Annotated in this window: 35 protein-coding genes, 1 tRNA gene and 2 pseudogenes; 20 read left to right on the top strand and 18 right to left on the bottom strand. The window is 72.8% G+C overall.

The annotated features are described in order from the left end of the window. Positions 1 to 25: 25 nt before the first annotated feature. Together valS and ACFWZ5_RS23245 are read right to left on the bottom strand one after the other, a co-directional pair. The gene (valS, locus tag ACFWZ5_RS23250) at positions 26 to 2,623 is read right to left on the bottom strand and encodes a valine--tRNA ligase (protein WP_384891245.1); all 2,598 of its coding nucleotides are present in this window, start codon (positions 2,621 to 2,623) and stop codon (positions 26 to 28) included. Between the two features lie 266 nt (positions 2,624 to 2,889). Next, positions 2,890 to 4,944, bottom strand: coding sequence for a phosphocholine-specific phospholipase C (locus ACFWZ5_RS23245; RefSeq protein WP_384796537.1), 2,055 nt, complete (start codon positions 4,942 to 4,944; stop codon positions 2,890 to 2,892). A gap of 242 nt (positions 4,945 to 5,186) precedes the next feature. On the opposite strand from ACFWZ5_RS23245, the gene ACFWZ5_RS23240 reads away from it, so the two are divergent. From ACFWZ5_RS23240 to ACFWZ5_RS23230, 3 genes are read left to right on the top strand one after another with little or no spacing between them, the layout of a single operon-like run. After that, positions 5,187 to 6,119 carry a zinc-binding alcohol dehydrogenase family protein gene (locus tag ACFWZ5_RS23240; protein ID WP_384796535.1) on the top strand — a complete coding sequence of 311 codons (933 nt, stop codon included), beginning with the start codon at positions 5,187 to 5,189 and terminating at the stop codon, positions 6,117 to 6,119. Next, positions 6,116 to 6,898, top strand: coding sequence for a GNAT family N-acetyltransferase (locus ACFWZ5_RS23235; protein ID WP_384796533.1), 783 nt, complete (start codon positions 6,116 to 6,118; stop codon positions 6,896 to 6,898). The genes ACFWZ5_RS23240 and ACFWZ5_RS23235 overlap by 4 nt, the downstream gene beginning before the upstream one ends. A 13-nt stretch (positions 6,899 to 6,911) precedes the next feature. Next, entirely contained in the window at positions 6,912 to 7,415 is a 504-nt protein-coding gene (locus ACFWZ5_RS23230) for an FBP domain-containing protein (RefSeq protein WP_384796531.1), read from the top strand. Positions 7,416 to 7,445: 30 nt separating this feature from the next. Here the strand turns inward: ACFWZ5_RS23230 and ACFWZ5_RS23225 are convergent, their stop codons facing one another. The 6 genes from ACFWZ5_RS23225 to ACFWZ5_RS23200 form a co-directional block, all read right to left on the bottom strand. Then, positions 7,446 to 7,832 carry a (2Fe-2S) ferredoxin domain-containing protein gene (locus ACFWZ5_RS23225; RefSeq protein WP_384796529.1) on the bottom strand — a complete coding sequence of 129 codons (387 nt, stop codon included), beginning with the start codon at positions 7,830 to 7,832 and terminating at the stop codon, positions 7,446 to 7,448. A gap of 47 nt (positions 7,833 to 7,879) precedes the next feature. Continuing rightward, on the bottom strand, positions 7,880 to 9,220 hold the full coding sequence (locus ACFWZ5_RS23220) for a 6-phospho-beta-glucosidase (protein WP_384796527.1): 1,341 nt from the start codon (positions 9,218 to 9,220) through the stop codon (positions 7,880 to 7,882). A 35-nt stretch (positions 9,221 to 9,255) separates the two neighbouring features. After that, entirely contained in the window at positions 9,256 to 9,756 is a 501-nt protein-coding gene (locus ACFWZ5_RS23215) for a thioesterase family protein (RefSeq protein WP_384796525.1), read from the bottom strand. Beyond that, on the bottom strand, positions 9,753 to 10,730 hold the full coding sequence (locus ACFWZ5_RS23210) for a 3-hydroxyacyl-CoA dehydrogenase NAD-binding domain-containing protein (protein ID WP_384796523.1): 978 nt from the start codon (positions 10,728 to 10,730) through the stop codon (positions 9,753 to 9,755). The genes ACFWZ5_RS23215 and ACFWZ5_RS23210 overlap by 4 nt, the downstream gene beginning before the upstream one ends. Positions 10,731 to 10,845: 115 nt before the next feature. Beyond that, positions 10,846 to 11,739 carry a 3-keto-5-aminohexanoate cleavage protein gene (locus ACFWZ5_RS23205; RefSeq protein WP_384796521.1) on the bottom strand — a complete coding sequence of 298 codons (894 nt, stop codon included), beginning with the start codon at positions 11,737 to 11,739 and terminating at the stop codon, positions 10,846 to 10,848. A 72-nt stretch (positions 11,740 to 11,811) separates the two neighbouring features. Further along, a complete protein-coding gene (locus tag ACFWZ5_RS23200; RefSeq protein WP_384796519.1) occupies positions 11,812 to 12,660 on the bottom strand; it encodes a TetR family transcriptional regulator C-terminal domain-containing protein in 849 nt (282 codons plus the stop codon). A gap of 229 nt (positions 12,661 to 12,889) precedes the next feature. On the opposite strand from ACFWZ5_RS23200, the gene ACFWZ5_RS23195 reads away from it, so the two are divergent. From ACFWZ5_RS23195 to ACFWZ5_RS23185, 3 genes and pseudogenes are all read left to right on the top strand, one after another. Next, a complete protein-coding gene (locus ACFWZ5_RS23195) occupies positions 12,890 to 13,921 on the top strand; it encodes an MDR family NADP-dependent oxidoreductase (RefSeq protein WP_384796517.1) in 1,032 nt (343 codons plus the stop codon). A 43-nt stretch (positions 13,922 to 13,964) separates the two neighbouring features. Further along, positions 13,965 to 14,178, top strand: a pseudogene (locus ACFWZ5_RS23190) (MerR family transcriptional regulator); the annotation flags it as partial. 463 nt (positions 14,179 to 14,641) lie between these two features. Further along, positions 14,642 to 16,858 carry a germacradienol/geosmin synthase gene (locus ACFWZ5_RS23185; RefSeq protein WP_384796515.1) on the top strand — a complete coding sequence of 739 codons (2,217 nt, stop codon included), beginning with the start codon at positions 14,642 to 14,644 and terminating at the stop codon, positions 16,856 to 16,858. A gap of 23 nt (positions 16,859 to 16,881) precedes the next feature. Here ACFWZ5_RS23185 and ACFWZ5_RS23180 read toward each other — a convergent pair whose 3' ends face one another. From ACFWZ5_RS23180 to ACFWZ5_RS23170, 3 genes are all read right to left on the bottom strand, one after another. Beyond that, the gene (locus tag ACFWZ5_RS23180; RefSeq protein WP_384796513.1) at positions 16,882 to 18,525 is read right to left on the bottom strand and encodes a cytochrome bc complex cytochrome b subunit; all 1,644 of its coding nucleotides are present in this window, start codon (positions 18,523 to 18,525) and stop codon (positions 16,882 to 16,884) included. 117 nt (positions 18,526 to 18,642) lie between these two features. Next, entirely contained in the window at positions 18,643 to 19,788 is a 1,146-nt protein-coding gene (gene dgoD / locus ACFWZ5_RS23175; RefSeq protein ID WP_384796511.1) for a galactonate dehydratase, read from the bottom strand. Between the two features lie 62 nt (positions 19,789 to 19,850). Then, positions 19,851 to 20,612, bottom strand: coding sequence for an SDR family NAD(P)-dependent oxidoreductase (locus ACFWZ5_RS23170; RefSeq protein WP_384796509.1), 762 nt, complete (start codon positions 20,610 to 20,612; stop codon positions 19,851 to 19,853). A gap of 162 nt (positions 20,613 to 20,774) precedes the next feature. Between ACFWZ5_RS23170 and ACFWZ5_RS23165 the strand changes: the two genes are divergently transcribed. Then, the gene (locus ACFWZ5_RS23165; RefSeq protein ID WP_384796507.1) at positions 20,775 to 21,380 is read left to right on the top strand and encodes a response regulator transcription factor; all 606 of its coding nucleotides are present in this window, start codon (positions 20,775 to 20,777) and stop codon (positions 21,378 to 21,380) included. A 9-nt stretch (positions 21,381 to 21,389) separates the two neighbouring features. On the opposite strand, the gene ACFWZ5_RS23160 is transcribed toward ACFWZ5_RS23165, so the two are convergent. Next, positions 21,390 to 22,262, bottom strand: coding sequence for a metallophosphoesterase family protein (locus tag ACFWZ5_RS23160; RefSeq protein WP_384796505.1), 873 nt, complete (start codon positions 22,260 to 22,262; stop codon positions 21,390 to 21,392). A gap of 185 nt (positions 22,263 to 22,447) precedes the next feature. Here ACFWZ5_RS23160 and ACFWZ5_RS23155 point away from each other — a divergent pair, with 185 nt between their 5' ends. The 8 genes from ACFWZ5_RS23155 to ACFWZ5_RS23120 all read left to right on the top strand — a co-directional run bounded on the left by ACFWZ5_RS23155 (position 22,448) and on the right by ACFWZ5_RS23120 (position 36,749). Next, positions 22,448 to 25,684 carry an NACHT domain-containing protein gene (locus tag ACFWZ5_RS23155; protein ID WP_384891242.1) on the top strand — a complete coding sequence of 1,079 codons (3,237 nt, stop codon included), beginning with the start codon at positions 22,448 to 22,450 and terminating at the stop codon, positions 25,682 to 25,684. 261 nt (positions 25,685 to 25,945) lie between these two features. Then, positions 25,946 to 28,015: an ATP-binding protein gene (locus ACFWZ5_RS23150; RefSeq protein ID WP_384796502.1), complete on the top strand. Its 2,070-nt coding sequence runs from the start codon at positions 25,946 to 25,948 to the stop codon at positions 28,013 to 28,015. A gap of 6 nt (positions 28,016 to 28,021) precedes the next feature. Beyond that, positions 28,022 to 29,620: a hypothetical protein gene (locus tag ACFWZ5_RS23145; protein WP_384796500.1), complete on the top strand. Its 1,599-nt coding sequence runs from the start codon at positions 28,022 to 28,024 to the stop codon at positions 29,618 to 29,620. Positions 29,621 to 29,836: 216 nt separating this feature from the next. Then, positions 29,837 to 31,042 (top strand): radical SAM protein, encoded by a 1,206-nt coding sequence (locus ACFWZ5_RS23140; RefSeq protein ID WP_384891240.1) that lies wholly within the window; start codon positions 29,837 to 29,839, stop codon positions 31,040 to 31,042. 189 nt (positions 31,043 to 31,231) lie between these two features. Further along, the gene (locus ACFWZ5_RS23135) at positions 31,232 to 33,430 is read left to right on the top strand and encodes a DegT/DnrJ/EryC1/StrS family aminotransferase (protein ID WP_384801847.1); all 2,199 of its coding nucleotides are present in this window, start codon (positions 31,232 to 31,234) and stop codon (positions 33,428 to 33,430) included. Next, positions 33,427 to 34,680 (top strand): hypothetical protein, encoded by a 1,254-nt coding sequence (locus tag ACFWZ5_RS23130; protein ID WP_384801850.1) that lies wholly within the window; start codon positions 33,427 to 33,429, stop codon positions 34,678 to 34,680. The genes ACFWZ5_RS23135 and ACFWZ5_RS23130 overlap by 4 nt, the downstream gene beginning before the upstream one ends. Further along, a complete protein-coding gene (locus tag ACFWZ5_RS23125; RefSeq protein ID WP_384801853.1) occupies positions 34,677 to 35,822 on the top strand; it encodes a hypothetical protein in 1,146 nt (381 codons plus the stop codon). Before ACFWZ5_RS23130 ends, ACFWZ5_RS23125 begins: the two co-directional genes overlap by 4 nt. Positions 35,823 to 35,891: 69 nt before the next feature. Next, positions 35,892 to 36,749 carry a phytanoyl-CoA dioxygenase family protein gene (locus ACFWZ5_RS23120; protein WP_384801856.1) on the top strand — a complete coding sequence of 286 codons (858 nt, stop codon included), beginning with the start codon at positions 35,892 to 35,894 and terminating at the stop codon, positions 36,747 to 36,749. 30 nt (positions 36,750 to 36,779) lie between these two features. Here ACFWZ5_RS23120 and ACFWZ5_RS23115 read toward each other — a convergent pair whose 3' ends face one another. Beyond that, on the bottom strand, positions 36,780 to 37,796 hold the full coding sequence (locus tag ACFWZ5_RS23115) for a Gfo/Idh/MocA family protein (protein ID WP_384801859.1): 1,017 nt from the start codon (positions 37,794 to 37,796) through the stop codon (positions 36,780 to 36,782). 37 nt (positions 37,797 to 37,833) lie between these two features. Beyond that, a complete protein-coding gene (locus tag ACFWZ5_RS23110; protein ID WP_384801862.1) occupies positions 37,834 to 38,856 on the bottom strand; it encodes a zinc-binding dehydrogenase in 1,023 nt (340 codons plus the stop codon). A 332-nt stretch (positions 38,857 to 39,188) separates the two neighbouring features. Between ACFWZ5_RS23110 and ACFWZ5_RS23105 the strand changes: the two genes are divergently transcribed. Continuing rightward, positions 39,189 to 40,712, top strand: a complete 1,524-nt coding sequence (locus ACFWZ5_RS23105; RefSeq protein WP_384801865.1) for a glycoside hydrolase family 3 protein — start codon at positions 39,189 to 39,191, stop codon at positions 40,710 to 40,712. A 23-nt stretch (positions 40,713 to 40,735) separates the two neighbouring features. Here the strand turns inward: ACFWZ5_RS23105 and ACFWZ5_RS23100 are convergent, their stop codons facing one another. Continuing rightward, on the bottom strand, positions 40,736 to 41,209 hold the full coding sequence (locus tag ACFWZ5_RS23100) for a hypothetical protein (protein ID WP_384801868.1): 474 nt from the start codon (positions 41,207 to 41,209) through the stop codon (positions 40,736 to 40,738). A 509-nt stretch (positions 41,210 to 41,718) separates the two neighbouring features. Here ACFWZ5_RS23100 and ACFWZ5_RS23095 point away from each other — a divergent pair. Beyond that, positions 41,719 to 42,252, top strand: coding sequence for an NUDIX hydrolase (locus ACFWZ5_RS23095; RefSeq protein ID WP_384801871.1), 534 nt, complete (start codon positions 41,719 to 41,721; stop codon positions 42,250 to 42,252). Positions 42,253 to 42,264: 12 nt separating this feature from the next. On the opposite strand, the gene ACFWZ5_RS23090 is transcribed toward ACFWZ5_RS23095, so the two are convergent. Then, a complete protein-coding gene (locus tag ACFWZ5_RS23090; protein WP_384801874.1) occupies positions 42,265 to 43,587 on the bottom strand; it encodes a helix-turn-helix domain-containing protein in 1,323 nt (440 codons plus the stop codon). Between the two features lie 234 nt (positions 43,588 to 43,821). Here ACFWZ5_RS23090 and ACFWZ5_RS23085 point away from each other — a divergent pair, with 234 nt between their 5' ends. Together ACFWZ5_RS23085 and ACFWZ5_RS23080 are read left to right on the top strand one after the other, a co-directional pair. Continuing rightward, positions 43,822 to 44,211: an ATP-binding protein gene (locus ACFWZ5_RS23085; RefSeq protein ID WP_384801879.1), complete on the top strand. Its 390-nt coding sequence runs from the start codon at positions 43,822 to 43,824 to the stop codon at positions 44,209 to 44,211. 333 nt (positions 44,212 to 44,544) lie between these two features. Then, a pseudogene (locus ACFWZ5_RS23080) lies at positions 44,545 to 45,447 on the top strand (recombinase family protein); the annotation flags it as partial. Positions 45,448 to 45,768: 321 nt separating this feature from the next. On the opposite strand, the gene ACFWZ5_RS23075 reads toward ACFWZ5_RS23080, so the two are convergent. Both ACFWZ5_RS23075 and ACFWZ5_RS23070 read right to left on the bottom strand, forming a co-directional pair. Further along, positions 45,769 to 46,131 (bottom strand): hypothetical protein, encoded by a 363-nt coding sequence (locus ACFWZ5_RS23075; RefSeq protein ID WP_384891236.1) that lies wholly within the window; start codon positions 46,129 to 46,131, stop codon positions 45,769 to 45,771. A 52-nt stretch (positions 46,132 to 46,183) separates the two neighbouring features. Beyond that, positions 46,184 to 46,268: transfer RNA gene (locus ACFWZ5_RS23070), tRNA-Leu, on the bottom strand. A 148-nt stretch (positions 46,269 to 46,416) separates the two neighbouring features. Here ACFWZ5_RS23070 and ACFWZ5_RS23065 point away from each other — a divergent pair. Beyond that, positions 46,417 to 47,751 (top strand): DUF2254 domain-containing protein, encoded by a 1,335-nt coding sequence (locus tag ACFWZ5_RS23065; RefSeq protein ID WP_384806927.1) that lies wholly within the window; start codon positions 46,417 to 46,419, stop codon positions 47,749 to 47,751. The last annotated feature ends 185 nt before the right edge of the window (positions 47,752 to 47,936 follow it).

Below are 47,936 nucleotides of genomic sequence, written 5' to 3'. Positions count from 1 at the left end.
CGGGGGTGCTAGGGGGCGCAGCCCCCTAGTTCGGGAAGGGGCGGGTCTGGGGCGCCCCCGCGAGGGTCACCTCTGTCCTGAGGTCGCCGGGGGACTCGCGGAGGGAGACCGAGGTCACTCGGCCCGCGGCGCGGATGTCGGACTGGGCGAGGGTGAAGCGGTCGAGCGCCGCGCGGGAGGCGTGGATCACGAGCTCGCCGGCCTCCGCCCGCATGGACACCTTCGCGAGGGACTTGGCCTTGCGAATGGCGGCGATGACCTCGGCCGCCGTGGCGAGGACAGCGGTGTCCACGCCGCGGACCCGCAGGGCGTCGGCCGACGGCCACCCCGCCCGGTGGACGGACCCCTCCGCGTACCAGGACCAGATCTCCTCGGTGACGAAGGGCAGGACCGGCGCGAACAGACGGAGCACCGTGTCGAGCGCGGTGACCAGCGCCGCCCGCGCCGAGTCCCGCGCACCCGCGCCCCCGTGGTCGCCGTAGGCGCGGGCCTTGACCAGCTCCACGTAGTCGTCGCAGAAGCGCCAGAAGAACTGCTCGGTGCGCTCCAGGGCCCGCGCGTAGTCGAAGTCGTCGTACGCGGCCGTCGCCTCCTCGACCGCCGTGGCGAGGTCGGCGAGCAGCGCCCGGTCGAGGGGCTCGGTCACCGCGCCCGCGCCGAGGTCGCCGCCGCCGAGGCCGAGGACGAACTTGCCGACGTTCAGGAGCTTCGTGGCGAGGCGGCGGCCGATCTTCATCTGGCCGATGTCGAAGGCCGTGTCGGTGCCGGGCCGCCCGCTCGCCGCCCAGTACCGCACCGCGTCGGAGCCGTGCCGCTCAAGGAGGTCCGTGGGCGTGACGGCGTTGCCCTTGGACTTGGACATCTTCTTGCGGTCGGGGTCGAGGATCCAGCCGGAGATCGCGGCGTGCCGCCACGGCAGCGTGCCGTGTCCACAGTGGGCGCGCACGACCGTCGAGAACAGCCAGGTGCGGATGATCTCGTGGGCCTGGGGGCGCAGGTCCATCGGGAAGACGCGGGCGAAGAGCTCCGGGTCGGCGAGCTGCCGCCCGGCGATCTGCGGGGTGAGCGAGGAGGTGGCCCAGGTGTCCATGACGTCGGGGTCGCCCGCGAAGCCGTGCGGCTTGCCGCGCTGGTGCTCCTCGTAGCCGGGCGGTGTCTGCGCGCTGGGGTCGACGGGCAGCGCCGCCGCGTCGGGGACGAGCGGGCGGTCGTGGTCGGGCCTGCCGTCGCCGTCGAGCGGGTACCACAGCGGGATGGGCACGCCGAAGAAGCGCTGGCGGCTGATCAGCCAGTCGCCGTTGAGTCCGCCGACCCAGTTGTCGTAGCGGATCCGCATGTGCGGCGGATGCCACCGCAGCTCCTGTCCCCGGGCGAGGAGTTCGTCGCGCAGCCGCTCGTCGCGGCCGCCGTTGCGGACGTACCACTGGCGCGTGGTGACGATCTCCAGGGGCTTGTCGCCCTTCTCGAAGAACTTCACCGCGTGCGTGACGGGGCGCGGTTCGCCGTGCAGCTCGCCCCGGGAGCGCAGCTGGGCGACGACGCGCTCGCGCGCGGTGTGGGCCGTCGCGCCCGCGAGTTCCGCGTACGCGGCGCGCGCCTCCGGAGTGTCGAGGCCACTCGGCGGCTCGGCGAGGAAGCGGCCGTCCCAGCCGATGACGGGCCGCGTGGCCAGGCGCAGCTCGCGCCACCAGGTGACGTCCGTGGTGTCGCCGAACGTGCACACCATCGCGATGCCGGTGCCCTTGTCGGGCGTCGCCAGGCGGTGGGCGAGGACGGGGACCTCGACGTCGAACAGCGGGGTGCGGACCGTGGTGCCGAACAGGTCCTGGTAGCGCTCGTCGTCGGGGTGCGCGACGAGGGCGACGCAGGCGGGCAGGAGCTCGGGGCGGGTCGTCTCGATCAGGACGGTGCGGCCGTCGCCGCCGTGGAAGCCGAGCCTGTGGTACGCGGCAGGGCGCTCCCTGTCCTCCAGTTCGGCCTGCGCGACCGCCGTGCGGAACGTGACGTCCCACAGCGTGGGCGCCTCCGCGAGGTACGCGTCGCCGCGTGCGAGGTCGTCGAGGAAGGCGCGCTGCGAGGTGGCGCGGGCCTGCGTGTCGATGGTCTGGTACGTGCGCGACCAGTCGACGGAGAGGCCGAGCGCGCGCCACAGGTCCTCGAAGGCCCGCTCGTCCTCGGCGGTGAGGCGCTCGCACAGCTCGATGAAGTTCCGCCGGGAGATGGGCAGCTGGTGCTTGCCGGGCTTCTCGGGCGGGGTGAAGTCCGGGTCGTGGGGCAGCGTCGGGTCGCAGCGGACGCCGTAGTGGTTCTGGACGCGGCGCTCCGTGGGCAGGCCGTTGTCGTCCCACCCCATGGGGTAGAAGACGTTCTTGCCGCGCATGCGCTGGTAGCGGGCGATGGTGTCCGTGTGCGTGTACGAGAAGACGTGGCCGACGTGCAGGGAGCCGCTGACGGTGGGGGGCGGGGTGTCGATGGAGAAGACGGTGTCTCGCGGGGCGCGGCGGGCGGTGTCCGCGTCGAAGGCGTATACGCCGTTCTCTTCCCACCGCCGGGACCACTTCTCTTCCAGACCGTCGAGGACGGGCTTGTCGGGCGCGCCGTTGGGGCGGTGGGTGTGGGTCATGCCCACGCATGCTAACGGCGGCGTGGTGGTGGGGTTCAACGGATTTCTGCGGGTCCTCGCGGGGGCGCCCCAGTCCCGCCCCTTTCCCGAAACTAGGGGCTCCGCCCCTAGGACCCCTTCTTTCCGCGCTGCGCGCTCGTCCTCAAACGCCGGACGGGCTAGAACCTTGCCGCACCGGCGAAAGTTCCAGCCCCTCCGGCGTTTGAGGAGCGGGGTCTGGGGCGGAGCCCCAGGAAGGGCGGGTGGGTGGGGAAAATCAGCGCGATCTACGGTGCGGCGAGTGCGGGGTCGCTGATTCCGGGCAGGCCGTTCTCCACGTGGCCGGCCAGGCGGCGCAAGAACGTGCTGTCGGCGCTGGACACGACCGTCAGGTCGTACCAGCGCCGGCTGCCGCTCAGGTCGACGGTGTGCCGCACCGTCGCCCCCGCCTTGACCGCGAAAACGTCCCGGCGCCCCCCGTACGCGTTGGTCACCGTCAAGTCGCAGGCCACGGCCCCCGCGTTGGTGAGGGTCAGCTCCAGGTTGCCGGTCGCCCGGTCGTGGCGGGCGGTGACCTCCGGGCCCGCCTGCTTGCCGGGGCCCTTGAAGACGCGCAGGAAGCCGTTGGGGCCGAAGACGGAGAGGTCGTGGCGGCCGCCGGAGTACGTGGAGTTCCAGGCGTCGGAGATCGTCTTCCCGGCCTCGGTGGTGTACGTCCAGGGGCCGTCCGTGCGGTTGCCGGAGCGTACGTGGAAGCAGACGCCCGCGTCGCCGCCGCCGAACGTGAGCGTGAACTTGCCGTCGGCGGGGGTCGCCCGGCCGTCGACGAGGGGCGCGTACGGCAGCGGCCGGGTGGGCCGGGAGCCGCGCTCCTGCCGGGGCAGGGCCGGGCTCGCGGGCGGCTTCGGGTAGTAGTCGGGGTGGCGCGCGTGGTCCGGCGGCTCGTAGCCGGAGGTGTCCGGCAGGTCCGCCGGATCGGTGTGCTTGCCGCTGAAGTCGAACGCGGCGGTCAGGTCGCCGCAGACGGCGCGGCGCCACGGCGAGATGTTCGGCTCGCGCACGCCGAAGCGCTTCTCCATGAAGCGGATGATCGACGTGTGGTCGAGGATCTGCGAGCACACGAAGCCGCCGGTGCTCCAGGGCGACACCACGATCATCGGGACGCGCTGGCCGAGGCCGTAGTGCCCGGCCGCGTACTGGAGGTTGCCCGGGAAGTAGTCCAGCTTCGTGTCGACGGTGGACAGGCCCTGGTTCGCCGAGGACGGGACGTACGGGGGCACGACGTGGTCGAAGTAGCCGTCGTTCTCGTCGTACGTGATGAACAGGGCGGTCCTGGCCCACACCGCCGGGTTGGCGGTGAGCGCGTCCAGGACCTGCGCGATGTACCAGGCGCCGTAGTTGACCGGCCAGTTCGGGTGCTCGCTGAACGCCTCGGGGGCGGCGATCCAGGAGACCTTGGGCAGCCGGTCCGCCTGGACGTCGGCCTTCAGGACGTCGAAGTAGCCGTCGCCCGCCTTGACGTTCGTGCCGGTGCGGGCCTTGTCGTGGAGCGGGTCGCCGGGCTTGGCGCTGCGGAAGGTGTTGAAGTAGAGGAGGGAGTTGTCGCCGTAGTTGCCCCGGTAGGCGTCCTCGATCCAGCCCCACTTGCCCGCCGCGTCCAGACCGTCGCCTATGTCCTGGTACACCTTCCAGGAGATCCCGGCCTTCTCCAGGCGCTCGGCGTACGTCGTCCAGCCGTACCCGGCCTCCTGGTTGCCGAGGACGGGCCCGCCGCCCGTGCCGTCGTTGCCGACGTATCCGCTCAGCATGTAGTAGCGGTTGGGGTCGGTGGCCCCCATGAACGAGCAGTGGTAGGCGTCGCAGACCGTGAACGCGTCGGCGAGCGCGTAGTGGAAGGGGATGTCCCCGCGCGTGAGGTAGGCCATCGTCCGCTCGGACTTGGCGGGGATCCACTGGTCGTACGCGCCGTTGTTGAACGCCTTGTGGCCGCCCGCCCAGTCGTGGTCGAGGCCCGCGATGAACTGCATGCCCAGGTTGTCCGCGTCCGGGTGGAACGGCAGGACCTCCTTGCCGCCGCCCCGCTGGTGCCAGACCGGCTTGCCGCTCGGCAGCGTCACGGGCCTCGGGTCGCCGAAGCCGCGTACGCCCTTCAAGGAGCCGAAGTAGTGGTCGAAGGAACGGTTCTCCTGCATGAGGACGACGATGTGCTCGACGTCCTCGATGGAGCCCGCACCGCGCCGCGCGGGCAGCGACGCGGCACGGCTGATGCTCTCCGAGAGCACCGAGAGCGCGGCGGTGCCGCCGGCCAGTTGCAGAAAGCGGCGCCGGTTGAGTTCAGGCATGGGGAAGTGACCTCGCGTGAAGTGGGGGGCGACGGGGCGGGTGCAGTGTGCCAAGCGGAGCAAGGGTGAGGGAAGGGCCGGGCGGTTCGGTGTCGGTGAAGTGAAGCGGAGGACAACACCCGGCACAACATTGCCGCCTCGTGAACACTCCCCCGCGACGGAATGCCGACGGTGCGCTCCGCCTTGAGACCGTTGAGGCGTGATCTTCACGACGGGATCTTCCGGCAGAGAGCGAGGCACACATGGCCAAGGCGTACGCATACACCCGGCACGGCGGGCCCGAGGTGGAGGCCCTGATCGACCGGAAGGTCCCGGACCCCGGCCCGGGCGAGCTCCTGATCGCCGTGCGGGCGGCGGGCGTCAACCCCGTGGACCACAAGCTGCGGAGCGGCTACCGCAGGCCGGGACAGGCGCCCGCCGAACTGCCGGAGGTCCTCGGCAGCGAGGCCGCGGGCGTGGTCGAGCGGGTCGGCCCCGGAGTCGAGGGTTTCGCCGTCGGCGACGCGGTGTTCGGGTCGACGCTCACGGGCGGGTACGCCGCGTACACGCTCCTGCCCGCCGCGATAGCCGCCCACAAGCCGGACGGCCTGTCCTTCGCGGAGGCCGCAGCGCTGCCGGTCGCGGCGGCGACCGCGTACGACGGCATCCGCCAACTGGCGCTGCCCGCCGGTTCGACGCTCCTGGTCACGGGCGTCGGCGGCGGTGTGGGCGGCAGCGCGGCGCGGCTCGCGCTGCACGAGGGCATACGCGTCATCGGCACGGCGAGCGAGGCCAAGCGGGAGTACGTCGAGTCGCTCGGCGTGACCCATGTGGCGTCCGGGCCCGACGTGGCGGAGCGGGTCCGCGCCGTGGCGCCGGACGGCGTGGACGCGGTCTTCGACCTCGTCGGCGGCGACCACCTGCGGGCCGTCGCGGACCTGGTGGCCGACCGCACGAAGCTCATCACCGCGGGCGGCAAGCAGATCGTGGGCGAGCTCGGCGGCGCCCCCGTCGCGCGGGCGCGGACCGGAGCGGTGCTCGACGCGGTGGCCTCGCTCGCCGCGGCGGGCGTGCTGCGGCCGCACATCACGGCCACCTACCCGCTGGAGCGGGCCGGTGAGGCGCTGCGCGCGGTCGAGACCGGGCACGCGCTCGGCAAGGTCGTGATCGAGGTCGAGGCCGAGGCCAGCGCGTGACGGAGCAGACGGCCGCCGCGGGCGTCGACGCGGCCACCACCACGACGCGGGACCATCCGTTGGACAACCCCGGGTACGCCTCCCTGACGGGCCCGCACGCCCGCTTCGCCGAGCGGCGCGGGCGCGTCGTGCGCTACCCCGCCGACGTCTCACCGTGGCTGGGGCTCCCTGCCGATCCCGACGCCCGCGACTGGGCGGACCTCGCCGCGCTCGCGGGGGCCGACGGCGACATACCGCTGCCGGGGGTCGGGGCACGCCTGCCGGACGGCTGGGAGCTCACGTTCGACACGGCGGGGGTGCAGCTCGTCGACGACGGGGTCGCGGCCGTGCCCGACGCGGAGGCGGTGCGGCTCGGCCCGGACGACGTGCCCGAGATGCTCGACCTGGTCGCGCGCGCCCAGCCCGGCCCGTTCCTGGAGCGCACCATAGAGCTCGGCACCTATCTGGGGCTGCGGCACGGCGGCGCCCTCGTCGCGATGGCCGGGGAGCGCCTGCACCCGCCGGGCTTCACGGAGATCAGCGCGGTCTGCACGGATCCGGCGTACCGGGGGCGCGGCCTGGCGACGCGGCTCGTGCTCGCCGTCGCGTACGGCATCAGGGAGCGCGGTGAGATCCCCTTCCTGCACACGGCGGCGCGCAATACCGGGGCGATCCGGCTGTACGAGTCCCTCGGCTTCCGGCTGCGCCGCACCCTGGTGTTCCGCGCCGCGGCGCCACCTCGCGCGGGATCGGGCCCGGGCGCGGAAAATAATGGGACGACGCAGGTCAGGGCCCGTTGATAGCGTCCGGGCCATGAATCCCCTGGGCGAAAAAGACATCCGTGCCTCGTTGGTGAACTGTTCCAAGGGCGAGGCCCGTCGGCTCACGCTGCCCGTGGGGTTCGCCGAGACTCCCTGGTCCGACCTGGACTTCCTGGGCTGGCGCGACCCGAAGGCGCCGGAGCGGGGCTATGTCGTGGTGGAGCGCGACGGCGGTCTCGTCGGCGTCGCGCTGCGCGCCTCCAGCGGCGTCAAGCGCACCGCGCTGAAGTCCAGCATCTGCTCGGTGTGCGTGACGCCCCAGGCGGGCAGCGGCATCACCCTGCTCGTCGCGCCCCGCGCGGGCGAGGCGGGCCGCCAGGGCAACTCCGTGGGCCTGTACATCTGCGCGGACCTGGCCTGCTCGCTGTACGTACGGGGCAAGAAGACGTCCGCCCTCGCGCGGCGCTTCGAGGAGAGCCTGTCCCTGGAGGAGCAGAACGAGCGCACGGTACGGAATCTGGGCGGCTTCATCGACCAGGTGCTCGCGCCCGCGTGATGCCGTCGCGGGCCGCGCGCCGGTCGCGGCCTATGCCTTTCCCCGCTGCGGCTCGACGAGTTGCAGCGTGAGGGTGACCGGCGGCTCCGCTAGTCCGGGGCCGCCCGCCTCGGCCCACGCGAGGATCTCGTCCACGGAGGCGTCGTCCAGGGTGAAGCCCACCCAGGCGGGCCTGCCGCCGTTCAACCGCCCCTGCCGTGACGGCTGCACGACGACGATGTTGGCCTGACCGCACGGGCCGAGGCAGTCGCTCGTGCGGACCGCGAACCGCCCGCCGGACCGCTCGGCCGCCGCCCGCAGCCGCGCCAACTGCCCCTCGTGGTCGGTGCCGGGGTGCTTGACCGCGTCGCCGCAGCAGCAGCCCCGGCACACGACCAGGGTGCAGGGACGGGCGGCGGGGGACGGCAGGGAGTGCATTCCGTGATCATGTCAGGCGTGCTCCCGGCGGTGCCAGGGGGCCCGCGTCACCGCAGGTACGCGAGCCCCGGGTGCTCCCCGCGGTAGCCGTCCAGCAGGCGGCGGGCCACCGTCACCGAGTCGACCAGCGGGTGCAGCGCGAACGCCTTGACGGCCGTCGCCCGCGACCCGCTCTCCGCCGCGGCGAGCACCTCGCGCTCGACCGCCTTGACCGCGCACACCAGGCCCGTGGCGTGCCCCGGCAGCGGGGCGACGGACACCGGGCGCGCGCCGCCCGCGTCGACCAGACACGGCACCTCGATGACGGCGTCCGCGTCGAGCGCCGACAGCGTGGTGCGGTTGCGGACGTTGAGGATCAGGGTCGTCCGCTCGTTGCGGGCGATGCCCCGCATCAGGGCGAGGGCGACCTGCTCGTAGCCGCCGGACTCCAGGTCGTCCGGGGCGCGTTCGCCCGCGCCGGACGCCTCCCGGTTCTCCGCCATGTACGTGGCCTCGCGCTCGGCGCGGGTGTCGTCCCAGGTCCGCAGGGCGGGGGTGGCCGGGTTCCGCATCGTCTCGTAGAAGCGGGCCTGCTGGTCGTGCAGGAACGCGCCGCGCGTCCGCTCGACCCGCTGGTAGGCGGCGACGGTCTCGCGGTTGAAGTAGTAGTAGTGCAGATACTCGTTCGGGATGGCGCCGAGGGACTGCAGCCAGTCGGCGCCGAACAGCTTGCCCTCCTCGAAGGAGCCGAGCAGGTCGCGGTCGGCGAGCAGCACCGGGAGCAGGTCGCGGCCCGCGACCTCCAGGCCGCGCAGCCAGCCGAGGTGGTTCAGGCCGACGTAGTCGATCCAGGCCCGCTCCGGCGCCACGCCGAGGAGGTGCGCGACGCGGCGGCCGAGGCCCACCGGCGAGTCGCAGATGCCGATGACGCGGTCGCCGATGTGCCGGGACATCGCCTCGGTCACCAGGCCCGCGGGGTTGGTGAAGTTGATGACCCACGCGTCGGGCGCGAGGCGCTTGACGCGGCGGGCGATGTCGACGGCGACGGGCACCGTGCGCAGGCCGTACGCGATGCCGCCCGCGCCGACGGTCTCCTGCCCGAGGACGCCCTCGGCGAGGGCGACGCGCTCGTCGGCGGCCCGCCCCGCGAGCCCGCCGACGCGGATCGCTGAGAACACGAAGTCGGTGCTGCGCAGCGCCTCGTCGAGGTCGGTGGTGACCCGCACGGCCGGGGCGTCCTGCACTCCGGCGGCCTGCTCGGCGAGGACGCGCGCGATCGCGTCGAGGCGGGCGGCGTCCACGTCGTGCAGGACCACCTCGGTGACCCTGCCCTCGGCGTGGTCGCGGAGCAGCGCCCCGTAGACCAGGGGGACGCGGAAACCGCCACCGCCGAGAATCGTCAACCTCACGTCTGCACCACCTTGCCCGCGCTACCAGTGAACGTTCAACCGCTACTCCTACCACCTCGGGCGGGTCGCGCGCCGACCGCCCTGCCCACCCACTCCGCGGCCTCCTCGACCAGTTCCTCGTGCCGCTCCCGCACAGGGCCGGGGAACGGCACCGAGCGGCCCTGTTCCTGGTCGACGTGGAGCGCGAGAAGCTCGGTCGTCGCGACGGGCGCGGCCCCGGGCGCCGGGTCGGCGGCGGGGCCGTCGACGACGTACATCTCGTGGGTGAAGTGCAGCTTCTTCGCGTGCGCGCCGACCACGCGGGTGCGGACCCCCAGGTGGGAGCCCTCGCCGACGTCCCGCAGATAGCGCACGTGGGCCTCGACCGTGTAGAGCGAACAGCCGGTGGCTTCGCGATACGCGGAGTCCAGGCCCGTCGCGTCCATGAGGGCGTCGGTGGCGTGCCCGAAGACGAGGACGTAGAAGGCCTCGCTCAGGTGGCCGTTGTAGTCGATCCACTCGGGGCGGACGGTCTCCCGGAAGAGGGGCAGGCTCATGCGCGCTCCTCCCCCTGGCGGGGCAACTGGCGGGGCAGCCGCCCCGTGGCCCGGAGTACGTCGATGACGCCCTGGTCGCGCTCGGCGACGAGGTCGGCGATGGTGCGCCCCGCGGCGGCCTCGTCGCAGCCGGAGACCACCGCGTCGTAGAGCTCCTTGTCGAGTTCGGGCGCTTCGAGGCGGGTCCAGGGGGACTTCAGGGACGGGCCGAAGTGGTCGAGCATGTGCGCCATGCCGCCCTCGCCGCCCGCGAGCGCGAAGGTGAGCATGGGGCCCATGAACGCCCAGCGCAGGCCGGGGCCCTCGGTGATGGAGGCGTCGATCTCGCGCACGGTGGCCTCGCCGTTGGCGACCATGTGCAGGGCCTCGCGCCACAGGGCCTCCTGGAGGCGGTTGGCGATGAAGCCGGGCACCTCGCGGTCCATGGTGATCACGGACTTGCCCGCGACCTCGTAGAACCGGGACGCCCAGGCCACGGCGGCGGCGTCGGTCCGCTCGCCGCCCACGACCTCGACGAGCGGGATCAGGTAGGGCGGGTTGAAGGGGTGGCCGACGACGAGACGGCCGGGGTCCGCGGCCTCGGTCTGCATGTCGGTCATCGGGTAGCCGGAGGTGGAGGAGGCGATGACGACCCCGGCGGGCGCGGCGGCGTCGAGCCGGGTCAGCAGGTCCCGCTTGAGCTCCAGCTTCTCGGGCGCGCTCTCCTGCACGAACTGGGCGTCGGCGACGGCCTCTTCGAGGGTCGCGGCGACGGTGAGCCGGTCCCGGGACGCGCCGTCGGCGAGGCCGAGCCGGGTGAGGGCGGGCCAGGCGGCGTCGACGAGACGGCGCAGCCGCTCCTCGGCGTCGGGCGCCGGGTCCCATGCGGTCACGTCGTAGCCCCGGGCAAGGAAGTGGGCGGCCCAGCCGCCGCCGATGACACCGGCGCCGACGCAGGCGACGCGGCGTACGTCTTCGGGGGTGAGGGTGGTCATGGTGGTGGGCTTCCTCTCCATGCTGCAGGGGGGTAGCGCCCGAAGGGGCGCGGGGAACTGCGCGACCAGCCACAGCGGACCCGCAGACAAGTCGCAACGCAGTCCGACGGGACGTTTACGCGCGGGGCTTGAGGCCGAGCTGCTCACGGGCCTCGTCGGGAGTGGCGACGCGAGAGCCGAGGCTCTCGACGATCCGTACGGCCCGCTCGACGAGCTGGGCGTTGGTGGCCTTGTTGCCCTTGCCGAGGTAGAGGTTGTCCTCCAGGCCCACGCGGACGTGGCCGCCGAGCAGCAGGGACTGGGCGACCCACGGCATCTGCAGGCGGCCGAGCGCGAAGCTGGCCCACCGGGCGCCGTCGGGAAGCATGTTCACCATCGACTGCAGCACGCCGGGGTCGGCGGGCGCGCCCCACGGGACGCCCATGCACAGCTGGAACACGGTCGGCTGGTCGAGCAGGCCCTCGGCGAGGAGCTGCTTGGCGAACCACAGCTGCCCGGTGTCGAAGATCTCCAGCTCGGGCCGCACGCCGAGCTCCTGGATGCGCCGGGCGCCTGCGCGCAGCATGTCGGGCGTGGAGACGTAGAGGTTCGACCCGTCCCCGAAGTTGAGGGAGCCGCAGTCGAGCGTGCAGATGTCGGGCAGCAGGTCCTCGACGTGCGGGAGCCGGTCGAGGCCGCCGACGAGGTCGGTGCCCGGGAGGTGCGTGAGCGGCTCGTCCGGGTCGATGACCAGGTCGCCGCCCATGCCCGCGGTGAGGTTGATGACGACGTCGGTGCCGGTCTCCCGCACGCGCTCGACGACCTCGCGGTACAGGCGCGGGTCGCGGGACGGGGCGCCGGTCTCCGGGTCGCGGACGTGGATGTGGACGGCGGCGGCCCCGGCCTCGGCGGCCGCGACGGCGTCCTTCGCTATCTGCTCGGGCGTGACGGGCACGTGGGGGCTCTTGCGGACGGTGTCGCCGGCGCCGGTGAGGGCGCAGGTGATGATGACGTTCTCGTTCACGGGCATGGGTGAACTCCCTTCGTGGGTGGAGGGGGTGGTGCGCGTCGTGTACGCGGTTCGGCTCGTGGTGTACGCGGGTCAGCGCGCCGTCGCGGTCAGCGTCGCGTCGACGTACGCGAGCAGCGCCGCGCGCATGTCGTCGGGCCCGGGGCCTTCCGGGGCGGCGGCGAGGACCTGGGTGGCGAGGCCGTCGATGAGGGCGGTCAGGCGCAGCGCGGCGGCGTCCGGGTCGACGGCCCGGAACACCTTCTGTGCGACGCCGCGGCGGATGACGTCGGCGACGGTGGCCCGCCACTGCCGGTAGTAGTCGGCGTGCAGGCGGCCGATGTCGGTGGAGCGCGCGGCCTCGGCCCACAGGTCGAGCCAGACGGTCCACTGGTCGCGCTGCTGGGCGCTGCGCGGGGTCTGGAGCTCGATGAGCTGGCGCAGTTCGCCGGCGGCGTCGGCGGCGTCCGCGAGGTGGGCGGCCCGGCGCGCGGTGTCCTCGTCCATGCACCAGCGCACGGCGGCTTCGAGGAGGTCGGCGCGGCCCGGGAAGTGGTAGTGGATCGCGGCGGTGCTGGTTGCGCAGGCCTGGGCGATGTCCTGGACGCGGACGGCGTGGAAGCCGTGTGCGGCGATGAGGCGGACGGTCTCGCGGACGATCTGGAGGGGGCGGCCCTCGGGCGGGGCACCGGGGCCGGTGCGCCGCGTGGGGGGCCGGGGCGCGGGTGCGGTGCCGCGGGCCCCGAGCAGCCAGCCCGCGTCGACGCCGCCCTCGTCGGCGATGCGGGCCAGCTCCGCCGCCGTGAACCGGCGGGTGCCGCCCAGGGAGCGGGACAGCTTCGACGGGTCCATGACGATGCGGCGGGCGAACTCGCGCTGGGTCACGCCTGCGGCGGCGATCACCGCGCGGACACGGGTGGGGACCTCGGGGTCGTGCTCCATGGCCGTGCACGGTACCCGCGTATTGAGCTCAGCACAACACAGGCGCCATTGTCTCCCGTACATCACAGCGATTGAGATCCTGACTGACGCATCAGTCATGGTTGCGACGTGGTGCCGGGCTTGCCCCTGACCCGTACGTCAAGAGTTAGCTTCGCGGCTCCCGGTGGGCGTACCGACGGATCCCCCTTCGTCGACCCTGCCGACTCTCCCTTCACCTCAAGGAGCCACCATGTCCACTTCCTCCCGACTCCCCGCCGCCTCCCGCGAAGTGCGGCTCGCCGCCCTCCCCGACGGCCTGCCGCAGGCGCGGCACTTCGAGGTCGTCGAAGCGCCGCTCCCCACCCCCGGTGACGGCGAAGTACTCGTCCGGAACCGGTACTTCCATGTCTCGGCGGCCCTGCGGACGCTCATCGGCGGCGGCATCCCCGGCGCGCCGTTCCCGCCGATCGGCGTCGGCGACCCGCTGTTCGGCGCCACCGTCGGCGAGGTCGTCGCGGCGCCCGCCGACGGCGGCCCGCGCGTCGGCGAGAGCGTGTACCACTACCAGGGCTGGCGCGAGTACGCGGCCGTCCCCGTCGCGCTGTGCCGCCCCCTCGGTGACGCGCTGCCCGACCCGGTCGCCCACCTCGCCCAGGGCCTGACGGCGTACCACGCGCTGACCAGGACCGTCCAAGTGCGGGACGGTGACACGGTGTTCGTGTCCGGCGGGGCGGGCTCCGTCGGCTCCCTGGCGGGGCAGATCGCGCGGCTGCTCGGCGCGGGCCGCGTCATCGGCAGCACGGGCTCCGCGCACAAGGCCGCGTGGATGACGGACGAGCTCGGCTACGACGCCGTGGTGCGGCGCGGCGCCGGGCCGCTGGCCGAGCAGCTGGCGAAGGCCGCGCCCGACGGCGTCGACGTGGTCTTCGACAACGTCGGCGGCGACGAGCTGCGCGCGGCGGTCGGCGCGGCCCGCGAGGGCGCGCGGTTCGCCCTCGTCGGCGCCCTGTCGGGGCAGTTGGCGCCCGAGCTCGCCGGGACCGGCGCGCCCGTCGAGCTCGACTCCTTCCAGCTGATCCTCAAGCGGATCACGCTGCGCGGCACGGGCACGCCCACCGACCCCGAGGAGCTCGCCGAGTGGCTGGAGCGGTTCGGGGCCTGGCTGCGCTCGGGCGCGATCAGCTTCCCGGTGGTGCGGGTCGCGGGAATGGCGGCCGCGCCGGCCGCGTTGGCCGAGGTGTTCGAGGGACGGCACACCGGGACCGTGGTCGTCGAGCTGTAGGGGTCCTGAGCCCGCGCGGCGGCCCGGTCGGCGAGGAGGACGGATGCGGATCGGCGACGCGGCGGCGGCCGCGGGGACGACGCCGAGGGCGCTGCGCTTCTACGAGGAGCGCGGGCTGCTCCGCCCGCCGCACCGCACCGCCACGGGGCAGCGGGTGTACGGGCCGCGCGACGTGACCCGCGTCCGCGTCATCCGGCAGCTGCTCGCGCTCGGCCTGACGGTCGAGGACCTCCGCGGCTGCGCGGACGGCCTCGACCGCCTCGGCGACGACGGCCTGCCGCTGCCCGGTGAGGCGGGGCGCATGAGGTGCGGGCTCGATCCCGGGGTCGCGGAGCAGCGCATCGGGCAGCTCGACGCGGAGATCGCCCGCCTCACCGCCCAGCGGCAGCGGCTCGCGGGCCGGGTGGCGGCGGTCCGCGCGGCGGCCGTGGGCGAGCTCACGGCGGCGGACCTGGACGCGGCCGGGATCACAGCGGCGGACCTGGACGCGGCGGGGCTCACGGCCGCGGACCTGGCGGCGGCCGGGATCGCGTCGGACGTCGACGCCGGGCCTGCCACCCTCACCACCCCGTAGTCGTACGGGTGTTTGACGAACACGGCACATCGAGCCTGGCGTATCACGCGATGGTGTGACCGGGGGCGCCCGCGCGCATCGGGCGGCGCAAGTGGGGTAGTGCTCGGCTGCCCGCACGCCCCCGCATGACCTGAGGAGACCGCCGGATGCCGCAGCCGTCACAGCCCTTCGAACTGCCGGACTTCTACATGGTGCACCCCGCGCGCCTCAACCCCCATGTGGAAGAGGCACGTTCGCACTCCCGGGAGTGGGCCCGGAGGCTGGGCATGCTGGAGGGCTCCGGCGTCTGGGAGCAGGCCGACCTGGACGCGCACGACTACGCGCTGCTGTGCGCGTACACCCACCCGGACTGCGACGGGCCCGCGCTGTCCCTGGTGACCGACTGGTACGTGTGGGTGTTCTTCTTCGACGACCACTTCCTGGAGCTGTTCAAGCGCAGCCAGGACCGCAAGGGCGGCAAGGCCTATCTCGACCGCCTGCCCGCCTTCATGCCGATGGACCTCTCGGCGCCCATGCCGGAGCCGACGAACCCGGTGGAGGCGGGCCTCGCCGACCTGTGGACGCGCACAGTGCCCGGCATGTCCCTCGACTGGCGCGCCCGCTTCGCGGAGAGCACCCGCAACCTCCTCAACGAGTCGCTGTGGGAGCTGTCCAACATCAACGCGAACCGCGTCGCGAACCCCGTCGAGTACATCGAGATGCGCCGCAAGGTCGGCGGCGCGCCGTGGTCCGCGGGCCTCGTCGAGTACGCGGCGGGCGCCGAAGTGCCGTCCGCGGTGGCCGGGTCCAGGCCGCTGCGGGTGCTGAAGGACACGTTCTCGGACGCCGTGCACCTGCGCAACGACCTGTTCTCGTACCAGCGCGAGATCGAGGACGAGGGCGAGCTCAGCAATGGCGTCCTGGTCCTTGAGACCTTCCTCGGCTGCACCACGCAGGAGGCCGCCGAGTCCGTGAACGACCTGCTCACCTCGCGCATGCAGCAGTTCGAGGACACCGCGCTCACCGAACTGGCGCCGCTGTTCGCGGAGAAGGCGCTGCCGCCGCGGGAGTGCGCCGACGTCGTCACGTACGTGAAGGGCCTCCAGGACTGGCAGTCGGGCTGCCACGAGTGGCACCTGCGCTCCAGCCGCTACATGAACGAGGGCGCCGTCGACCGCGCGTCGCCGCTCACGGGCCCGACCGGCCTCGGCACGTCGGCCGCGGGCATCAAGGCGCTGATGACCGCGACGGGCGCCCGGCGCGCGCGCCGCTTCACGCACGTCCCGTTCCAGCGCGTCGGCCCGTCCCTGCTGCCCTCCTTCGACCTGCCGTTCACGACGACGCTCAGCCCGCACCTCGCCCACGCACGGCGCACGGTCGTCGACTGGGCCGCGCGCATGGGGATGCTGGAGCCGCAGCCGGGCGTGCCCGCGTCGCACGTCTGGGACGCGCGCAAGCTCACCGGGTTCGACTTCGCGCTGTGCGCGGCGGGCCTGCGCCCGGACGCGACACCCGACCAGCTGGACCTCGACACGTGCTGGCTGACGTGGGGGACGTACGGGGACGACTACTACCCCGCCGTGTTCGGCAGGACCCGCGACCTCCTCGGCGCGAAGGTGTGCACCGAACGCCTCCCGCTCTTCATGCCCCTCACCGCCACCCCCGCGCCCCCGCCGCTCAACGCCCTGGAGCGCGGCCTCGCCGACCTCTGGACGCGCACCACGGCGCCGATGGCCGCCGAGGAGCGCGCCGCGCTGCGCCGCTCCCTGGTCGCCATGACGGACAGCTGGCTGTGGGAGCTCGCCAACCAGGCGCAGCACCGCATCCCGGAGCCCGTCGACTACATCGAGATGCGCCGCCACACCTTCGGCGCGGACTTCACCATGCGCCTCAGCCACTTCGGCCACGGCGGGAAGCTCCCGCGGGAGATCTACGACAGCGGCCCCCTGCGCAGCCTGGAGAACGCCGCCGCCGACTACGCCGGCCTCATGAACGACGTCTTCTCCTACCAGAAGGAGATCGAGTACGAGGGCGAGGTCCACAACGCCGTCCTCGTCGTGCAGAACTTCTTCGACTGCGACTACCCCACGGCCCTCGCGATCGTCGACGACCTGATGACGTCACGCCTGCGGCAGTTCCAGCACGTCGTCGACCACGAACTCCCTCTCCTGCACGCCGACTTCGACCTCGACGGGGAGGCCCGCGCGGCCCTCGACGCCCATGTGCGGACGCTGAAGAACTGGATGGCGGGCATCTACATCTGGCACCGCGACTGCCACCGCTACCGCGAGGAGTACCTCACCCACGGCCCCCTCCCCGCCCCCACGGGCGTGGGCATGGGCGCGGTCCACCCGACCTGGCTGCGGGAGCTGGCCCTCCCGTAACGCCGTCGGTCAACGCCATCGGTTCAGTGGTGCCCGTCCCCGCTCCGGATCCGGCGGTACTCCTCCACCGTCGCCTTCGGAATGTGGGTGCCCGGGCCGTACATCGCGCGGGACAGGCGGGCGCGGAGGCGTTCGGCGCGGGGGACCTTGCGGGCCACGCCGTTCGCGTCGACCAGCGGGGCGAGGGCGTACGGCTCGGGCTGTTCGTGGGCGGTCAGGGTGTAGCGCTCGGCCTGGGTGAGCGGCGTGTGGACCTCGATGTACTCGCCGTGCGGAAGGCGTTTGATGGTGCCGCTCTCGCGGCCGTGCAGCACCTTCTCGCGGTCGCGCCGCTGCAGGCCGAGGCAGATGCGGTGGGTGACGAAGAAGGCCAGGGGCGGGGCGACGAAGAAGGCGATCCGCACGAACCAGGTGATCGCGTTGATGGAGAGGTGGAAGTGCGTGGCCCACAGGTCGTTCCCGCCGCCGACCATGAGGACGCCGTACAGGGTCAGCCAGGCCACGCCGAAGCCGGTGCGCACGGGCGCGTTGCGCGGCCGGTCCGCGATGTGGTGCTCACGCTTGTCCTTGGTGACCCAGGCCTCGACGAACGGGTACACCGCGATGACCGTGAGGATCAGCGGGAACAGCGCGAAGGGGATGAAGACGCCCAGCTCCAGGGTGTGGCCCCAGGCGTTGATCTCCCAGCTGGGCATCACCCGGATCAGGCCCTCGGAGAAGCCGAGGTACCAGTCGGGTTGAGCGCCGGTGCCGACCAGATCGGGCCGGTAGGGGCCGAGCGCCCACACGGGGTTGATGGTCGCGACCGCGCCCATCAGGGCGAGGACGCCGAAGACCAGGAAGAAGAAGCCGCCCGCCTTGGCGATGTAGATGGGCATGAAGGGCGCGCCGACGACGTTCTTCTCGGTCCGTCCAGGACCCGCGAACTGGGTGTGCTTGTGGTAGAAGACCAGGATCAGATGGGCGACCACCAGGCCCAGCATGATGCCGGGCAGCAGCAGGACGTGCACGGCGAACAGGCGCGGAATGATGTCGTGGCCGGGGAACTCGCCGCCGAAGAGGAAGAAGGAGAGGTACGTCCCCACGACGGGGATCGACAGGATCGCGCCCTGCGCGAAGCGCACGCCGGTGCCGGACAGCAGGTCGTCGGGGAGCGAGTAGCCGGTGAGGCCGGTGAGCAGGCCGAGCATCAGCAGGGTCCAGCCGAACAGCCAGTTGATCTCGCGCGGCTTGCGGAAGGCGCCGGTGAAGAACACCCGCATCATGTGCACGAGCATCCCGGCGACGAAGACGAGCGCCGCCCAGTGGTGGATCTGCCGGATGAGCAGCCCGCCGCGCACCTCCATGCTGATGTCGACGGTGGATTCGTAGGCGCGGGTCACCAGGACGCCCTTGAGCGGCTCGTACGTGCCGTTGTACTCCACCTCGAGGCCGCTCGGCTCGAAGAACAGGGTCAGCCAGACGCCGGTGAGGATGAGGATCAGAAAGCTGTAGAGGCAGATCTCGCCGAACATGAACGACCAGTGGTCCGGGAAGATCTTGCGCATCTGGGACCTGGCGAGGGTGTGGATGCCGAGGCGGCCGTCCGCCCAGTCGGCGACGCGCTCCCCCTTGCCGGGCCCCGCGGGGCGCCGGCCGGGTCCATGGTCCTGGGTGCGTTCGCTCATGCGGGCTCCCCCCTCGGGCGGCTACCAGGGTAGGTGCGCCGCCCGCTGCGTCAACAGACCCCGTTCCAGGCAGCTTTCACCGTTTCCAGGCGGGTTCCAGACGTCTTCCAGGCGGCCTCACCACTCCGCGAACGCTCCGTCCGGCCGGCGCCACACCGGATTGCGCCAGGAGTGCCCGCGCCGGTCGGCCGCCCGCACCGCCGCCTCGTCGACCTCGACGCCGAGTCCGGGCAGGGTCGTGCGGTGCGCGTGGCCGTCGGTGAAGCGGAACGGCTCGGTGTCGACGACGTACGACAGCAGGTCGGCGGTCCTGTTGTAGTGGATGCCGCGGCTCTGCTCCTGGATCAGGAAGTTGGGGGTCGCCCAGGCGACCTGGAGGCTCGCGGCGAGGGCGATCGGGCCGAGCGGGCAGTGCGGGGCGAGGAGCGCGCCGTACGTCTCGGCGAGCGCGGCGATCCGCACCACCTCCGTGATGCCGCCCGCGTGCGACAGGTCGGGCTGCGCGACGGCGATGCCCGCGGTCAGCGCGGGCAGGAAGTCGGCGCGGGAGTAGAGGCGTTCACCGGTCGCGATCGGTACGGGGCTCGCCGCGACCAGGCCGGGCAGCAGCTGCGCCTGGTCGGGCAGGAGCGGCTCCTCCGCGAACAGCGGGTGCAGCGGGGCGAGTTCGGCCAGGACGCGGCGTGCGCTCGCGGGGGTGAAGCGGCCGTGGAAGTCGACGGCGACGTCCCGGTGCGGTCCGAGGGCCTCGCGGGCGACGGCGACGCGGGCGACGACGGCCGCCGTCTCCGCGGGCGTGGTGATCGGCGACGTCGCCCCGGCCGCGTTCATCTTCACCGCCGTGAAGCCCGCCTCGACCTGCTCGGCGATCTGCTCCGCGAGGCGCGCGGGCTCGTCGCCGCCCACCCACGCGTACACCCGCGCCCGCTCCCGCACCGGTCCCCCGAGCAGGGCGTGCACCGGCGCCCCGTACGTCTTGCCCGCGATGTCCCACAGCGCCTGGTCGAGGCCCGCGACGGCGCTGGAGAGCACCGGGCCGCCGCGGTAGAAGCCGCCCTTGCTGAGCACCTGCCAGTGGTCCTGGACACGCAACGGGTCCTGTCCGACGAGGTGTTCGGCGAGGACGTCCACGGCGGCCCGCACCACTTCGGCGCGGCCCTCGACGACGGGCTCGCCCCAGCCGACGACACCGTCGTCGGTGTCGACGCGGCAGAAGAGCCAGCGCGGCGGGACGAGGAAGGTCTCGACACGGGTGATCCTCACGGTTTCCCCTCTCGCTCCCGGCCCGGGTGCCCCGTCCGGCTCCCGCTCAAGCCGACCCCGGCTCAGGCCGACGCCTTCACCACGCTCCAGCCGCCGTCGACGACCAGGCTCGCCCCGGTGACGTACGACGCCTCGTCCGCGGCGAGGAAGGCGATGGCCGCCGCGACCTCCTCCGGCGTGCCGAAGCGCCGCGCCGCCGTGCCCGCGACGCTGAGCTCACGTCCCTCGTCCGGCACCCTCTCCCACGCGGGCGTGAGGATCGGCCCCGGCAGGACGGCGTTGACGCGGACCTCGGGGCCGTACTCGACGGCGAGCTGGCCGCACAGCGAGAGCAGCGCGCCCTTGCTCGCCGCGTACGCGGGGTGGCCCGGGATGCCCTTGTGGGCGTGGACGGACGAGGTGAGGACGACGGCGCCGCGGTGGGCGCGCAGATCGGGCAGGGCCGCCTTGAAGCCGAGGAAGGCGCCGGTGACGTTGACGGCGAGCTGGCGCTCCCAGGACTGTCGGGTCATGGTGTGGGCGGGCGTGACCTCGGACGCGTAGGCGTTGCTGACGAGCACCCCGACGGGGCCGAAGCGGTGCGCGGCGGCGACCACGCGCTCCCAGTCGGCGGCGTCGGCGACGTCCGCGCGGACGGACGCGGCGCGCCCGCCCGCGTCCCGGATGCCGCCCGCGACGGCGTCGCCGCGCTCGGCGGCCACGTCGGCGACGACGACGGCCGCGCCCTCGTCGGCGAGGCGGACGGCGGTGGCGGCGCCGATGCCGGACGCGCCGCCGGTGACGACGGCGACCCGACCGGTGAAACGTGCGCGCGTGTCTGCCATGCGGTCGGCCCCTTCCGCGGCTCTATTCTGGGGAACTGTTCCATATCTTCGGGGAATCTCGGGGAGTCCTCGGGAACAGCACCCCGAAGCCGTGGAGCGGCCGAACGGTCCAAGCAACCGGGGGAACAGATGTCAGGCTTGGCTCGCACCAGGATCCTCCTGGTGGATTCGCATCCCATCTCACTGACGGGGCTGCGCACCATACTCAACGACTGTCCCGATCTCGCCGTCGTCGGGGTCGCCGAGGACGGCCCCGCCGCCGCGGCCCGATGTCGCGAACTGCGGCCGGACGTCGTCGTGATCAACTCGCACACCGGCGCCGCGGAGGCCCTCGCCTGCGTGTGCGCCCTGTCGCGGCCCGTGCCGCCGCGGCCCGCCCACGTCCTCGTCCTGCTCGACAACGTGGACGCCGCCGCCGGGCAGGTCCTGCGCGTCGGCGTGCGGGCCATGCTGTCCAGCGCCAGCGGCTCGGAGGAGCTGGCCGCCGCCGTCCGTGCGACGGCGGCGGGCCGCCCCCCTGGCCTGCCCGCCCGCCGCCCCGCGGCCGCGGGCGACGGCCCGCTGCGCCGCCTCACGGACCGGGAGACGGAGGTCTTCCGGCTGCTCACCCGCGGGTTCAGCAACGCGGAGATCTCCGGTGAACTCGCCCTGAGCGAGAGCACGGTGAAGTTCCACATCCAGAAGATCATGGAGAAGCTGGGCCTCCGCAACCGCGTGCACGCGGTGATCTTCGCCTACGAGAAGGAGCTCATCCGGGTCGGTTCCTGACCGGCCGTGCTACCGCGCCGGCGTGGCGTCCGGCGCGGGCAGGATCTGGTGGAGCCGCGGGTTCGGGTGCCTCTCGCGCTTCCACTCGCGCGGGTAGCCCACGGAGACCTCCGTGTGGCGGACGCCGTCGTGCCAGATGGTGCGCGGGATGTGCAGATGGCCGTACACGACGGCCGTCGCGTTGTAGCGCACCGGCCAGTCGGCGGTGGCCTCCGTGCCGCACCACAGGGCGAACTCGGGGTAGCGCAGGATGCGGGTGGGCTCGCGCACGACGGGCCAGTGGTTGATCAGGACCGTCGGGATCTCGGGGTCGAGCGCGTCCAGGCGCTCCTTGCTGAGCGCGACCCGGGCGCGGCACCAGTCCTCGCGGGTCGGGTACGGGTCCGGGTGCAGGAGCACCTCGTCGGTGCAGACCACGCCGGTCTCGTACGCGACTTCGAGGGCGTCGCGCTTGCCGTACGTGCCCGCGGGCCGGAACGTGTAGTCGTAGAGGAGGAACAGCGGCGCGATGGTCACGGGGCCGCCCTCGCCGTGCCACACGAGGAAGGGGTCCTCGGGGGTGTGCACGCCCAACTGGCGGCAGAGGTCGACCTGGTGGCGGTAGCGGGCCTCGCCGCGCAGCTGGTTCGGGTCGTCGCGGGGCGTCCAGAGCTCGTGGTTGCCGGGCGCCCAGATCACCGTGTCGAACCGTTCGGCGAGCGTGCGCAGGGACCACTCGATGTCGGCCATCGTCTCGGCCGTGTCACCGGCGACTATCAGCCAGTCACCCTCGTGTTCCGGCCAGAGCTCGTCGACGAACTTCCTGTTCTCGGGATACGCAACGTGCAGGTCACTGATGCCGTAGAGCCTCGGCGTCCGTCGCGGTGCAGCAGATGTCGTCACCACGCGAGGCTAACCCGACGGGCGTGGATCTCCGTAGTGCCTTCTTGACGTCTTGACGGACTCGCCCTTGCCGCCCTGCCGGGCGCGCGCCCGGCCCCGCTCCGCGCACCGGGAGCCGCAGCTCACGACCCCCTGCGCCCCGGACCTTTCAGCGTCTAAGGTTCCCTAGTGCGTTCCGTTCACGGATGGGGGCTCGGGTGGACGCCGGAACGGTGGGGTTGCGGATCGCGGCGTCGGTGATGGTGCCGCTCGTCAAACGGCTGCTGCTGCCGCCGAAGGCCGGACCGGGCGCGGAGTTCGGCGAACGGCCCGTGCGCCTGCGGCGGCTGCTGTCCTTCGCCGGGGACCAGCGCACGCTCAGTGAGGCCGACCTCTATCAGCTCGCGCGGGAGCTGGTGCGCCGCGCCGTGCGCGCCGCGGGCCCGCACGACCCGCCGGTCGCTCCGGACGAGCAGAACGCCGTCGGCTACGCGCTCGGCCACACCCTGCGCGCCCTTGGCGACCTCGCCGTGGACGACGTCCAGGCCTTCGACCTCGGCCCCGAGAAGCTCGCCCAGGCCCTGGTCCGGGCCAGCCCGCCGGAGACGCGCGCCCTGCTCAGCACCCAGGCCGCGCACCTGCACGACCGGCTGCTCGTCAGCGCCTGCCTGCATCTGATCCACGAGTTGAGCAAGCGCCCCGGCTTCGAGGCGCGCACGCAGATCGAGCTGCGCCGGGGCCTGAGCGAGCAGCAGGAGCAGCTGCGCGTGCTGCTCGAACGGCTGCCGGCGACGCTCACCGAGGACACCGAGTTCGAGCGCCGCTACGCCGGGTACGTGGTGAGCCAGCACAGCACCCTGACCATCCACGGCGTCGACCTGCACGACGCGCAGAGCCAGGCCTGGCCCCTGGAGACCGCCTACCTGAGCCTGGAGGCGGTGCCCGCGCGCGACCCGGCGGAGCCCGTGCCCGGGTCCGGCAACGGCGACGCCGACGGGCGCGGTGTCGAGCCGGACCCCGAGTCGGAGCGCACGGCGGGGCCCGTCGAGGCGGCCCTCGCCGGGCACGACCGGGTCCTGCTGCGCGGTGTCGCCGGGACCGGCAAGACGACGCTCGTGCAGTGGCTCGCGCTCATCACCGCCCAGCAGGACCGGGTGCCGGGCCATCTGCCGCAGCTCCTCGGGCGGGTGCCGTTCGTGCTTCCGCTGCGCACGCTGGCCCGCGACGACACCGAACTGCCCATGCCCGACGGGTTCCTGGAGTGGATCGGCTGCCCGCTCACGGGCACCGAGCCCAAGGGGTGGGCGGTGCGGGTCCTCCAGGCCGGGCGCGGCATGCTCCTGATCGACGGCGTCGACGAGATCCCGGAGGCGGAGCGGCCGCGGGCGCGGACCTGGCTCGCCAAGCTGCGGGCCGCCTTCCCGGGCAACCTGTGGCTCGTCACCACCCGGCCCTCCGCGCTGCCCCGGGACTGGCTGGGCCGCGAGGGCTTCCGCGAGTTCACGCTGACGCCGATGCGGCCGGGCGACGTACGCCGGTTCATCCAGCGCTGGCACGAGGCGGCGAGCGCGGACGACGAGCTCGGCGCCACCCTGATGCGGTCGCTGCGCGCGAGCCCCGAGCTGAGCCGTCTCGCCACCAACCCGCTGCTGTGCGCGCTGATCTGCGCGCTGCACCGGGAGCGCCGTGGCTTTCTGCCGCAGGGCAGGGTCGCGCTGTACGAGGCGGCGCTCTCGATGCTCCTGGAGCGCCGCGACCGCGAGCGCGACCTGTACGGCAGACGCCCGCCGAAGCTCGACCAGAAGTCGGCGACGGAGCCCCTGAAGCGGCTCGCCTACTGGCTGATCCGCAACGAACGCACCCGCCTGGAGCGGCAGCACGCCGTCGACCTCGTGGACCGCCTGCGCCCTTCGGTGCCGCAGCTGGAGCGGGCCGGGTCCGCGGAGGACGTGCTGCGGCTCCTCCTGGACCGCTCGGGCATCCTGCGGGAGCCGTTCGAGGGTGCCGTCGACTTCATCCACCGCACCTTCCAGGACTTCCTCGGCGCGAAGGCGGCTCTCGAGGACCACGACGTCGGGGCGCTCGTCGGGCACGCGCACCTCGACCAGTGGGAGGACGTGCTGCAGATGGCCGTCGCCCAGGCGCGGCCCGACGAGCGCGCCGACCTCCTGACCCGCCTCACCGGCCGGGCCGACCGCGAGGAGGACGAGACCGTGCGCACCCGCCTCAGGCTGCTCGCCCTCGCCTCGCTCGACCAGGCGACCCGGCTCGACCCGGACGTCCGCGCGACCGTCGAGGAGCGGGCCGCGCAGCTGCTCCCGCCGCGCAGCATGCGGGAGGCGCGGGCCCTGGCCGAGACCGGCACGCTGCTGCTCGGCCTGCTGCCCGACGCCGAAAGCCTCACCGGCGACGGCGAGGTGACGACCGTGCACGCGATCTGCCGCATCGGCGGCGACGCGGCCCTCGCGCGCCTGCGCGACTTCCGCACGACGCGGCAGCCCGCGGTGCGGGCGCAGCTCCTCGCCCACTGGGACCGGTTCGACACCGACGAGTACGCCGAGGAGATCATCAAGCCGCTCCTGGCGTCGGGCGCGGGCGAGGCCGTCACCGTGCGCTCGGCGGCCGAGCTGAAGGCGCTGAGCAGCATGTCCGGGTACGAACGCGTCGTGCTCCAGGGCGACTTCACGGAGATGGACATCGTCGGCGCCCTGGACCCCGAGGGGCTGCGCGAGCTGCGCCTGCGCGGCAACATGCGGCTCACCGGACTCGGCTTCCTGTCCGCGTTCGCCGGCCTGGAGGCGCTCGCCCTGCACGGCTGCCGGGCCATCAGCGACACCGCGCCCCTGACCCGGCTTCCCCTGCTTCGCCGGCTCACCCTCGCCGACCTGCCCCAGCTGGAGCCCCTCGCCCGGCTCTCCGCCTGCCCGCGCCTCGACTCGCTGCTGCTCGGCGCCGCGGTGCCCTGGCGCGGCCTGCGCGACCTGCCGCGGCCCGGCGCGCTGCGGCTGCTCGCGCTGCCGCCGGACGCCGTGGAGCTCGCCGCCATCACGGCCCTGACCGAACTGCGGGAGCTGCGCCTGCACAACGCGAGCGACCGGCTGCGGCCCGACGACTGGGACGCCCTGCTGGCCGACCTGCCCGCGCTGCGCACGCTGCGGCTCTCGCACGAGCAGCTGAGCATGATGCTGTTCCCGCCGGGCGCGCGCATCCCTCAGCTGACGCGCCTCGAAGTCCGCTCGCGCACCGGCGCAACGGTGTCACTACGGCGCATAGCCCGGCGCCTGCCCGGGCTCGAAGAGATCCATCTGATGCAGTTCGACACCGTCGACCTGGTGCATCTGGCGGGCCTGCGCTCCCTGCGCCGGGTGCGCCTCGACTACCCGGGCGAGGTCAGCGGGGCGCCGCCCACCGGCGTGGAGCTGACGGTGCGCCCCCGCCACTGAGCCCGTGCGCCCGTAATGAACCGGCCACGGCCCTGCCTCCGCCGCCGCGCAGGTCGCACACCGCACCGCGGCACCAATCCGCCGTAATATGCCCGTTCGACTGCCATGAAAGCCCTGGCCAGGGGATAGTGAGGGGTGTAACTTCGTTCACCCTCACGGCAGTTGACACCGGCAAGAAACGGACCAGTTGACACCGGCAAGAACAGGAGGGCGGGCGCCCAAACCGGCAGGCGGCGTAGGACGGGAGCGGAATCCGGCGAGATGCACACATCCGAAACGCCTCGGCTGTACGCACGCGACCCGCTCCTGCACTCCCTCGTCCCCCGCCTCACCGGCCTCGCCTATGCCGAACGCACCCGTGTGTCCTGGGAGTACGACAAGGACCTCCCGCTGGTCCTGCTGACCGGAAGGCACGGCCTCGGCCGCACCGCCGTCCTGAAGGCCCTGGAGCAGCACTACTCCGGCCGCCTTCCGCTCGCCCTGGTCGACACCGCCGCGTCCGCGCTCGTCGTCGAGCTCCTCGCCGAGCTCGTGCGCTCCCTCGCACCCGATCTGAGCAGGCGCTTCCCGCTGCTCCTGCCGGGCCTGACCGCCGTCTTCGGCGGGTACGCCGGGCCCGGCGGCAGCCCCGAGGAGCGGGCCCGCGCCACCGCGCGCATCGCCCGGCTCCTGATCGCCTGCCATCTGGAGTCCGGCTCGGAGGCGGCCGTCGGACAGCGGTGGGACGCCCGGGTGCGGGCGCGTCTCGACGGCGGAGCGCATGCGGGGGCACGCCACGACGCGCACGCCGTCGTCCACGCCGTGCTCGCCGAGTACTTCGAGCGGTACACGCGCGCCCGCGGCGCCGCCCCGCTGCGCCAGTGGTACCAGGACCGGTACGCCGAGAGCCCCGAGGCCGCCGCCGCGGCGCCGGTTGGCCCGCAGGGCCACGACGGCCTCGCCCGCCTCGCCGAGTGGTTCCACCGCGGCGGCGACTACCGGGGCGCCGCCGAGCGGACCCTCGTCTACGCCTTCCTGGAGGACGTCACCGCCGCCCGCAGCAAGTGGCAGCGCCTGAACCGCGACCCGCGGCCCCTCGCCCTGCTCGACAACACGCACTCCCCCGCCGGTGCCCGCCTGCTCGACCTGGTCCTGGAGTACCGCGCCCGGCCCGGATCCGACCGCCACGACCCGCTCGTCGTCGTCGCGACCCGGCTCGGCGACGCGCCGCGGGACGCCACCGAGGCCGCCCACCGCGAACTGCCGGACCTGGTGACGTCGTCCCACTGGCGGCGCACCGGGCACGCGCCGTCCGCGGGGCTGCTCGTCGTCCCGCTCACGCCGCTCAGCCGCGACGACGTGCTCCTGATGCTGGACGCCGCGTCCGCGCCGCTGCACCCGTATCTGGCGTCCGCCCTGCACACCCTGACCGGTGGGCATCCGCTGGCCAGCCGGGTGCTGTGCGACGCCGTCCTCGAACACGCCGCGGCCCGGCGGCAGGACGCGGGGGCGACGCCCCTCGGGCCGCGCCGGCTGCTCGATCTGACCACCGAGGACGACCGCCCCGTCACCGAGGTGATCCTGGAGCGGCTGCTCCCGTCGCCGCAGCAGCGCGCCCGCCTGGTGCCGCTCTCCCTCGCCCGGGACAGCACGGCCGCGCAGGCCCTGGCCGCCCATCTGCGCCTGGAGGGCCCCGAGCAGCTCCCGGCCAACGCCGCCGCCGACTACCTGGAGGCCGAGCACTGGCAGCGGGACACGCCCCAGGACCGCCCGCTGGCCGCCGACCCGCTCCTGCACACCCTGCTCGTGCACGAGGCGCGCCGCACCTCCCAGGGCACCGACTCGCGCCGCGGCTGGCAGGAGATCCACGGCTTCCTGCGCCGCCACCACACCACGCGCGGCGAGGACAGCGAGGCCGACGCGCTGCGGCACACGCTGGCGTCCGGTGACGCGAAGACCGTGGTGGCCGCCCTGTCCGAGGAGTTCCTGTCGGAGCAGGACCGGCCGAGCGCGCTGCGCTGGCTGACCTGTCTGCGGTACGCGGCCACGGCACCGGCGCCGCCGGCGGCGGACTGGGACGACGACCGCGCGGCGGTGGCCGCGGGCGCCCACGACGACCGCTACCAGGACATCGACGACATCGACCGCTGCATCAACAGGCTGCTGCACGGCCTGTGGTACCTCTCCGACGCGCTCGCGGAGCCGGAGGCCGACCTGTGCGACGACATAGGGGCCGAGCTGGCCTTCCTGTCGCTGCGGCACCAGACGTGGCGCGCCGTCCTGAGCCAGGCCGCCCGCACCTGGCCGGCCGCCGCCCGTGCCAAGCGTCCCCTCCCGCTGCCCGAACTGTGAGGAAGCATGCGTCTGCTGAGCCGCCGCAACGGCTTCGGTCCCCTCGACAAGGCCGTGGCCGTCCTCGTACCGCTGATCCTGATCGCCGTGGGCGTGGTCCTCTATCTGACGCTGCGCCCCGAGGACTGCGCGGGCGGCCTGGAGAAGCACGGCGGGGAGTGCGTGGGCGTCACTGAGAGCGCGTTCAGCGGGGATGCCGACCTCAAGGGCCTGATCGAGGCCGTCGCCGACGAGAACGCCCGCGTCAAGAGCGACTGGGAGGAGCCGCGGAAGGGCCAGGCGCCCATGCCGTACGGCCGGATCGCGCTGATGATGCCGTTCACGTCGGACGATTCGAGCGCGATGACGGAGGCGATGATCCGCCGGGCCCTCGCGGGCGCGCACGCCGCCCAGCTGCGCGCCAACAGCGGCAGTGGCCCGCACTACCAGCTGCTCATGGCGCCCGACGGCAAGGACCTCGGCCAGTGGGAGCCGGTCGTCGACGACCTGGCCGGCATGGTGGACGACCGGCAGTCGCCGCTCGTCGGAGTGATGGGCCTGCCGAGCAGCACGCCCGAGACCCGCAGCGCCGTGAACGCGCTGAGCCGGCACCGCATCGCCACCGTCGGCCCCGTCATCACGTCCGCCGACATGAACGCCCCGTACTTCTTCAAGACCTCGCCGAACAACGAGATGTTCGCGGACTCGCTCGGTCACTACCTGAAGAAGAACCCGGGCGAGGAAAAGGGGTTCCTCGTCTTCGACAGCCGCCCCGACGACGTGTACTCCCGCAATCTCCACCGGCTCCTGGAGGAGAAATTCGGCAAGAAGTACGGGCTGCGCAAGCGGTCGGCGTCGTTCCTCGGTTCGACGGGGCCCGCCGCCGGTATCCCGCAGCGATTCCAGTCCGCCGCGCAGAAGATCTGCGTGACCGACTCGGACACGGTGTTCTTCGCGGGCCGCGACCAGGATCTCCCGGCACTCGTGAAACGCCTGTCACAGGAGCCCTCCTGCGACCGCAGCAGTCCCGTGCGCATCCTGAAAGTCGGCATCGGTCTGGAACCCACGCTCACCACCGCCGAACTCACGCGGATGCTGCGCGAGACGAAGACGACGATCGTGGCCGCGTCCTCCGTCACGCCGGTCTGGTGGCAGCAGAAGAAGGGGGCGCCCGAGGGGCTCGGCGCCTTCCGGGAGGTCTTCGACCGCCTCGACAAGCGCTTCGGCCTCGGCGAGAAGCCGCTCGACGACGGCTACGCGATCATGTACCACGACGCGTTCACCCTGCTCTCCAACGCCTTCGACCGCTCGTACTCCGAAGCAAACGAGGGCGCGGGCGGCGACGACCGGACCCCGGCGCCGGAGAACACGCCCAACAAGGACGACGTGTACAACACACTCATCGACGCGAGCATCGTCGACACCGACAGGAGCACGCGCTGCATCGGCTGCCTGCGGGGCGCCGCCGGCACGTACGGCTTCGAGAAGTCGTCCGACACCGACGGCACCAACCAGTGGCCGGTGTGCAAGCCGATACCGGTCATCGAGTACCCGGCCCCGGCGGGCGGCGGGTCGGCGCAGACGTACCGGACCTTCGAGAAGACCTTCCGGCACCGCTGCCCCTGACGCGGCCCTCACCAGCGCTTCGGGCCACTGGCATGTGACGAATACATCTGCCGGGAACATTTGGCCGGAACCCATGGCGCGATAGATGTTTACTCAACTTCCTGGTTGTCTAGACCCGTTGACACCTCAGGAAGCGCTCTCCTACCGTCGCAAAGGTCGCTCGGCCAACGCTATCGACGACGCAAAACGCTGCCGAAAATGCGCGTGGAGGGGTTCGTGAACAACACCGAAGCTGCCCGCGATATTGGAATGGCCGCGCCGCGGAACCGCGAGGGTCTCCCCGACGTGAGCCTCGATCAAGCGCACTCCCCGCAAAAAGTCCTGGCCCACGGTGATCTGCTCCGGCGATTCGTCGAGGGCCAGGAGATCAAACCGGTGCACATGCGGATCGGCATCATGGGCGCCTGCAATATGCGTTGCAATTTCTGCAACTTCCATTCGCCGAACGAGGAGCAGTTCTACGACCTGTTCTCGTTCAAGGACTCCCTCACCACCGACAAGGCGATCACCCTCCTCAAGGAGTTCGCGGAGAACGACGGCCGCGCCGTGACCTTCTGCGGCAGCGGCGAGTGCACCATCCATCCCGGGTACGCGGACATCTGCAACGCCGGGCACGGCGTGGGCCTGCACATCGGCCTGATCACCAACGGCTCCCGGCTCGGCCGCCCGAAGATCGCCGACACCGTCATCAACACCCACACCTGGGTGCGGGTCGGCATGAACGCGGGCACGGAGGCCACGTTCAACGACATCACGCGCGACCGCGAGCAGACGTTCTCGAAGTTCATCGACAACGTCAGCCGCCTGCGCGAGAACGCCGTCGCGCCGGACTTCCGCATCGGCTTCAACTATGTGATCACGATGCAGAACTACCGCGAGATCGTCGAGGCGGCCCGCATCGCCCACGCGTCCGGGGCGCACTACGTCCGGTTCGAGCCGGAGTTCTACAGCGCGATGGGGCACGAGACCATCGAGACCGTCATGGCGGAGATCTCGGACTCCCTGGTCGAGGCGGCCGCCATGTCCACGGAGGCCTTCGAGGTGTCGGTGCCGAAGCTGGACCGCGGCCCGATGGACCAGGTCGAGGAGGTCGAGGGCGACTTCGAGCGCTGCCACTACAGCCGCTTCGTGACGGCGGTCGGCGCGGACGGTCATCTCTACCCCTGCCCGCAGGTGCACCTCAACAGCCGCTACCGCATCGGTGACGTCGTCGACCTCGGCTATCCGACGGTCCTCGAAGGCGGACCGCGCGCGGAGTGGGAGGCGTCCAACCCGCGCCGGACCGACCTGTGCAAGTCGTGCTTCTACCGGCCGCAGAACGAGCTGCTCGAACTCCTTCAGCGGGGGCAGATCCAGCTGGACGAGGCGCTTTCCGCGTACGCGGTCGAGGTGCCGCACACCCTGCACGCCGACTTCGTCTGACGGTCCTTCCCCACCCGCCCACCCTCCACTGGGGGCTCCGCCCCCAGGCCCCCTTCTCTCCGCGCTGCGCGCTCGTCCTCAAACGCCGGACGGGCTAGTAGTTATAGCCCCTCCGGCGTTTGAGGAGCGGGGTCTGGGGCGCACCGCGAGGACCACCCACCCGCACCCACAGGAGCGAGCACCACCCGCATGCAGACCACCCACGCCCGCCGTCTGCTCGCCACCGAGCCGACGCTCCGCTTCACCCCGTCCACCCCCGACCCCACCACCTGGTCCCGCAGACTCCGCGCGACCGTGGCCCGCCTGGCCCGCGTGGACCACACCCCGCTCGACGTCACCGTCGCCGCCACCACGACCGCCGACGGCCTGCGGCGCGACCGCCTGACCCTCGTCTCGCCGGTGCGCGGAGAGTTCCACGGCACGCTGCTCGCGCCCCAGGACGCCGCCCGCCCCGGCCCCGCCGTCCTGGTCTTCGGCGGCAAGAACGCCCGGATGGAACAGCTCACCGGCGAGACCCCGCCGGACTTCCCCGACCGCAACGTCGCGGAGCACCTGGCGCGGGCCGGGTTCGTCACGCTGTCGTTCGAGCACGGCATCGGCGGCGGTCTCGACGAGGCGCGCCGGGCCGGGCGCGACGAAGGCACCCTGCTCGCGCACGCGTTCGCGCTGACGGGGCGGTCCCTGCTCGGCGCCCTCGTCGGCGACACCCTCGGCGCCCTGGACGTGCTCACCGGCCATCCGCTGGTCGATCCGGAGCGCGTGGGCCTGTTCGGGCACAGCCTGGGCGCGGCGGTCGCCCTGCACACGGCGCTCCTCGGGCCGCGCCCGCTGCCGGTGTGCGCGGCCAGCCACCTGGGCAGCTATCCGGCCCTGTACGCCCGCCTGTTGACCGGCCACGAAGGGGCGGTCCTCCCCGGCATCCTGGAGTACGCCGACCTGCCCGACCTGTACGCCGCGCTCGCCCCGGCACCGCTCCAGCTGCAGTACGGCACCGCCGACTCCTACCTGGAACCGGCCGACGCCCGCGCCGCCGCCGACGCCGTCCGCCGCGCCTACGCCGCGTACGACGAGGCCGGGGACCCGCTGGAGGTCCACGAACTGCCCATGGGCCACGGCACGCACGTCGGGCACGCGGTCGACTTCTTCCGCCGGACCCTCGCGGGGCCCGCCGCCGCCCCGGGTGACGTGCCCGCCCAGCGCATCCACTTCGACGTCTCCGACCGGCGCGCCGTCCTGGACCGGGTCGACGCCGCGCTCGCCTCGGGGCACCTCACGCAGGGGCCCGAGCTGGCCCGGTTCGAGGAGCTCTCGCGGGCCTGGACGGGCACGGAGGGCGTGGCCGTCGCGTCCGGTGCGGCGGCCCTGGAGATCGCCCTGCGCGTCATCGGCGTGGCGGGCCGTACCGTGCTCGTGCCCGTCAACACGTTCTTCGCGACGGCGGCCGCCGCGGTGCGGGCCGGGGCGGGCGTGCGGTTCGTGGACATCGAGCTCGACGGGCTCGGCATGGACCCCGACGCCCTGCGCGCCGCGCTCGACCGGCACCCGGACACGGCCGCGGTGCTTCCCGTGCACATCGGCGGCATCGTGTCGCCGCTGCTCGACGAGGTCGTCGCGCTGTGCGCGGAGCGCGGCATCCCGGTCGTGGAGGACGCCGCGCACGCCCTGGGCGCGACCCTCAACGGCCGCTTCGCGGGCGCCTTCGGCCGGTTCGGGGCCTTCTCCTTCTTCCCCACGAAGGTCGCCGTCAGCGGCGAGGGCGGGCTTGTCACCTGCGCCGGCGCCGACGACGCCGAGCAGGTGCGGCGCTGGCGCGACCACGGCAAGAGCGCGCAGGGCTCCACGCTGCACGACCGGCCCGGCGGCAACTGGCGCCTGAGCGAACTCCACGCCGCCGTCGGCTCGGTGGACCTGGAGCGCTTCGGCCGCACCCTCGCGGCGCGCCGCGACCTCGCCCACGGCTACGACGAACTGCTCGACGACCTGCCGGGCCTGCGCCCCCACGCGGTGCCCGCCGACGCCCGCAGCAACTACTACAAGTACCTGGCCTATCTGGACGGGCCCGTCGACCGTGCGCTCCTGAAGAAACGGCTGCGGGAACGGCACGGGGTCGCGCTCGCGGGCGAGGTGTACGACCACCTCCTGTGCGACCAGCCGTACTTCACGCGGTCCGACCGGAACACCCACAACCGGCGCACCCCCGACCCGTCCACCGTCGACCCATCCGCCACCGACCCATCCGTCACCGACCCGTCGACCGCCGACCCGGACGGCCCGTACAAGCAGGCCCGCTGGTTCGCCCGCCACCACATCGCCCTGCCCCTGTATCCGTCACTCACCCGGGCCGAGCAGCTGCGCGTGGTCGCGGCCCTGCGCGCCGAGCTCTCATGACCGGCACACCCGACGGCGCGCCACCGGACCGGGGCCCGACCGTCTCCGCCTTCCGCCGGGGCACCTGGCAGGGGTCACTCGACACGGCGCCGCTGCCCGGCGGTGGCGGGCGGCGCCTCGCCCTCGTCCCGGAGATCGTCGCGCACGCCGACCGCCGCTGGTGGGACGGCGTCCGCGCGGACCTGCCGCCGCTCACCGAGCGGCGCGCACTCGTCCTGGCCGCCCTGGAGTTGTTCGCGCGCGGCACCGTCACCGTGGGCGGCGTCGGCCCGCAGAGCGCGGCGGAGTTCCGCACCGCGCTGTGGGAGAGCGCCGGCCTGCCACCGCCGCTGGTCGACCGCTGGTGCGCGCTGCTGCACGAGGGGGCGGCGGGCCGCATCGTGTCCGTGCCCGACGACGCGCTCGCCCTGGTGTCGCTGCCCGGCAACACGTTCACCTGCCTCGACTCGGTGCTCGACCAGGCGGAGCGGTCGGCCGCCGTGTGGGTGCGGCCCAGCCGCCGCGAGCCGCTGTCGGCCGCCCGGCTCGTCGCGGCCCTGCTCGCCGTCGGCTGGCCCCCGGCCCGCCTCGGCCTCTACCCCACCGAACAGCGCGTCCTGCACGGCCTGGTGAAGCTCACCGACCGGCACGTGGTGTACGGCGGCGCCGGGCTCGCCGCCTCCGTGCGCGCCGCGCCGACGCTCACCCTGCACGGTCCTGGCCGCGCCTGCGCGCTGCTGCCGCCGGGCCTGCCGGTCGACGACGCGGTGGCGTGGCTGCTGCCGCTGGTCGCCGCCGACTCGGGCCGGTTCTGCAGCAACGTACGCACGGTCGTCTGCCAGGGCCGCCCGGACGCGGGCGCGGACGCGGAGCCGGTCGCGAAGGCCCTGGCCGCCGCGCTCGACGCGCTGCACCCGGGCCCCGCCCCCGACCCGGCCGCCCCCGACTGGCCGCTCACCGCCTTCCGCGAGCCGGGCGCGGCCGAGCGCGCCGCCGCCTCCGTGCACACGCGCCTGCGCCCGGACGACCGGCTGCTCACCCGTGAACCGACGGTCGTCCGGAGCGCGCGGGGCGATGTGTTCGTACGCCCTCAACTGGCCCTGCTCGACGGCACGTTCACGGCCGCCGACGTGCGGCATCCGCTCGTCGGGCACGAGGTGCCCTTCCCGTTCGCCGCCGTGCTCGCCGCCACCCCGGACGCCGCCCGCGCCCTCGCCGACGGCGCCCTCTTCGTCCACCGGCCACCAGCGACCCCAGGAGGAGGCCCATGACGACCGCGGCCCGCGACCACGACGCGCAGGTCACCTTCGACACCCTGTACGACACGCTGCGCACCCGCGTGCCCGAGCTCGCCGTGGACCTCGACGCGTGGACGCGGCGCATGATGCGCTGGCACTTCGCGCCCGAGACGGGCTCGCCGTTCTGGCTCGGCCGCCGCGACCGGCTCGCCTTCGACCCGCTGACGGACGTCGAGGGCTTCGCGGACCTGGAGCAGTTCGGCCTGTTCGACAAGGCCGAGCTGCGCGCGGCAAGCGCTCTCGACCTGCGCCCGCGCGGCTATCACGACCGCCCGTTCCGCGTGTTCGAGACCGGCGGCACCACGGGCGCGCCCTGCCGGATCGTGAACGTCACGCGCCTCGCGTACGACGTGGAGATCTACCGTACCGTCCTCGAGGCGCGCGGCGTCGCGGGCGGCGACGTGCTCGCGATGACGCCGAGCGGCCCGCACGCGTACGGGCACTTCGTGGAGGGGCTCGCGGACAGCTGGCGCGGTGCGGTGTTCGCCATCGACTTCGACCCGCGCTGGGTGAAGGCGGCGCTGCGCGCGGGCGGCGAGGCGGACGCGTACACCTCGCACCTGGTGGAGCAGACCCTGACGCTGCTGACCGCGGAGCGGCCCGCGCTGCTCTTCACCACCTCGCGGCTGCTCCTCGAACTCGCCATGCGGCTGCCGCGCCCGCTGCACACGTACGGCATCCGCGCGGTGTGCACCGGCGGCACCACGTGCAGCGCCGCCGAGGCCGCGTTCCTGCGCCAGGAGCACCTGGACGGCGTGCAGTGGATCGACACGTACGGCAACACGCTGGCGGGGCACGCCCTGCAGGCCGACGCGGTGCCGGGCGTGGCCGCGCTGCCGGAGGGCACCGGGCACACGTACCACCTGCCGCCGCCGTTCGCGGTCCTCCAGGTCGTCGACCCGGTGGACCCCTGGCGCGAGGTCGGCGTCGGCGAGCGCGGCCGGGTGCGGGTCACCACCCTCCTCGAAGACCTCTTCCTGCCGAACCTCCTCGAACGGGACAGCGCGATCAGGACCGGACCGCACCCGTGGTTCCCCTGGGACGGCGTGGCGGCCGTCCGGACCTTCCACGAGGGCCTGGCGGGCGCCGACGAGGCCGTCGAGGGCGTGTACTGACGATCACTCAGGCCAGCACTCACTCAGGCGATCACCTAGGCATCGAGTCGTACGGCTTAAGGAACCCTCATGCATCTCTCGTCGAACGGCATACCCATACCCTTTTCACCGGAGCTCTTCGGTCCGCTGCGCGCCACGGGCGCCGCCCCTCGGCGGGACCCCGCCGCCCTGCGCGCGCGGCTCGCCGAGGACGGCTATCTGTATCTGCCGGGCTTCCTCGACCGGGAGGACGTGCTGCGGCTGCGCGCCGCGTACTTCTCGCTGCTCCCGCCCGGCTATCTGGCGCCCGGCACCGACGCGCGGGACGGGGTGTTCTCCGGCCGGGTGCCGGAGGGCCTGCCGGAGCACGGCGTGGCCGGGCACCCCGCGCACACCTTCGTCCGCTCCGGCGCCTTCGACCGCTTCCTCGACGACCCGCGGCTCGCCGACCTCGCCGCCGACCTGCTCGACGGCAAGGCCCGGATGCTGCCGCGCCGCATCCTGCGCCACTTCCACCGCGGTACGCGCCGCGCGTCGCGCGCCCACGTCGACTTCGACTACATGGACCTGGGCTCGGACCGGGTCGTGACGATGTGGATCCCGGTCGGCGACTGCCCGCCCCCGTCGGGCGCCCTGGTCTATCTGGAGGACTCGCACACGCTGCCGCCCGAGGCCTACGAGCCGCTGCGCGACACCACGGACCGCCCCGGCGACCGCCGCCAGATCTGCCACGACCTGGAGTTCACCGCGCGCAGCCTGGGCCGCCGCTGGCTGTACGCGGACTTCGCCGCGGGCGACCTCATGGTGCACGTGCCGAGCGTCATCCACGCCTCCCTGGACGCGACGACGGACGCGATGCGGCTCTCCATCGACGCGCGTTTCATCCGCCGGTCGGACACGCCGGACCCGCGCTGGACTCGACCGTGGTCGGCGGACGACGGGGCCTGACGGGACCTGGCTGGGAGGTGGCTGCGGGGCCTACCGGCCCGCGGCGGCGATGATCTCGTCGACGACGCGCGCGTCCGCCACCGGACACACCGGGGGCCGCCCAAGGGCGACGGCCCGGACGAAGTCGGCGATCAGCGGCTCGTGCGGGTTCGCGGCGGGCGGCAGCGTCACCGTCCGCGCGCCGCCCGGCCCCTGGATGCGCAGGCGGCCGGTGTCGAGCGGGTCGAGCGTGAGGCTCCGGCCGTCGCCGGTGACCTCGAACCGGTCCACGGGCGGCTCGTCGCTCCACTCCGCCAGGACGTGCGCCCGCAGCCCGGACGCCCACCGCAGCTCCACCTCGGCACGCCGTTCGGCACCCTGCGGGAAGCGGCGGCCGAGCCGCCCCCGGACCTCGGCCGGGCGGCCGAACAGGGCAACGAGCAGGTCGATCCGGTGGCTCCCCGCGTCCGCGAGCACGCCGCCGCCCGACACGGCGGGGTCGGTGCGCCACCGCATGGGGTGCCCGGGCCCCGGGTCGAAGGCGCAGCGGAACCGCACCTCCACGTGCCGGGGCGGCCACCCTTCGAGCTCCGCGCGCAGACGGCGTACGGCGGGGGCGAGCCTGCGGTAGTACGCGACACCGGCGCGGGGCGGCGCCGCGACGTCCAGGTCCTGACTCAGGTCCTGGCCGGGGTTCTGACCCTGGCCCTGACTCAGGTCCTGGCCGGGGTCCTGACCCTGGTCCTGCCCCAGGCCCTGGCCCAGGTCCTGGCTGAGCGCTCCGGCGAGCGGCTTCTCGACGAGCACCGGCAGGCCCGCCGCCAACGCCCGCCGCGCCAGCGGGACATGGCGTACGACGGGCGTGGCCACGTACACCGCGTCGATCCCGTCGCCGCACAGGGCGCCCTCGTCGCTCCCGGACGCGGGCACGCCGTGGCGCAGGGCGACGGCCGCCGCCCGGTCCGCGTCGCGCCCCCACAGGTACGCCGGCTCCTCGCCGAGGGCCCGCAGCGCGGGCAGTACGCGGCGCTCGACGACGTCGCCGTATCCGGCGATGCCCCACTTCACCGTCCGGCCGCCCGCGTGGAGGAAGGTCCGATCGCCGTCACGGGACGATGACGACCTTCAGGGTCTCGGGCGGCGGCCCGTCGTACGGGGCGCGTTCGGCGTCCGGATGGAGGGCGCGACTGGCGGACAACTGCTCCATGGCCTTGGGGAGTTCTTCCAGCGCGTACGTATGGGTGTGCAGGTCGGGCAGGCGCAGGCTGGCGGTGCGGCGGTGGGCGATGCGCTCGGCGACGGCGAGGGCGGCGGCGCGCGCGGTGTCCACCGGTTCGGCGGAGCTGTGCACGCGCAGGCCCTTGCGCTCCCAGGTGACGAGGTCGACGGTGACGTGGGTGTCCACGTGGTGGGTGCCGAGCATCACGACGAGGCCGTTCTGGCGGACGAGGCCGACGCAGGCATTGAGGGTGGTGGGCGTGCCGACGGCGTCGATGGCGACGTCGAACTCCTCGCCGTCGGCGCCGAATTCGTCTTTGAGGGCAACGAGACCGGCCGCGCTCCCGTCGACGCGGCGCACCGCGTCGGCGCCCGCGCGCGTGGAGCGCTCCAGGCGCCAGTCGTCCAGGTCGACCGCCGTGACGTGGGCGGCGCCGCGCTGCCGGGCCATCCGCAGCGCCATCTGGCCGACGGGCCCCTGCCCGACGATCGCGACCCGGTCGCCGAGACCGACGCCGCGCGTGGCGTGCACCGCAAGGGGCAGCAGCTGGAGCATCGAGCCCTGCTCGAAGGGCACGGAGTCGGGCAGCGCGCCGACGGCTATCTCGCGCGCCAGGGCGAATTCGGCGTACCCGGACGTCAGTGGCGTCCGCACGAAGACGCGCTGCCCCGGCACGACCCGGGTCACGCCGGGCCCGACCGCCTCGACGAGCCCGGCGATCTCATGGCCGTAGCAGCCGGTCGCGCAGTGCTCCCGGAGTCCGTAGTAGTGGTAGTACGCGAGGTCGCTGCGGTTGCAGACGCTGCACGCCCGCACCCGCACCAGGACCTGCCCCGCGCCCGGCTCGGGCACCGGGACGTCGCTGACCAGCCTGATGTCCCGCCTGCCGACGAGTTCGTACCGACGCACGGTGTACCTCCTCCGCTCGGGCCCTGACCCTGGCATTCCATCGCGCGTGCGGGCGTCCATCAAGATGGCCTCACCAACGACTTGGCGCGTGGCCGGGGTCGGGGCCGGGGCAGTGCCGGTGCCAGTGCCGGTGCTGGCGTCGGTGCCGGTGCTGGCGTCGGTGCCGGGCGGGAACGCACCGACCCCTTCTGCCGATTCACCCTCCGTTTCCTGCGGGTTCGCATGCCTTGACAGTGTTATTTGGTCTGAGCCAACATCCGATTGGCCTGTACCAAGTCGCCGCGGTCAGCCCAGCGCGTCGCCGACCCCACCCTCACCCCGGAGGTCCCGGCATGATGTCGAGCAGTCACTCGCGGTTCGAGCGGCTCGCCAACTCGGTTCTGCAGCCGGGATTCGAGGGCACCACCGAGGCCCCCGACTGGCTGCGCCGCCGGATCGCCGACGGGCTCGGCGCCGTGGTCCTCTTCAGCCGGAACATCGTCGACCCGGAGCAGGTGGCCACGCTCACCGCCTCGCTGCGCGCCGAGAACCCCGACCTGATCGTCGCCATCGACGAGGAGGCGGGCGACGTCACGCGCATGGAGGCGTGGACGGGCGCGTCCCGCCCCGGCAACCTCGCCCTCGGCGCCGTCGACGACGTCGACCTCACCGAGCGCGTGGCCCACGACATCGGGCGCGAACTGCACGCCGCGGGCGTCTCGCTGAACTACGCGCCGAGCGCCGACGTGAACTCCAACCCGCTGAACCCGGTCATCGGCGTACGCTCCTTCGGCGCCCGCACCGACGTCGTCGCGCGCCACACCGCGGCCTGGATCCGCGGCCTGCAGTCCGCCGGCGTGGCGGCCTGCGCCAAGCACTTCCCGGGCCACGGCGACACCTCCGTGGACCCGCACTTCGGGCTCCCGAAGGTCTCGGGCAGCGCCGCGGAGATCGCGCGCACCGCCCTGCCCCCGTTCATCGCGGCGACGGAGTCGGGCGTACGCGCCGTCATGACGGCGCACCTGCTGGTCCCCGCGTACGATCCGACGCTGCCCGCGACGCTCAGCCCGCGCGTCCTGAACGACCTGCTCCGCGGCGAGCTCGGCTTCGACGGGATGGTGGTCACCGACGGCATCGAGATGGGCGCGGTCACCGACCGGTACGGCATCGACGGGGCGACGGTGCGCGCGGTCGCGGGCGGCGTGGACGCGGTGTGCGTGGGCGGCGAGAGCGCCGAGCAGTCGACCGTCGAACTGCTCGCGGGCGCCCTGGTGAAGGCGGTGCTCGACGGCACGCTGCCGGAGGAGCGCCTCACCGAGGCGAGCACGCGCGTCAGGGAGTTCGCGGCGTGGTCGGGCGAGCGGTCCCGCGCCGTGGCACGCGTGGGGACGGGCACCGACATCGGCCTGGTGGCGGCACGGCGCGCGGTCCGCGTACACCGGCACCCGGCCGTGGAAGGCGCCCTCCCGCTCCTCGTGTCCCCCCATGTGGTGGAGCTCTCCCCCGTCATGAACCCGGCCGTCGACGGCGGCACCCCCTGGGGCGTCGCGGGCCCCCTGCGCGATCTGCGCCCCGACACGACGTCCGTACGCCTCACCGAGCCCGAGCTCGACGGCGACGGCGCCGTCGACGTCCTGGACCGCGTGGCCCTGACCCCGGCGAAGGGCCGCGCCCTGGTGGTCGTCGTACGCGACGCCGCCCGCCACCGCTGGATGTCGGAGACCCTGTCCCGCCTGCTGCGCGCCCGCCCCGACGCCCTGGTCGTGGAGATGGGCGTCCCCACCGGCGGCACGCTCGGCGCCGTGCACCTGGTCACGCACGGGGCGACGCGGGTGTCGGGCATCGCGGTGGCGGAGATGCTGGCGGGCACCGCCTGACGCCGGTGCCGTGTGCGGGCCGATCAGCGCGTGAACCAGGCGAGCGCCGCCGCGGAGAACATCGCCCGCCCGATGGCCACGGCGAGCACCAGCCCGAGGACGAGGGCGGTGACGTTCCACGCCGAGAACCCGAGAACGTCCGCGAGCAGATCCGCCCCCAGAAGCGGCGCGAGCAGCACCAGATACCCCAGGGGAACCAGAAACATCAGCCCGAGCACGCACTCCACCACGACGACGGCGATCCGCGCCCACGCGAACCGCATCAGCGCGCAGACCCCGATGAGGAACATCCCGCCCGCCACCCCGATCCAGGCGCGCATGAACCCCCGCACCAGGTCGGCCCCGGGCACGTCCCGCCCGTGCGCGAGCCGCTCGTCCACCAGATCCAGAACCCCCACGGCAGCCCAGCCATGCCCCACGGCCTGCAAAAACACCCCACCCACGGCCAGCACAACCACAACCGGCATCCGCCCCGCCCCCCGAGCGACCACCACCATCCGGCGCCCCCTTGCCTCCCAAGCCACCGCCCCACTCTGTCCCCACACCCCCGGGACCGGTCCCGGGGTGCACCCCAGCACCGTCTCTCTCTGGACGACTGGTCACGGGCTTGGTCACGCCGGACCCCAGAAACGCAAAAGACCCCTGATGAACAGGGGTCCCAGCTGGTGTCCGAGGAGGGTCTGACCCACTACGCCAGTGCGCTGACCAGGCGTTCCCACTTCCTATTGGGCTGCCCAGCCTAGCTCCAATCCGCCTACCGTTCCCCTCGCCCTCTAGAGAGGAAGCCCCTATTACGGACCTTGTCGCTGGCAGGGGTGCCTTGAGTCCCTACCTGCGTTTCCTGCAACTCATACCGCTGGAGCGGTAGCGACGAGTTGTGGGCCGGGGCGGGCGAGTCGACAGTGCCGGCCACTGCGGAGGGTGGCGATGCAGCACATAGTGCTACACGCTCGGCTTCTCGGCTTGTCTGCGATGCTGAGCCCAGCAGGCGAAAGGGGCGGCGTTCATGGAGTGGAAGACCCATGGTGAGCGGCAGATCTACACGAACCAGTGGGTGAACTTGTGCCTGGTGGATGTCCAACAGCCTGACGGGCGCCGGTGGGAGCATCACGTGGTGCGCCTGCGGCATCTGGCTGTGGCCGCCGTGGTCAATGATCGCCGTGAGGTGCTGATGATGTGGCGGCACCGGTTCATCACGGACGCGTGGGCGTGGGAGCTGCCCATGGGCCTGATCGAGGAGGGGGAGACTCCTGAACAGGCAGCGGCGCGAGAGGTGCTGGAGGAGACGGGCTGGCGCCCGGGGCCGCTGAAGCCTCTGATCTACGCCGAGCCCGCGAATGGGATCACGGACTCGCAGCATTACGTGTTCCGCGCCGACGGTGCGACGTACGCAGGCCCACCGACGGAGAAGAACGAGTCCGACCGGATCGAGTGGATCCCGCTGGCCGATGTGCGCGGCATGATCGACCGTCGCGAGATCGTGAGCAGTGGTTCTCTCGTCGGCCTGCTGTATCTACTCATGGACGAGGCAATCCGCTGAGGCCCTGCCGCCTCACCCCGGGAGTAGTTCCCGCAGACGCGCCTCGAACGCGACGGCGACGGGTTCCCGTTGGTGTGGGCCCAACTGGTCGTAGAACTCCCTGAGATGTCCCGTCACGCGCCGGGACGCGACCGCTGAGGCACTCTCCAGAGCCTCTGTCGCCGTCTGACACGCCTGGTCCAGCTTTCCGCGCTGGAGTTGGGTTCGGGCGAGCCAGAAGGCATGGAACGCACGGCCGCGCCGATTGGTGCCGCCTTCTCGGCGCAGGGCGTCGGCAATCAGCGGCTCGGCGGTTGCTGCCTCGCCCAGTCGGCCGTGGGCGATACCCGTGTCCACGATCAGTTTCGGCTCGTCGAAGTAGGCCACCCATGCGGGGTCGGCGTCGCCCCGCTGGATCTGCCCGAACTGCTGGTGTGCCTCGGCGATCGCCGCGTGCGTGGCCGTGGTGTTGCCCAGGGTGGCATGGGCGAAGGCCTCCCGCATGGACAGCATCGACAGCACGCGCGGAGTCGTCCCGGCGGCGGCTTGGACCTGGTCCTGGGCGGCGTTGACGTAGGCCAGGGCATCCGCAGGCTTGTCCTGGTAAGTGGCTTGAAGGCTCATGCACCCGAGTACGTTGGCCATGAACTGCCGGTCGTCGATCTGCTTGGCCAGCTGAAGGGCTTCGGCGAAGTACGTACGGGCCTGGCTGTACTGGCGGGCATCGAAGTGTGTCCAGCCGGTGAGCCGGGCCAGTTCCGCCGCGACCGCGTACAGGTCCTGCTGGATGGGTTCTGTGCGGCTCTCCCCGAGGAGGCCCACGACATAACGCAGTTGGCCGACTACGGCGGGCCGCAGGGCTTCTCCGCCGTGCTGGTCATCTCGGCGCCAGTAGTCCTCGATCGACGCTCGGAGGGCCTGGAGGGTGGACGGCGTTGGGGTGGCTTGAGAGGCAAGGGCGAGCAAGCCGTCCACCTCGGAACCGGGAAGGGCGACGGACACGGCACCTTGCCGCGGCACTTCGCTTCTCCCGGATTCGTGCTCGGTCACAGCCAGAGCTGTGGGCGTCTCCCAGGAACGCCGGGCGAGTCCGAGCATGTGGCCGGGGATCCGCAGGCCGTCCGCGACCCGCTCAATCACATCTATGCGAACCAACTGGCGGCGCCCAGCCATGACTTCACCGACGCGGCTCGGCGTCAGATCGCAACGGCGGGCGATCATCGACGGGTAGATGCCCGCGTGAACCTTGACCAGTCGGAAGACCCTCGCGAAGTCACGCATGCGGCACGCGTCGATCATCCCTGGGTTCGTGAGCAGCCTGGCAGGGAGCTCTTGCGGGCGGGAAGACTCGGGCATTGCAAGCTCCCACGACTGAGGGCGACTCACTGTCGCCGCCTGTCACGTGCCGTGATGGTACCCAACTTGGGTAATCAGCCGGGCCTTTCGTCAGGTTTCGCAGATCGCGATGCTCGCGGCACGACGAACGAACGGGTGACGGCCCCGCGAGAACGGCAAGGCCCACGGTACTGAGCCGTCCCCGGCAGTGAGGAGGTGGCGGTCGTGAGTGACGTGCCCGAACCGCTTGGCGGGATGGTGCTCTATCCCGTCCCGGAATCGGTGGGCCGTGCGCGCCGCTGGTTCCGGACGTTCACTGAGCCTCTCCATCTGGCGTACTCCGTCGTGGACGACTGCGTACTGATGGTCTCGGAGCTGGTCACCAACGCCGTCCTGTACGGGCAGGCGGATGGGCCGTGGCGGGTGCGCGTGGACTGGTACCGGGCGGGAGGGGCACTGCGCGTGGAGGTTCACAACCCTGGCTGTCCCGCGCACGTGCGGCTGCGCTCGCCGGAGGCCACCGAAGCGCACGGGCGCGGTCTGCTGCTCGTCGACGCGTTGGCTGACGAGTGGTGGTCCGCTCCAAGTCGGCATGGTGGGACGCTCGTTGCCTTTGTTGTGCGCCAGGCCTTCAAGCCCGACTAACCCACCACTAAACCCGGCTAACGCGCTACTAAAGCAGCCCGACTTTGTCGAAAATAGGTTCGAAAGTCGGCCTCTCTAGGTGTGGCCCTCATTCCGAGCAGCGCCCCGCGAACGCTCCGGGCCGCACAGTTTGCGGGGCCGGAGGCTGGCCATGGACCGGGCGCAGCGCAACGCTGGAACTGAACAGAGAAGCGACCGGGCGGCAGTGAGGGTGATCGTGCCCGAACAGCCGCCGGTGCTGACGCCGCCGGTCGCAGTGGCGCTGTGGCGGCTGATCGCTAACGCCTCCCGAGCCCCCGGGAGCGGGCGCGGCAGCGAGAGGAGGGCCCTGTAATGGTGCGCTTCGCCTTCTACGGAAGGGTCTCCACCGAGGACCAGCAGGACCCCGAGGCCTCACGGGCCTGGCAGCTGGCCCGCGCCACGGCGCTCACCGCTTCGCACGGCCCGGTGGTGGCGGAGTACTTCGACGTCGGCCAGTCCCGCTCCATCCCCTGGAAGCGCCGCCCCCGCGCTGCCTCCCTGCTCACCGCGCTCGCCGACCCGGACAGAGGATTCGAGGCGGTGGTCATCGGCGAGCCGCAGCGCGCCTTCTACGGCAGCCAGTATGGCCTGACCCACCCCCTGTTCGTCCACTACGGCGTCCAACTGTGGGTGCCGGAGGTCGGCGGCCCCATCGACCCCGAATCCGAAGCCCACGACCTGGTGATGTCCGTCTTCGGCGGCATGAGCAAGGCCGAACGCACCCGCATCAAACTCCGCGTCCGCACCGCCATGGCCACCCAGGCCCGCCTGGAGGGCCGCTACCTCGGCGGCCGCCCGCCCTACGGCTACCGACTGACGGATGTCGGCCCGCACCCCCACCCGGCCAAAGCCGCCCAGGGCCAGCGCGCCCACCAACTGGAGATCGACCCGGCCACCGGCCCCGTCGTACAGCGGATCTTCACCGACTACCTCACCGGCTACGGCATCTACGCCCTCGCCCAACGCCTGACCGCCGACAACATCCCCTGCCCCTCCGCCGCCGACCCCGGCCGCAACCCACACCGCTCGGGCGCCGCCTGGTCCAAAAGCGCCATCCGGGCCATCCTCACCAACCCCCGCTACACCGGCCACCAGGTCTGGAACCGCCAGCACAAGCAAGAAACCCTCATCGACGTCGACGATGTCGGGCTCGGCCACACCACCGCCCTGCGCTGGAACCCCAAAGAAGCATGGATCTACTCCGAGCGCCCCGCCCACCCGCCGCTGATCACCGGCGAGGTCTTCAATGCGGTCCAGGCCCGCCTGGCCTCACGCGGCCCGGCCTCCAGCGGCCGCGAGGTCCGCACCCGCCACCCCTACGCCCTCAAAGGACGGATCTTCCACGCCCAGTGCGAACGGCGCATGCAGGGCAACTGGACCCACGACCGCGCCCACTACCGCTGCCGTTTCCCCACCGAGTACGCCCTCGCCAACCGCCTGGACCACCCCGTGAACGTGCAGCTACGCGAGGACGCCGTCCTGCCACCCCTGGACCACTGGCTCGCCCAGGCCTTCGCCCCCGATCACCTGGCCGCCTCACTGACCGCGCTGGCGGACACCCAGCCCGCACCCGACACACTTCAGGTCGACTCCGCCCGCCATGAGATCGCCGCCCTGGACCGCAAGCTCACCCAGTACCGCGCCGCCCTGGAAGCCGGAGCCGACCCCGCCCTCATCGCCACCTGGACCCGCGAAACCCAGACCCGCCGCACCGCCGCCCAGACCACCCTGGACCGGCTCGCCTCCACCCAGCAGCCGCCACCGCCACTGAGCCCCACAGAGATCAAAAAAGTGATCGACGCACTCGGCGGCCTGCTCACCATCCTGGAAAAAGCCGACCCCGGCGACAAGGCCGACGTCTACCGCCAGCTCGGGCTCCGCCTCACCTACGACCACCAAACACAAACGGTGCTGGCCGAGAGTCGACCAGCACCGGATGGTGTACTGCTTGTGTCCGAGGGGGGACTTGAACCCCCACGCCCGATAAAGGGCACTAGCACCTCAAGCTAGCGCGTCTGCCATTCCGCCACCCGGACTAGGTGTTTGCCGCTCCGGGGTGTTCCCCGCGGCGACGAGAACAACAATACCAAGGTTTCGGAGTGCCTTTCACCTGCGTATCCGCGCTGTCCGCCCGGTGGCCGCGCGGTGCGCCGGATCGGGTGCCGCGCCACCTAGAGTTTCACCATGAGTGACGGTTTGCTTACAGGTGCGCTGGGTGACGTGCGGGTCCGGCGGCCGCGGATGCTGTCCCCGCTGCGTGAGCATCTGCGGGACACGATGTGGTTCGCGCCGACGGCGGGGCTCGTGGGCTCGCTGCTGCTGTGGTGGGTCGCGGCGGAGGTCGACACGGAGCTGGTGGCGGTCCTGCGGGACAACGAGGACTACGACGCCCTCCAGGACCTGATGCAGATCGCCGAGGACGCCAAGGCCGTGATCAGCACCATCGGCTCGGCGATGATGACCTTCATCGGTGTGGTGTTCAGCATCTCGCTGGTGGCCGTGCAGATGGCGAGCGGCCAGTTCAGCCCGCGGGTGGTGCGGCTCTACGTACGCTCCCGGATCACGAAGGCCACCCTCGCGGGCTTCCTGGCCACGTTCCTGTTCTCGCTGATGACGCTGACGTCGTTCGACAGCGAGAAGGACCCGCGGCTCGTGTCGAACGTGCCGTTGATCGAGAGCGTGCTCGCGCTCCTGATGGTGCTGCTCAGCCTGTTTCTCTTCATCGCCTACGTGAACGGCACGCTGCGCATGATGCGGGTCGGCTTCGTGATCGACCGGATCGCGCGCGAGGCCCTGCGGGTGGTCGTGAAGCAACCGTCGGAGGGCGAGGTCGACGACGAGCGGCTCGGGCCCGAGACGGGGCGGATCACGCATCAGGGTCCGGCCGGAGTGCTGCGGGACGTGAACATCGCGCGGGCCGTGCGCGCCGCCCGGCGCCAGGGCGCCGTGCTGCGGCTGGTCCCCAGGACCGGGGACTTCGTGGTGCCGGGAACCCCGGTGTTCACGGTGCACGGCGGGCCACCGCCCGGCCGCCGCGCGCTGCGGTACACGGTGTCCGTCGGCGTGGAGCGCACCTTCCACCAAGATCTGGGGTTCGGCCTGCGGCAGCTGTCCGACATCGCGCTGCGGGCGCTCTCCCCGGCCGTGAACGATCCGACGACCGCCGTGCAGGCCCTGGATCGCATCGTGCAGTTCCTGGCGTCGGTGGCCGCCCATCCGCTGGGCGCGCTGCGGCACCGGGACCGGCGTGGCGCGGTACGCCTGGTGCAGCCGGTGCCCGGCTGGCCGGACCTGGTCGACCTCGGGCTCGCCGAGATCCGCGGTCTCGCCCCCGGCAATCCGCAGGTCACGCGGCGCATGCTGGCCGGGATCGACGACCTGCTGCTGCTCGTCCCCGAGGAGCGCAGGGCGCCGCTGGTCCGGCACCGGGCGCTCCTCGAGCAGGCGGTGGAGCGGCTGGTGCCTGAGGCGGCGGACCGCGAGTTCGCGCTGCTGCCGGACCGGCAGGGGATCGGGTAGCCGGAGCGCGGGGGGCAGCTGGCCCCGGGGGGGCACGCTGCTGCACCGGTGAGGGATAGGCAGCCGGACCAGTGGGGGCACGTAGCCGGACCGGTGCACGCGGCAGCCGCAGCGGCGAGCGATCAGGGGGCCCGAGCACCGGAGCGGAGGGCCGCCGACGTACGCGCACGCCGGCGGCCCCCCGC

The sequence above is a fragment of the Streptomyces sp. NPDC059003 genome (assembly GCF_042740445.1).
In the GTDB taxonomy this organism is placed as follows: Bacteria; Actinomycetota; Actinomycetes; order Streptomycetales; family Streptomycetaceae; genus Streptomyces.
Note: the sequence above shows the minus strand (reverse complement) of the source record. Positions and strands in the feature narration are given on the sequence as shown.

Coding starts and splice junctions, on each gene's coding strand:
- ACFWZ5_RS23085 (WP_384801879.1), top strand. CDS start 43,822: ATGGTGCTCTATCCCGTCCCGGAATCGGTGGGCCGTGCGCGCCGCTGG.
- ACFWZ5_RS23245 (WP_384796537.1), bottom strand. CDS start 4,944: ATGCCTGAACTCAACCGGCGCCGCTTTCTGCAACTGGCCGGCGGCACC.
- valS (WP_384891245.1), bottom strand. CDS start 2,623: ATGACCCACACCCACCGCCCCAACGGCGCGCCCGACAAGCCCGTCCTC.
- ACFWZ5_RS23120 (WP_384801856.1), top strand. CDS start 35,892: ATGCATCTCTCGTCGAACGGCATACCCATACCCTTTTCACCGGAGCTC.
- ACFWZ5_RS23170 (WP_384796509.1), bottom strand. CDS start 20,612: ATGGCAGACACGCGCGCACGTTTCACCGGTCGGGTCGCCGTCGTCACC.
- ACFWZ5_RS23155 (WP_384891242.1), top strand. CDS start 22,448: ATGGGGGCTCGGGTGGACGCCGGAACGGTGGGGTTGCGGATCGCGGCG.
- ACFWZ5_RS23090 (WP_384801874.1), bottom strand. CDS start 43,587: ATGCCCGAGTCTTCCCGCCCGCAAGAGCTCCCTGCCAGGCTGCTCACG.
- ACFWZ5_RS23065 (WP_384806927.1), top strand. CDS start 46,417: ATGAGTGACGGTTTGCTTACAGGTGCGCTGGGTGACGTGCGGGTCCGG.
- ACFWZ5_RS23240 (WP_384796535.1), top strand. CDS start 5,187: ATGGCCAAGGCGTACGCATACACCCGGCACGGCGGGCCCGAGGTGGAG.
- ACFWZ5_RS23205 (WP_384796521.1), bottom strand. CDS start 11,739: ATGCCCGTGAACGAGAACGTCATCATCACCTGCGCCCTCACCGGCGCC.
- ACFWZ5_RS23225 (WP_384796529.1), bottom strand. CDS start 7,832: ATGCACTCCCTGCCGTCCCCCGCCGCCCGTCCCTGCACCCTGGTCGTG.
- ACFWZ5_RS23215 (WP_384796525.1), bottom strand. CDS start 9,756: ATGAGCCTGCCCCTCTTCCGGGAGACCGTCCGCCCCGAGTGGATCGAC.
- ACFWZ5_RS23125 (WP_384801853.1), top strand. CDS start 34,677: ATGACGACCGCGGCCCGCGACCACGACGCGCAGGTCACCTTCGACACC.
- ACFWZ5_RS23185 (WP_384796515.1), top strand. CDS start 14,642: ATGCCGCAGCCGTCACAGCCCTTCGAACTGCCGGACTTCTACATGGTG.
- ACFWZ5_RS23200 (WP_384796519.1), bottom strand. CDS start 12,660: ATGGAGCACGACCCCGAGGTCCCCACCCGTGTCCGCGCGGTGATCGCC.
- ACFWZ5_RS23230 (WP_384796531.1), top strand. CDS start 6,912: ATGAATCCCCTGGGCGAAAAAGACATCCGTGCCTCGTTGGTGAACTGT.
- ACFWZ5_RS23100 (WP_384801868.1), bottom strand. CDS start 41,209: ATGGTGGTGGTCGCTCGGGGGGCGGGGCGGATGCCGGTTGTGGTTGTG.
- ACFWZ5_RS23195 (WP_384796517.1), top strand. CDS start 12,890: ATGTCCACTTCCTCCCGACTCCCCGCCGCCTCCCGCGAAGTGCGGCTC.
- ACFWZ5_RS23180 (WP_384796513.1), bottom strand. CDS start 18,525: ATGAGCGAACGCACCCAGGACCATGGACCCGGCCGGCGCCCCGCGGGG.
- ACFWZ5_RS23145 (WP_384796500.1), top strand. CDS start 28,022: ATGCGTCTGCTGAGCCGCCGCAACGGCTTCGGTCCCCTCGACAAGGCC.
- ACFWZ5_RS23130 (WP_384801850.1), top strand. CDS start 33,427: ATGACCGGCACACCCGACGGCGCGCCACCGGACCGGGGCCCGACCGTC.
- ACFWZ5_RS23105 (WP_384801865.1), top strand. CDS start 39,189: ATGATGTCGAGCAGTCACTCGCGGTTCGAGCGGCTCGCCAACTCGGTT.
- ACFWZ5_RS23210 (WP_384796523.1), bottom strand. CDS start 10,730: ATGACCACCCTCACCCCCGAAGACGTACGCCGCGTCGCCTGCGTCGGC.
- ACFWZ5_RS23095 (WP_384801871.1), top strand. CDS start 41,719: ATGGAGTGGAAGACCCATGGTGAGCGGCAGATCTACACGAACCAGTGG.
- ACFWZ5_RS23150 (WP_384796502.1), top strand. CDS start 25,946: ATGCACACATCCGAAACGCCTCGGCTGTACGCACGCGACCCGCTCCTG.
- ACFWZ5_RS23135 (WP_384801847.1), top strand. CDS start 31,232: ATGCAGACCACCCACGCCCGCCGTCTGCTCGCCACCGAGCCGACGCTC.